At 64.0% G+C, this 57,494-nt stretch carries 49 protein-coding genes (1 of these 49 running past the window's edge); 32 read left to right on the forward strand and 17 right to left on the reverse strand.

All coding sequences use genetic code 11. From position 1 onward, the window contains the following. Positions 1-261: 261 nt before the first annotated feature. The 4 genes from AC0L3P_RS02510 to AC0L3P_RS02525 all read right to left on the reverse strand — a co-directional run bounded on the left by AC0L3P_RS02510 (position 262) and on the right by AC0L3P_RS02525 (position 4,379). Positions 262-1,290: an ABC transporter permease gene (locus AC0L3P_RS02510; protein WP_275171295.1), complete on the reverse strand. Its 1,029-nt coding sequence runs from the start codon at positions 1,288-1,290 to the stop codon at positions 262-264. A gap of 12 nt (positions 1,291-1,302) precedes the next feature. After that, on the reverse strand, positions 1,303-2,805 hold the full coding sequence (locus AC0L3P_RS02515) for a sugar ABC transporter ATP-binding protein (protein ID WP_275171294.1): 1,503 nt from the start codon (positions 2,803-2,805) through the stop codon (positions 1,303-1,305). A 6-nt stretch (positions 2,806-2,811) separates the two neighbouring features. Beyond that, positions 2,812-3,834, reverse strand: a complete 1,023-nt coding sequence (locus tag AC0L3P_RS02520) for a sugar ABC transporter substrate-binding protein (RefSeq protein WP_199198585.1) — start codon at positions 3,832-3,834, stop codon at positions 2,812-2,814. 140 nt (positions 3,835-3,974) lie between these two features. Beyond that, positions 3,975-4,379 carry a globin gene (locus AC0L3P_RS02525; RefSeq protein WP_275171293.1) on the reverse strand — a complete coding sequence of 135 codons (405 nt, stop codon included), beginning with the start codon at positions 4,377-4,379 and terminating at the stop codon, positions 3,975-3,977. Positions 4,380-4,856: 477 nt separating this feature from the next. Between AC0L3P_RS02525 and AC0L3P_RS02530 the strand changes: the two genes are divergently transcribed. The 8 genes from AC0L3P_RS02530 to AC0L3P_RS02565 all read left to right on the forward strand — a co-directional run bounded on the left by AC0L3P_RS02530 (position 4,857) and on the right by AC0L3P_RS02565 (position 13,840). Then, on the forward strand, positions 4,857-5,231 hold the full coding sequence (locus AC0L3P_RS02530; protein ID WP_275171292.1) for a DUF2946 family protein: 375 nt from the start codon (positions 4,857-4,859) through the stop codon (positions 5,229-5,231). A gap of 85 nt (positions 5,232-5,316) precedes the next feature. Then, positions 5,317-7,524: a TonB-dependent receptor family protein gene (locus AC0L3P_RS02535; protein ID WP_473300890.1), complete on the forward strand. Its 2,208-nt coding sequence runs from the start codon at positions 5,317-5,319 to the stop codon at positions 7,522-7,524. A 141-nt stretch (positions 7,525-7,665) separates the two neighbouring features. Beyond that, positions 7,666-8,184 (forward strand): copper chaperone PCu(A)C, encoded by a 519-nt coding sequence (locus tag AC0L3P_RS02540; RefSeq protein ID WP_275171290.1) that lies wholly within the window; start codon positions 7,666-7,668, stop codon positions 8,182-8,184. After that, the gene (locus AC0L3P_RS02545; RefSeq protein ID WP_473300891.1) at positions 8,184-8,726 is read left to right on the forward strand and encodes a YcnI family copper-binding membrane protein; all 543 of its coding nucleotides are present in this window, start codon (positions 8,184-8,186) and stop codon (positions 8,724-8,726) included. The genes AC0L3P_RS02540 and AC0L3P_RS02545 overlap by 1 nt, the downstream gene beginning before the upstream one ends. Then, the gene (locus tag AC0L3P_RS02550) at positions 8,726-10,288 is read left to right on the forward strand and encodes a copper resistance CopC/CopD family protein (protein WP_473300892.1); all 1,563 of its coding nucleotides are present in this window, start codon (positions 8,726-8,728) and stop codon (positions 10,286-10,288) included. Before AC0L3P_RS02545 ends, AC0L3P_RS02550 begins: the two co-directional genes overlap by 1 nt. Positions 10,289-10,440: 152 nt before the next feature. Then, positions 10,441-11,760, forward strand: coding sequence for a proline--tRNA ligase (proS, locus tag AC0L3P_RS02555; protein WP_275171288.1), 1,320 nt, complete (start codon positions 10,441-10,443; stop codon positions 11,758-11,760). A 90-nt stretch (positions 11,761-11,850) separates the two neighbouring features. Continuing rightward, positions 11,851-13,131, forward strand: coding sequence for a lipoprotein-releasing ABC transporter permease subunit (locus AC0L3P_RS02560; RefSeq protein WP_007603606.1), 1,281 nt, complete (start codon positions 11,851-11,853; stop codon positions 13,129-13,131). Positions 13,132-13,138: 7 nt separating this feature from the next. After that, a complete protein-coding gene (locus AC0L3P_RS02565) occupies positions 13,139-13,840 on the forward strand; it encodes an ABC transporter ATP-binding protein (RefSeq protein WP_275171287.1) in 702 nt (233 codons plus the stop codon). Between the two features lie 78 nt (positions 13,841-13,918). On the opposite strand, the gene AC0L3P_RS02570 is transcribed toward AC0L3P_RS02565, so the two are convergent. Beyond that, a complete protein-coding gene (locus tag AC0L3P_RS02570) occupies positions 13,919-14,998 on the reverse strand; it encodes an alcohol dehydrogenase catalytic domain-containing protein (RefSeq protein WP_473300893.1) in 1,080 nt (359 codons plus the stop codon). Between the two features lie 108 nt (positions 14,999-15,106). Between AC0L3P_RS02570 and AC0L3P_RS02575 the strand changes: the two genes are divergently transcribed. Further along, the gene (locus AC0L3P_RS02575; protein WP_275171285.1) at positions 15,107-15,880 is read left to right on the forward strand and encodes a helix-turn-helix transcriptional regulator; all 774 of its coding nucleotides are present in this window, start codon (positions 15,107-15,109) and stop codon (positions 15,878-15,880) included. Between the two features lie 27 nt (positions 15,881-15,907). On the opposite strand, the gene pdxR is transcribed toward AC0L3P_RS02575, so the two are convergent. Beyond that, positions 15,908-17,326 (reverse strand): MocR-like pyridoxine biosynthesis transcription factor PdxR, encoded by a 1,419-nt coding sequence (gene pdxR / locus AC0L3P_RS02580; protein ID WP_473300894.1) that lies wholly within the window; start codon positions 17,324-17,326, stop codon positions 15,908-15,910. 125 nt (positions 17,327-17,451) lie between these two features. Here pdxR and AC0L3P_RS02585 point away from each other — a divergent pair, with 125 nt between their 5' ends. The 4 genes from AC0L3P_RS02585 to map all read left to right on the forward strand — a co-directional run bounded on the left by AC0L3P_RS02585 (position 17,452) and on the right by map (position 23,101). Then, positions 17,452-17,916: a carboxymuconolactone decarboxylase family protein gene (locus AC0L3P_RS02585; protein ID WP_354059670.1), complete on the forward strand. Its 465-nt coding sequence runs from the start codon at positions 17,452-17,454 to the stop codon at positions 17,914-17,916. A gap of 89 nt (positions 17,917-18,005) precedes the next feature. Next, positions 18,006-18,644: an HD domain-containing protein gene (locus tag AC0L3P_RS02590; RefSeq protein ID WP_354059012.1), complete on the forward strand. Its 639-nt coding sequence runs from the start codon at positions 18,006-18,008 to the stop codon at positions 18,642-18,644. A gap of 482 nt (positions 18,645-19,126) precedes the next feature. After that, positions 19,127-22,276, forward strand: coding sequence for a GAF domain-containing protein (locus tag AC0L3P_RS02595; RefSeq protein WP_473300895.1), 3,150 nt, complete (start codon positions 19,127-19,129; stop codon positions 22,274-22,276). A gap of 78 nt (positions 22,277-22,354) precedes the next feature. Then, positions 22,355-23,101, forward strand: a complete 747-nt coding sequence (map, locus tag AC0L3P_RS02600) for a type I methionyl aminopeptidase (RefSeq protein ID WP_473300896.1) — start codon at positions 22,355-22,357, stop codon at positions 23,099-23,101. 50 nt (positions 23,102-23,151) lie between these two features. Here map and AC0L3P_RS02605 read toward each other — a convergent pair whose 3' ends face one another. Together AC0L3P_RS02605 and AC0L3P_RS02610 are read right to left on the reverse strand one after the other, a co-directional pair. Then, positions 23,152-24,444 (reverse strand): MFS transporter, encoded by a 1,293-nt coding sequence (locus AC0L3P_RS02605; RefSeq protein WP_473300897.1) that lies wholly within the window; start codon positions 24,442-24,444, stop codon positions 23,152-23,154. A 217-nt stretch (positions 24,445-24,661) separates the two neighbouring features. Continuing rightward, on the reverse strand, positions 24,662-24,982 hold the full coding sequence (locus tag AC0L3P_RS02610) for a DUF3551 domain-containing protein (protein ID WP_275171278.1): 321 nt from the start codon (positions 24,980-24,982) through the stop codon (positions 24,662-24,664). A gap of 252 nt (positions 24,983-25,234) precedes the next feature. Between AC0L3P_RS02610 and AC0L3P_RS02615 the strand changes: the two genes are divergently transcribed. The 15 genes from AC0L3P_RS02615 (at position 25,235) to fabZ (ending at position 45,624) form a co-directional block, all read left to right on the forward strand. Continuing rightward, positions 25,235-25,954: an outer membrane protein gene (locus tag AC0L3P_RS02615; protein ID WP_473300898.1), complete on the forward strand. Its 720-nt coding sequence runs from the start codon at positions 25,235-25,237 to the stop codon at positions 25,952-25,954. 454 nt (positions 25,955-26,408) lie between these two features. Continuing rightward, complete coding sequence (dnaE, locus tag AC0L3P_RS02620; RefSeq protein ID WP_473300899.1) at positions 26,409-29,912, forward strand: DNA polymerase III subunit alpha; 3,504 nt, start codon at positions 26,409-26,411, stop codon at positions 29,910-29,912. 116 nt (positions 29,913-30,028) lie between these two features. Then, positions 30,029-30,769, forward strand: coding sequence for a carbonic anhydrase (locus tag AC0L3P_RS02625; protein ID WP_354209852.1), 741 nt, complete (start codon positions 30,029-30,031; stop codon positions 30,767-30,769). A gap of 189 nt (positions 30,770-30,958) precedes the next feature. Next, entirely contained in the window at positions 30,959-33,463 is a 2,505-nt protein-coding gene (locus AC0L3P_RS02630; RefSeq protein ID WP_473300900.1) for a caspase family protein, read from the forward strand. Positions 33,464-33,685: 222 nt separating this feature from the next. Next, positions 33,686-34,678 carry a 30S ribosomal protein S2 gene (locus AC0L3P_RS02635; protein WP_007610895.1) on the forward strand — a complete coding sequence of 331 codons (993 nt, stop codon included), beginning with the start codon at positions 33,686-33,688 and terminating at the stop codon, positions 34,676-34,678. Positions 34,679-34,809: 131 nt separating this feature from the next. Continuing rightward, complete coding sequence (gene tsf / locus AC0L3P_RS02640) at positions 34,810-35,733, forward strand: translation elongation factor Ts (protein ID WP_275171273.1); 924 nt, start codon at positions 34,810-34,812, stop codon at positions 35,731-35,733. 60 nt (positions 35,734-35,793) lie between these two features. Continuing rightward, positions 35,794-36,510 (forward strand): UMP kinase, encoded by a 717-nt coding sequence (gene pyrH, locus AC0L3P_RS02645; RefSeq protein WP_018455040.1) that lies wholly within the window; start codon positions 35,794-35,796, stop codon positions 36,508-36,510. A 66-nt stretch (positions 36,511-36,576) separates the two neighbouring features. Next, positions 36,577-37,140, forward strand: a complete 564-nt coding sequence (gene frr, locus AC0L3P_RS02650; protein ID WP_473300901.1) for a ribosome recycling factor — start codon at positions 36,577-36,579, stop codon at positions 37,138-37,140. 93 nt (positions 37,141-37,233) lie between these two features. Beyond that, positions 37,234-37,992, forward strand: coding sequence for an isoprenyl transferase (locus AC0L3P_RS02655; RefSeq protein WP_275171272.1), 759 nt, complete (start codon positions 37,234-37,236; stop codon positions 37,990-37,992). Further along, positions 37,989-38,831, forward strand: coding sequence for a phosphatidate cytidylyltransferase (locus AC0L3P_RS02660; RefSeq protein WP_473300902.1), 843 nt, complete (start codon positions 37,989-37,991; stop codon positions 38,829-38,831). Before AC0L3P_RS02655 ends, AC0L3P_RS02660 begins: the two co-directional genes overlap by 4 nt. Before the next feature lie 4 nt (positions 38,832-38,835). Next, a complete protein-coding gene (gene dxr, locus AC0L3P_RS02665; protein ID WP_275171270.1) occupies positions 38,836-40,059 on the forward strand; it encodes a 1-deoxy-D-xylulose-5-phosphate reductoisomerase in 1,224 nt (407 codons plus the stop codon). Between the two features lie 44 nt (positions 40,060-40,103). Then, positions 40,104-41,255 (forward strand): RIP metalloprotease RseP, encoded by a 1,152-nt coding sequence (rseP, locus tag AC0L3P_RS02670; protein ID WP_473300903.1) that lies wholly within the window; start codon positions 40,104-40,106, stop codon positions 41,253-41,255. A gap of 186 nt (positions 41,256-41,441) precedes the next feature. Beyond that, complete coding sequence (bamA, locus tag AC0L3P_RS02675) at positions 41,442-43,973, forward strand: outer membrane protein assembly factor BamA (protein WP_473300904.1); 2,532 nt, start codon at positions 41,442-41,444, stop codon at positions 43,971-43,973. 125 nt (positions 43,974-44,098) lie between these two features. Continuing rightward, the gene (gene lpxD, locus AC0L3P_RS02680) at positions 44,099-45,166 is read left to right on the forward strand and encodes a UDP-3-O-(3-hydroxymyristoyl)glucosamine N-acyltransferase (RefSeq protein WP_473300905.1); all 1,068 of its coding nucleotides are present in this window, start codon (positions 44,099-44,101) and stop codon (positions 45,164-45,166) included. Positions 45,167-45,207: 41 nt separating this feature from the next. Next, a complete protein-coding gene (gene fabZ / locus AC0L3P_RS02685; protein ID WP_051058562.1) occupies positions 45,208-45,624 on the forward strand; it encodes a 3-hydroxyacyl-ACP dehydratase FabZ in 417 nt (138 codons plus the stop codon). Positions 45,625-45,630: 6 nt separating this feature from the next. On the opposite strand, the gene AC0L3P_RS02690 is transcribed toward fabZ, so the two are convergent. Beyond that, complete coding sequence (locus tag AC0L3P_RS02690) at positions 45,631-45,975, reverse strand: KTSC domain-containing protein (RefSeq protein WP_473300906.1); 345 nt, start codon at positions 45,973-45,975, stop codon at positions 45,631-45,633. Between the two features lie 175 nt (positions 45,976-46,150). Between AC0L3P_RS02690 and lpxA the strand changes: the two genes are divergently transcribed. The 4 genes from lpxA (at position 46,151) to AC0L3P_RS02710 (ending at position 49,509) form a co-directional block, all read left to right on the forward strand. Beyond that, positions 46,151-46,942, forward strand: a complete 792-nt coding sequence (gene lpxA, locus AC0L3P_RS02695) for an acyl-ACP--UDP-N-acetylglucosamine O-acyltransferase (protein ID WP_354059050.1) — start codon at positions 46,151-46,153, stop codon at positions 46,940-46,942. 19 nt (positions 46,943-46,961) lie between these two features. Then, on the forward strand, positions 46,962-47,822 hold the full coding sequence (locus tag AC0L3P_RS02700; protein WP_473300907.1) for an LpxI family protein: 861 nt from the start codon (positions 46,962-46,964) through the stop codon (positions 47,820-47,822). Continuing rightward, the gene (gene lpxB, locus AC0L3P_RS02705) at positions 47,819-49,003 is read left to right on the forward strand and encodes a lipid-A-disaccharide synthase (RefSeq protein ID WP_473300908.1); all 1,185 of its coding nucleotides are present in this window, start codon (positions 47,819-47,821) and stop codon (positions 49,001-49,003) included. Before AC0L3P_RS02700 ends, lpxB begins: the two co-directional genes overlap by 4 nt. Positions 49,004-49,119: 116 nt before the next feature. Next, entirely contained in the window at positions 49,120-49,509 is a 390-nt protein-coding gene (locus AC0L3P_RS02710; RefSeq protein WP_473300909.1) for a DUF7674 family protein, read from the forward strand. Between the two features lie 108 nt (positions 49,510-49,617). On the opposite strand, the gene AC0L3P_RS02715 is transcribed toward AC0L3P_RS02710, so the two are convergent. The 8 genes from AC0L3P_RS02715 to gltX form a co-directional block, all read right to left on the reverse strand. After that, complete coding sequence (locus tag AC0L3P_RS02715) at positions 49,618-50,385, reverse strand: SDR family NAD(P)-dependent oxidoreductase (protein ID WP_473300910.1); 768 nt, start codon at positions 50,383-50,385, stop codon at positions 49,618-49,620. Next, positions 50,382-51,491 (reverse strand): ABC transporter ATP-binding protein, encoded by a 1,110-nt coding sequence (locus tag AC0L3P_RS02720; protein ID WP_473300911.1) that lies wholly within the window; start codon positions 51,489-51,491, stop codon positions 50,382-50,384. Before AC0L3P_RS02720 ends, AC0L3P_RS02715 begins: the two co-directional genes overlap by 4 nt. A gap of 10 nt (positions 51,492-51,501) precedes the next feature. Beyond that, positions 51,502-52,359 (reverse strand): carbohydrate ABC transporter permease, encoded by an 858-nt coding sequence (locus tag AC0L3P_RS02725; protein WP_275171261.1) that lies wholly within the window; start codon positions 52,357-52,359, stop codon positions 51,502-51,504. Further along, positions 52,352-53,275 carry a carbohydrate ABC transporter permease gene (locus AC0L3P_RS02730; RefSeq protein WP_473300912.1) on the reverse strand — a complete coding sequence of 308 codons (924 nt, stop codon included), beginning with the start codon at positions 53,273-53,275 and terminating at the stop codon, positions 52,352-52,354. Before AC0L3P_RS02730 ends, AC0L3P_RS02725 begins: the two co-directional genes overlap by 8 nt. Beyond that, a complete protein-coding gene (locus AC0L3P_RS02735; protein ID WP_473300913.1) occupies positions 53,272-54,558 on the reverse strand; it encodes an ABC transporter substrate-binding protein in 1,287 nt (428 codons plus the stop codon). The genes AC0L3P_RS02730 and AC0L3P_RS02735 overlap by 4 nt, the downstream gene beginning before the upstream one ends. A gap of 57 nt (positions 54,559-54,615) precedes the next feature. Next, positions 54,616-55,794, reverse strand: a complete 1,179-nt coding sequence (locus AC0L3P_RS02740) for an ROK family transcriptional regulator (protein WP_473300914.1) — start codon at positions 55,792-55,794, stop codon at positions 54,616-54,618. Positions 55,795-55,971: 177 nt separating this feature from the next. Next, the gene (gene gltA, locus AC0L3P_RS02745) at positions 55,972-57,276 is read right to left on the reverse strand and encodes a citrate synthase (protein WP_018458093.1); all 1,305 of its coding nucleotides are present in this window, start codon (positions 57,274-57,276) and stop codon (positions 55,972-55,974) included. Between the two features lie 193 nt (positions 57,277-57,469). Further along, on the reverse strand, positions 57,470-57,494 hold the end of the coding sequence (gene gltX / locus AC0L3P_RS02750) for a glutamate--tRNA ligase (protein WP_473300915.1). The gene runs 1,403 nt beyond the window's last position; the window shows 25 of its 1,428 coding nt (coding positions 1,404-1,428); its start codon lies off the right edge, out of view — the gene reads right to left on this strand; the stop codon is at positions 57,470-57,472.

The following is a 57,494-nucleotide window of genomic DNA, read 5'->3' on the forward strand; positions in this document are numbered from 1 at the left end:
CCCCAAACAAAAAAAACAAAAGCCCGGCCGGGGCGGTGTTTTTTTTGGGGGGGGGGCCCCCCCAATTGACGGAGGTTGGGGCGCTGTCCGGAGCCGACCCGCGTAGACCGCCACGATGACATCCTGCGCCTGTTTTGCCCGACGATTCAAACGCCGCCACGGTGACGTCTACATGAGTTCGGGTTTTTGTAACTCGTTGAATTCCCTCACGCTATCTACTGTGCATGGGGTTGTTTTCGCGCTTTTTGTTTTGAGGGGCGGCTATTCCACCGCCTTTTCCCTCAGCCGCTGCGCATAGACATTGATCACCAGCGCCGCCAGCAGGATCAGGCCGCGGATCAGGATCTTCAGGAAGCTGTCGATGTTGACGTGGTCGAGGCCGTTATTGAGAACGCCGAGAACGAACAACCCGACGATGGTGTTGCCGATGCCGCCGCGGCCGCCGAACAGGCTGGTGCCGCCGACGACGACGGCGGCGATGGAGTCGAGCAAATAGGTATCGAACTCGTTCTGCTGCGCGCTGCCGAAATGGGCGACGCCGAGCATGCCGCCGATACCGGAGCAGACCGCCGAGATCACCATGACCGCGCCGAGGATGAGCTTGACGTTGAGGCCGGAATATTCGGCCGCCTCGCGGTTGCCGCCGACCATGTAGACGTAGCGGCCGAAGCGCGTGTAGGTCAGCACCAGATGTCCGCCGAGCAGCATGATCGCGGCGACGATGACGATCCATGGGATGCCGCCGAGCGAGCCCGAGCCGAGCGTGGTGATCACGCCGGGCACCTTGTAGGCGATCTGGCCGCGCACCAGCAGTGCCGAGATGCCGGCTGCGATCTGCATCATCGCCAGGGTCATGATGAAGGAGGGGATGCCGATCACGGTCAGGCCGAGCGCATTGACGAGGCCGAGAAACGCGCAGAGCAAAATGGCCAGCAGGATCGCGGCGGCGCCGGGCAGGGGAATGTTGGGAATGTTAACGTAGGATTCCTGGAGCGTGAAGTAGGCGACCGCGATGCCCGTAACGTTGGCGATGCTGGCGATCGAGAGGTCGATCTCCGCGCAGAGGATCACGAAGGTGAGGCCGACGGCGATGATCCCTGTGACTGACACCTGCGTCAGGATATTGCCGAGATTGTCCAGCGTCGCGAAGGAGGGGCTGGCCAGCGCAAAGAAGCCGGACAGGAAGATCAGCGTCAGAAACGGAGCGATGTTGCGCATCTGCGAGCGCAGGAACGGCGCAAGCCCTCGCGTCCGCTGCCCCGCCGCCAAAGCCGTGTCACTGCTCGCCATGATGCTTCTCCGTCACGCCGCTTCCAGCAGGCGGTCCTTGCTGACCGGCTCGTTCGTGAACTCCCGCACCAATGCGCCGCGCTTGAGCACGAGGATGCGGTCGGCCAGCGACAGCACCGTTTCCGGCTCGGTCGACAGCACGATGATCGCGAGCCCTTTGGCGCGGAGATCGCGGACGATGTTGATGACGTCGTTCTTGGCGCCGACATCCATGCCGCGGGTGGGCTCGCACAGCACCAGCAGTTTTGGCGGATAGGTCAGCCATTTCGCCAGCGCGACTTTCTGCTGATTGCCGCCGGAGAGCATGCCGAGATCAAGGCCGACGACCGGCGGCCTGATCTGGAGCTGCTCGACCTGGCGCTTCGCGATGTCGCGCTCCTGCGCCGGCTTGAGCAGCAGCGCCGAGATGCGATCGAGAATGCTGATCGAGATGTTCTTGTAGACCGGCTCCTGGTGAAACAGCATGTCGCGCCGGCTTTCCGGAACCAGCGCCACGCCGGCGCGCCGCGCCGCAGCCGTGCTGGCGAAGCTTTTGGGCTTGCCCTCGACCGCGAGCGTGCCGCCGTCCGGCTTCAGCTTGCCGAACAAGATGCGCGACAATTCCTGCTGGCCGCAGCCCATGAAGCCGTAGATGCCAAGCACTTCGCCGGCGCGCGCCTCGAAGGAGATGTCCTTCAGGCTGCGGGCTAGCGACAGCTGGTCGACCTTCAGGACCACCGAGCTGTCGCTTGGCCGCGGCAGCATCAGATCGTCGCTGTAGCTGTGCTCGAGCGCTTCGCCGCCGCGGCCGATCATGGCCTCGATCAGCGCGCCCTTGCTAGTCGCAGCACTTGCCGTCTCCGCGACCTTCCGCCCGTTGCGGAACACGGTCACCGTGTCGGACACGCGCAAGATGTCCTCGATGAAATGCGAGATGAAGACGATCGCCGTGCCTTCCTCGCGCAGCCGCCGCAGCGTCGCGAACAGCCGCTCGACTTCGGGCGGCGAGAGGGCGGACGTCGGCTCGTCCAGGATGACGATGCGCGCGCCGGAGAACAGCACGCGCGCGATCTCGATCAGCTGCTGAAGTCCGATCGGGAGGTCGCCGAGCCTCGACATCGGATCGACGTCGATACCGAAGCGGGCGAGCTGCTCGCCGGCCTCGCGCGCCATCCGCCGCCATTGTACGAGACCGAGCCGGTTAGTCGGCTGGTTGCCCAGGAACACGTTCTCCGCGACCGTGAGGTCCGGCGCGACGGAGAGCTCCTGGTGCACCATGGCGATGCCGGCGCTGTGCGCGTCGCGGGCCGAGCGGAAATGCGTCTCCTGTCCGTCGATCAGGAAGCGGCCGGAGAATTCGGTGTGCACGCCGGCGATGATCTTCATCAGCGTGCTTTTTCCCGCGCCGTTCTCGCCGACGAGACCATGGATCTCGCCGGGGAGAAGCGCAAAGTCGACACCACGAAGCGCCTCGACGCCGCCGAAGCTCTTCGTGATGCCCTGAAGTTCAAGGATGGGCGAACGTTCCTCTCGCATGGAGGCTCAGATCAGGAAGTGATCCTGCATCCATTGCATCCCGGCGGCGTTGGCCTTGGTCACGACCGGACCGTCGGTAACGACGTTCTTGGGAATGCCCTGTCCGCTCTTTTCGCCGCCGACCACGGCGGAGACGCCCGCGATGACGGCGCCGCCATGAATGCGGCAGGACGGATTGCGGACGGTTGCGAACATGCGGCCCTCGCTGACCGCCTGGATCGCCGGCGGCATCGCATCCACGCCGCCGATCAGGATGTTGGTGCGGCCCCGCGCCTTCATGATGTTGGCGGCCGCGAGCGCCATGTCGTCATTGTGGAAGAACGCCGCGTCGATCTGCGGATACTTCGTCAGGTAGGTTTCCCAGAGACGTGCGGTCTTCGACACGTCCCAGTCGGCCGGCTGGGTGTCGAGCACCTCGATCCCGGGGAATTGCTTCACGACATTGTTGAAGCCCTTGGCGCGGCCCTGCGCGCCGGTGTGGCCGAGGGCTCCTTGCGTCATGATGATCTTGCCCTTGCCGCCCATGGCGTTGCACAGCGCCTGCGTCACGGAGGCGCCCATGAACTCGTTATCAGGGGCGAGGAAGGAGTGGACGTTGATCTGGTCTAGCGGCGCAATCAGCGTGTCCATGTCGATCACGGGCGTGCCGGCATCGATCATCTTCTGCACTGGCTGGGTGAGGGTGCCGATGCCGAATGCCTGGATCGCGACGAAGTCCCATTTCTGCGAAGCCATGTTGTCGATAGCCGCGCGCTGCTTCACGGCATCGAGCTGGCCGTCGAACCAGGTGACCTCGACATTGAACAGCTTGCCCCAGAATTCCGCGGCCTGCTTGCCCTGCGCGCACCAGGTTGCCTGCAGGCCTGCGTTGGAGAACGCCGCCTTCAGCGGCTTCTCGCTTCGTCCGACTTCGGCTGCGAGGGCGGGGTTTATGCCCATGCTGCCGAGGATGGCAGTCGCGGCGCCGGCGGTTGCTGCCGCCTGAAGAAGATCGCGCCTCGTCGTCGAGAAATCTTTCGTCCCGGACATCGCTCGCTCCCATACAAATTTATCTTCGGCGCGTCATTGATTGCGCGACCGATGTCCGAAAGTGTCTCACAAGAGTTGGTGCCACTCAATCTGCAATCAACGCGAGATTGCCGCAAGCCGCGTTGGTGCAGCGCAAAGCGTCAGGCCGGGACGCCCGCGAACGCGTCGATCTCGATGAGCACTCGGTCCCAGGCCTGCGCAATGTCCGGCGACCATTCATCGCGGAGGAGATCGCGCAGCGTATCCCTGATCACGGAGAAGAAGGCGATGAACAGCTCGCGCGGTGTGCCGTAGCCGTCGTGCGAGGCGACCTCGCACGCGATCAGCCGAAATTGCCCACGGCGATCACCGGCGAAGTCGAGAATCGCCTCGATCGTGAGTGCCAGCATCGATCCCATCACGAGTTCGCTGCCTTGGGTGCGGAACATCGCCCGCGTTTCGGGGTGCTGTTCGAACAGCCGCTGATAGACGTGTGGCGTGAGATCCGTGCAGCGCGAGGCTGCAAGTTCAAAGCTCTGTTCGATAGGATTGGAAGAAGTATTCATCCGCGCTTCAGCCCCGCAGACAAAAAAAGAGCGGGGCCCTAGCCCCGCTCGAAAATTGTGTCGACCCTATTATCCCCGATTCTAAGATTTGATCTTGATTGGCGGGGCGACGCTGCATTTTGCGCGCCAGGGGCTCCTCCCGAGACTTGGACCACCAGACTTCGACCTCGCGGCCAGCCTGAGCAAGCGGATGCTAGATCAACTTTTCTCACTTGTCATCATTTTCGGCAACGAATGTTCAAAATTCGAGCAATTGACGAAATGATCGGGCTTCCGGCCTTGTAACCATATGACAAATATAAGAAATCTGTGGATGGAGCAGGGGGCGGAACTGCCTCAAATGCCGAAGGTCCCCTCCCGCGGGCGGCCGGACCACAGTTTCCAAGGAATTTGCGCTGGACCAAGAAGGCGGCGGAACCGGGCTCGACTCGGCCATAACGCGGTGTTTAGTTAGTAGACGAACGAATGGTTCGGCGGATGCGCGCACGGCTGCAAAAATTCCTACCCCTGGTCCTGCTCGCCTTGGTGATGCAGGTGCTGGCGCCGATTGCCGCCTGTCTTGCGGCCGGCCAGGTCGTGGCCGATCCGCTTTCCGCCGCCGTCATCTGCCACAGCGCGAGCGAGCAGGGCGGCCTGAACGATCCGGCGGGTACGCCGGTCGCACATTCCGGTGCATGCGCCCTCTGTTGCTTGGCCCAAGTGGGCGCGTCGCTCGATTCGCCGTCGCATGCCGCGCTTTCCGTTCCCTTCCGCCACGCCGAGCGCGTGGTGTGGCACGCGGCGGAGGCATTCGCCGGCGCGGCCCATAAGGGCTCGAGTGCTCAGGCACGCGCACCGCCTCAACCTTCCTGACGACTCTCGTGATCGCCGCGGCCCGCCGCAGGCGATTGATGCTGTCGAATGGCCGGAGAGAAAGCCCGGCGTCAGGAATGCTCCCATGTTACGTTGTCATGCCCGCCGCGGCGTGAGCATCGTTGCCGTTCAGGCCGCGCTGCTTGCGTCGTCGAGCGGAGCCTTTGCCCAAGGCAGCGGCGCAGTGCTGCCGCCAATCACGGTTGAGGCGCCTCAACAGAAGCGCGCGTCGGCGGTCCGAGCGCCAAGCAATTCTGCGCGATCGGCGCCCGTCACGCGAAGCCCGCGAACGACCCTATCGCCGCAGCAAACCGCGAGCGAACAGAGTGTAGGGGCTCCGGGCGCCCTGACGGTTCTGACTGCGCAACAAGCGCTGGCGGAGATTAACCAGACTCCGGGCGGCGTGGCGCTCGTATCGGCCGAGGCGTACAGGAACTCGACGCCATCCAACACGATAAAGGATGTTCTGGATTACGTGCCCGGCGTGTACGCCCAGCCCAAATGGGGCGACGACACTCGCCTTTCGATTCGCGGGTCTGGCCTGTCGCGCAATTTTCATCTGCGCGGCGTGCAGCTCTATATGGACGGCATTCCGATCAACACTGCGGATGGCTATGGCGATTTCCAGGAGATCGATCCGAGCGCCTACAAATATGTCGAAGTCTTCAAAGGCGGCAACGCGCTTCAGTTTGGCGCCAATTCGCTGGGAGGGGCGATCAACTTCGTGACTCCGACCGGCCGCGACTCGTTTCCGAATGGTGTGTCCTTCGACGTCGGAGGATTCGGCTACAAACGACTTCAGGCGAACGCAGGAGGCGTCAACGGGCCATGGGACGGTTTCGTTACCGCTTCCACGCAGGCCGCAGACGGATTTCGCGATCACAGCTTCGGCTCGAGCAACCGTTTGAGCGGCAATGTCGGGTATCAGTTCTCACCGGATGTCGAGACGCGGTTCTACCTCAATGCCAACGAAGTGCGGCAGCGAATCCCGGGTACCGTGACCAAGACATCCGCTTTGACCGATCCTGAAGCTGCTGCACCCGCGAATGTTGCGATGGATCAGCAGCGCAATGTCGATACTGTCAGGCTCGCCAACAAAACCACCATTCGTTTCGATGACACCAAAGTCGAATTCGGGGCATTTGGCGTCGATCGCCATTTGATGCATCCGATCTTTCAATGGCTGGACTACCGTTACAAGGACTATGGAGGATTCGCGAAGATCACGGATGACCGCACCATTGGCGGCTTCCGCAACAGGCTGGTCGCAGGCGTCAATGTGCTGAACGGCAGCATCGACAACCAGCAGTTCGCCAACTTTGGGGGGCAGAAGGGCGCGCTGCTTTCTTCCTCGATCGATCGGTCGGAGAATACCTCCGCCTATGTCGAAGACAGCTTCTACGTCCTTCCAAATCTTGCAGTGATCGGCGGCACGCAATTCTTGTACGCGACCCGCAATCGGCAGGATCGTTTCCTCAGCGACGGGAATCAATCGGGGGCAACGCGCTTTAATATCTGGTCGCCGAAAGGCGGTCTGTTGTGGCAAATCGATCCGAGCTGGCAGGCCTTCGCCAATGTCTCGCGGAGCGCCGAGGTGCCGAGCTTTGGCGAAAGCGCGATTGGTCTCGGCATTCCGACGATCCCGTTCACCAGCATCCGCCCGCAGATTGCGACCACGTACGAAATCGGGACTCGCATGAAGCGATCTGATTACGTCTGGGAACTGACGGCCTACCGGGCCAACATTCGCGACGAATTGCAATGCCTCTATAGTGCTTTCGGCAATTGCAATGTGACCAACGCCGACCGCACCATCCATCAAGGCATCGAGGCCGGCGCGGGCGCAGCAATCTTTCGTGAGGTCTTCGTCAATGGTCCGGCGCCGGACAAGATCTGGCTAAATGTCGCTTATTCCTTCAACGACTTCCGCTTCGACAAAGATCCAACCTTCGGAAACAATCGACTGCCGGGAGCTCCAAGCCACTACCTGCGCGCGGAGCTTCTCTACAAACACCCTACCGGTTTCTATGTTGGACCCAACGTCGAATGGGTGCCACAGGCCTACTTCGTCGACAGCATGAATACACTGACGACAGAGCCTTACGCCCTGTTGGGATTGAAAGCCGGATTCGACAATGGCGGCCCGATGTCTGCCTACATCGAGGGGCGCAATCTCACCAGCAAGACCTACATAGCCAGCGCGAGTATCATCGATCGAGCGACGGCGACATCAGCATTGTTTGAGCCGGGCACGGGAAGAGCAGTGTACGCTGGAATGAGGTATCGATGGTGACGTGCAAATGGGCACTCGGGTCTATGTTCGGCTCCGCTGCAGGCCGGCGTTCCGAATGCCGCTGCTGACGGTGGCGGAAGGTCGTCGTGGAAGAATGCAGGGCCATTCTCGGCTCGATCAATCGTGAAAGAGGCAATCAATATGAAAAATATCGGACGAACTCTCCTTACAATTTCACTGTTGCTGACCGGCTGTGCCGTCGCACAGGCCGACGACGTCAAGGCGGGCGATCTCGTCATTTCGCAGGCGTGGAGCCGGGCGACGCCGGGCGGCGCCAAGGTCGCCGGCGGCTATCTCACCATCGAGAACAAGGGCACAGTGGCCGACAAGCTGGTCGGCGTTTACGCCGATATCGCGGGGAAGGCTGAGGTCCACGAGATGGCGACGGACAACGGCGTGATGAAGATGCGCCTGCTCGACAAGGGACTCGTGATCGATCCCGGCAAGACGGTGAAGTTCGCCCCCGGCGGCTATCACCTGATGCTCCAGGAGTTGAAGGGCCCCTTCAAGCAGGGGGACAAGGTGCCGGTGACGCTTCAATTCGAGAAGGCCGGCAAGGTCGCCGTCTCCCTCGACGTCCAAGGCGTCGGCGCCCAGGCGCCCGGCGATAGCGGACACATGATGAAGAAAATGCCTGATCATTCGGGAATGAAGATGTGATGAAACAGATCAAGCCTTCCATGACCATGCATCGAATCCTTGCGAGTCTGATCGTCGCGCTCGCAGCGTCCCCTGCGGCGGCGCATATCACGCTAGAGACCAAACAGGCGGCGGTCGGCTCCTACTACAAGGCCGTCTTCGCTGTGCCGCACGGCTGCAAGGGCTCGCCCACGGTGAAGATCCGGGTGCAGATTCCGGAAGGCGTGATCGCTGTGAAGCCGATGCCGAAGGCGGGCTGGACCGTCGATATCGTCGAGGGCAAATACGCAAATGAGTACGACTACCACGGCAACAAGCTTTCCACCGGCGTCAAGGAGGTGGCCTGGTCCGGCGGCAAGCTGCCAGACCACAATTACGATGAGTTCGTCATCAGCAGCTTCCTCACCACGAGCCTGAAGCCGAACACGACGCTGTATTTTCCCGTCGTCCAGGAATGCGAGACCGGCGTCAGCCGCTGGATCGAGATCCCCGCGGAGGGAGCGAAGCATTCGCACGAAGGCAGTTCTCCGGCGCCTGGCCTGAAACTCCTGCCAAAACCCTGATGCGCCTGCTCGCCGCGCTCGCGACGCTACTCCTCGTTGTCGGCTTCTCGACCGGCGCCTCGGCGCACGCGGCGCTCGTCGCGGTCGAGCCGGCGAGCGGCAGCATGCTCGCGAGCGCGCCGAAGGCGGTGGAGTTGCGCTTCAACGAGACAGTGACGCCGGGCGCCATCCAATTGATCGACGGCGCGGGCAGGGCGCGGGATGATTTGCGCGTCGACGCATCGGGCGAGACCATCTCGGTTGCGATGCCGGCGGACATGCCGCAGGGCACGGCGGTCGTCAGCTATCGCGTGATCTCGCAGGATGGCCATCCCGTTGCGGGATCGGTGATCTTCTCGATCGGCATGCCGACGGGGACGCAACCTCCCGCAAATGCCGATGGCGGATTGAACGTGCTGATCTGGCTGGCGCGGGTCGCTCTCTATCTTGGCCTGTTCGTCGGCGTCGGCGGCGTGTTCTTTGCGCGCTGGGTTGCGTGGTCGATGACCGGCATAACCGTTCCGTGCGTGGCGCTCGCCATCGGCGTCCCGAGCACGGTGGTCTCCCTTGGTGTGTTGGGGCTGGATCTCCTCGGGCTACCGCTATCGGCTCTCGCGACGATGGCTCCCTGGAAAGTCGCATCCGGGACCAGCGCGGGCCCAGCCTTGCTTGTAGCCGGCGCTGCAATGCTGCTCGCGCTGCTGGCGCTAGGCAACGCGTGGTGCGCGCGCGCTCTGGCGATCATTGCCTTCGTCGGCGTCGGCTTGTCGCTGGCCATGACCGGGCACGCCGCTACGGCACCGCCTGAACTGTTGACCCGGCCGGCAATCTTTCTCCATGGCCTCGGTGTCGCCTTTTGGATTGGGGCTCTCGCGCCGCTGGTCGCCCTGTTGTCGAGGCGGCCCGCCGCGGCATTGCCTGTCGTGAACCGCTTTGCTCGCCTCTCCGCGCCGGTCGTTGGCGTTCTCGCATTGACCGGCCTCGCGCTCGCCATCGTCCAGCTTGAAAAGCCGTCTGCATTGGTGGAGACCCGGTACGGACTGATCCTCTCGATCAAGCTTGCGCTGGTCCTCGTGTTGCTGGCGCTTGCCACGCTCAACCGCTTTCGCCTGACCCCGGCGCTGGCGGGGGATCACAAGGCCGCGCAGACCCTGAAGCGCTCGATCGTGCTCGAATGCGCCATCGCGCTCGGCATCTTCGCCGTCGTGGCCGGCTGGCGCTTCACGCCGCCGCCGCGAACGATCGTTCCGGAGACGCCGCTGGCGATCCACATCCATACCGACAGGGCGATGTTCCAGGTCCTGGTCTCGCCGGGTAAGGCGGGTATCGACGATTTCGTGCTGCAGCTCATGACCGGCGAGGGGGCGGTGCTCGAGGCCAAGGAGGTGACGCTGACGCTGAGCCTGCCCGAACGCGGCATTGAGCCGATGGAGCGGAACGCCTCGCGCGGGCCGGACCGCTATTGGCACGTGCGCAAGGTCGAGCTGCCCTTTGCGGGCCGCTGGCATGTGCGGATCGACGCTCTGGTGAGCGATTTCGAGAAGATCACGCTGGAGGACGAACTCGAGGTGGCAGCGCCCTGAATCGCGCTCTTCGGCACATCATGTCGAATCTGAAGTCGACGGAAAATGACAGGAATTCCGCTGTGTTAGCGGGTTTTCCTCATTCCCGGTCTTGTGTTTTGGCTCCCAATCCGGTTTCACTGCAAGCCGTCACTGATTCCTCGAGTATTGCCATGCGGTTGTCGCGGTTCTTTCTGCCCATTCTGAAGGAAAATCCGAAAGAGGCGGAGATCGTCTCGCATCGGCTGATGCTGCGTGCCGGCATGATCCGGCAGGAGGCCGCCGGCATCTATGCCTGGTTGCCACTCGGCTTCCGCGTCTTGAAGAAGATCGAGCAGATCGTGCGCGAGGAGCAGGACCGCGCCGGCGCGCTTGAACTGTTGATGCCGACGCTCCAGCTTGCCGATCTCTGGCGCGAGAGCGGCCGCTACGATGCCTATGGCCCCGAGATGCTGCGCATCGCCGACCGGCACAAGCGTGAGCTGTTGTACGGACCGACCAATGAGGAAATGATCACCGAGATCTTCCGCGCCTATGTGAAGTCCTACAAGAGCCTGCCGCTGAATCTCTATCATATTCAATGGAAATTCCGCGACGAGCAGCGTCCGCGCTTCGGCGTGATGCGCGGCCGCGAGTTCTTGATGAAGGACGCCTATTCGTTCGACCTCAACGAGGCCGCGGCGCGCGTCGCCTACAACAAGATGTTCGTGGCGTATTTGCGCACCTTCGCGCGGATGGGGCTGAAGGCGATCCCGATGCGCGCCGAGACCGGGCCGATCGGCGGTGATCTCAGCCACGAGTTCATCGTGCTCGCCGAGACCGGCGAATCCGGCGTTTTCATCAATCGCGACGTGCTGGACCTGCCGGTGCCGGGCGAGGACGTCGACTATGAGAGTGATTTGACGCCGATCATCAAGCAATGGACCTCGGTCTATGCGGCGACGGAAGATGTTCACGACGCCGCGCGCTTCGAGCAGGAAGTGCCCGCGGACAAGCGGGTGAATACCCGCGGTATCGAGGTCGGGCAGATCTTCTACTTCGGCACGAAGTATTCCGACGCGATGAAGGCGCTGGTGGCGGGCCCCGACGGTGTCGACGTGCCGATCCATGGCGGCTCCTACGGCGTCGGCGTCTCGCGCCTGCTCGGGGCCATCATCGAGGCCTGTCATGACGATGCCGGCATCAAATGGCCGGAGGCCGTTGCCCCGTTCCGCGTGTCGATTCTCAACCTCAAGCAGGGCGATGCCGCGGTCGATGCGGCCTGCGAGAAGCTCTATGCGGAGCTGTCCGCCAAGAGCGTCGACGTGCTCTACGACGACACCGACCAGCGGGCCGGAGCCAAATTCGCCGCCGCCGACCTGATCGGCATCCCATGGCAGATCATGATCGGGCCGAAAGGGCTTGCCGACGGCAAGATCGAGCTCAAGCGGCGAAGTGACGGCGCCCGCGAGACCATGTCGCCTGCGGACGCGGTCGCAAGACTTGTGGGCTGATAAGGCTGGTCGGCTGAATATTGTTCATCGCCCGAGATCGCGGCCGCCAATCCGGCCACATTTGACCCCGAATCATGGGACTATCGAGCGATGGATGAGACCATGACCGAAACCGTTCAAACCGCGCCTTTTGCGCCATTCGAGTGGATGCTGTCGGCGCGCTACTTACGGGCGCGCCGCAAGGAGGGATTCATCTCGGTCATCGCCGGGTTCTCCTTCCTCGGTATCATGCTGGGCGTGGCGACGCTGATTATCGTCATGGCCGTCATGAACGGCTTCCGCAAGGAGCTGCTCGACAAGATCCTCGGGCTCAACGGCCACATCCTGGTCCAGCCGCTGGAATCGCCGCTGACCGACTGGAAGGACGTCGCCGACCGCCTCAGCCAGGTCCAGGGTATCCGGCTCGCAGCGCCCGTGGTGGACGGCCAGGCGCTGGCGTCATCGCCGTGGAACGCCTCCGGCGTCCTGGTGCGCGGCATCCGCTCCGACGATCTCAACAATCTCACCTCGATCGCCAAGAACATCAAGCAGGGTTCGCTCGAGGGTTTTGACGACGGGCAGGGGGTCGCGATCGGCCGGCGCCTTGCCGACCAGTTGTCGCTGCACGCCGGCGACAGCATCACGCTGGTGGCGCCGAAGGGCGCGGTCACCCCGATGGGCACGACGCCGCGCATCAAACCGTACAAGATCGCCGCGGTGTTCGAGATCGGCATGTCGGAGTATGATCTCGGCTTCGTCTTCATGCCGCTGGCGGAGGCGCAGGCCTATTTCAACCGCAGCAACGACGTCACCTCGATCGAGGTCTTCACCACCAATCCGGATCAGATCGTCGCGTTTCGTCAGGCCGTGACGGAGGCGGCGGGCCGGCCGGTGTTCCTGGTAGACTGGCGCCAGCGCAACTCGACCTTTTTCAACGCGCTCCAGGTCGAGCGCAACGTGATGTTCCTGATCCTCACCATGATCGTGCTGGTCGCGGCGCTCAACATCGTCTCCGGCCTGATCATGCTGGTGAAGGACAAGGGCAGCGACATCGCGATCCTGCGCACGATGGGGGCCTCGCAAGGCTCGATCATGCGCATCTTCCTGATCACGGGCGCTTCGATCGGCGTGGTCGGTACGATGGTCGGATTCATCGTCGGGCTGGTGATCTGCCTCAACATCGAGTCGATCCGGCAATTCCTGTCCTGGCTGACCAGCACCGAGCTGTTTTCGCCAGAGCTGTATTTCCTGTCGAAGCTGCCCGCCGAGATCGACATCGGCGAGACCTCGGCCGTCGTGATCATGGCGCTGACGCTGTCGTTCCTGGCGACGCTGTATCCGTCCTGGCGCGCCGCGCGCCTCGATCCCGTCGAAGCGCTGCGGTACGAGTGAGGGGCTGATGGAGCAGCAGGGGGCGGAAGATGTACCGGTCATTTATCTCCACGAGATAAAGCGCCAGTACTTGCAGGGCGAGGTGCCGCTGACGATCCTCGACGGCGCCAAGCTCGCGCTGTGGGCGGGCCAGTCCGTCGCGCTGGTGGCGCCGTCAGGTTCGGGCAAGTCGACGCTGCTGCACATTGCTGGTCTGTTGGAAGCGCCCGATTCCGGCGAGGTCTACGTCAACGGCGCGCCGACCTCGCAGCTGCCCGACATCGAGCGCACCCAGCTTCGCCGCACCGACATCGGCTTCGTCTACCAGTCGCACCGGCTGCTGCCGGAGTTCTCGGCGCTGGAGAACGTCATGATGCCGCAGATGATCCGCGGCCTCAAAAAGTCCGAGAGCGTCAAGCGCGCCAAGGAGATCCTCGGCTATCTCGGCCTCGGCGAGCGTATCACGCACCGCCCGTCCGAGCTGTCCGGCGGCGAGCAGCAGCGCGTTGCGATCGCGCGCGCTGTGGCCAATGCTCCGCGGGTGCTGTTTGCGGACGAGCCGACCGGCAATCTCGATCCGCACACCGCGGACCACGTTTTCCAGGCCCTGATGCAACTCGTCAAGGCGACCAAGGTCTCCATGTTGATCGCGACCCACAACATGGAACTCGCCGGCCGCATGGACCGCCGCGTGTCGCTGTCGAACGGCCAGGTGGTCGAGCTCGAATAAAAAACGCGAAAACAACCCCATGCACAGTAGCCAAGTGCTTGGCCGGACTGACGAAAAAAATGGCGTTCCTCGGGGTGCTCAAGGCCGGATCACCGTCAATTTGAACGGTCCGCCATTGGCGGCGGCATGGTCCACCGCCTCGTTGGCGTGGTCGAGATCGAAGGCGGTGGCCTCGTACTCCTCCAACCTGAGCAGTCCCGCGCGCACCAGCGCGATCAGGCGGCTTGCCGCATCCGGCGGATACAACCAGACGCCGTGGATGCTGATGCAGTTGCGCATGATCCAGGGGTAGGGCAGCTCGAGGCCCGCGCCGCCCGCCATGCCGACACCACCCATCAGCACGACGCGGCCGTATGCGCGCACCGTCATGATCGCCGCGCGCACTACATTCGTGCTCACCGAGGGCGGCATGATGTCGAGCACGCAGTCGATCGGCACGGGCGCCGCGCGCTTCATGCTCTCGCGGTCGTCGTCCTCATTGCCGGAGAGCCTGACTGGCTTCACGCGATCGCCGAAGCGGCGGACGAGGTCGGCCAAGATCTTGTCGTTGCGGCCGGGCGCGACCACGCAGGCCGCGCCCATCGCGAGCGCGACCGAGACGGCCGCACTGCCGAAATTGCCGGTGGCGCCGCTCACTAGCACGGTCTCGCCGGGCTGAAGGTTGGCGGCAAGGAAGCCGCCATAGGGCACCAGCAGCGTCCCCAGCGCACACCATCGCGTGGCGTCCTCCGGCGTGATCGTGCCGAGCCGTTTGACATTCTCCGTCGGCACCCTCATCTGCTCGGCAAACGAGCCGTGGCGAAAATGCTGTTGCAGGCGCATGGCGCCGGCACCGGGGGCAGTGAGTCCTTGCAGGGCAATGTCGGGCGCTGCGGCGTCGTCGCGCGAGCGCACCGTCGGGTCGCAGAACACCCAGTCGCCAACGCTGAGCTTCGTCGCGTCCGGGCCGATGGCGCGGACCCGGCCGATGCCGCCAGGCCCCGGGATAATCGGCAGGTCGAGCGCATAGTTGCGCGCCCCGCTGAAAACCTCGTTCATGTAGGACAGCACGCGCGTGGCGACGACGTCCACGATGACCTCGCCGGTCCCGAGCACCGGTTCGGGTGCATTCTCGATGACGAGCGGAGATCCCAGGGATTTGAGTACGGCGGCTTTCATGGTGGTCACCTCATGTTCGGGTGACACCCATATGCGCCGCCTTTCCAGGGCCAGAAAGGCCTGGTATTATCCTAGTATTCCACGGGCCCTCCATCGAGGCATGTCAATATGGCCGACCCACGCCGCGTCGAATTCGGCGACTTCCTCCGCTCCCGCCGCGAAAAGCTGTCGCCGAAGACGGTCGGGCTTCCCGCCGGCCGGCGGCGCCGCACGGCGGGCCTGCGCCGCGAGGAGGTCGCGCAGCTCGCCGGCATCGGCGTCGACTGGTACATCCGGCTCGAACAGGGCCGCACCGTCAGCCCTTCGGTCACGACTGTCGATGCGCTGGCGCGCGCGTTGCGCCTTAGCAAGACCGAGCATGCGCACCTTAAGGCGCTGGCACGCGACGGCGTGAGGGGCGCGTTTGCGCGCGAGGTGGTGCCGCCGCCCATACGGCGCCTGATCGAGAGCCTGCCGCATCCGGCCTACATCACCGGGCGGCGCTGGGACGTGCTGGCCTGGAACGCCGCCGCCGAGGAGGTCTTCGCATTTGGCCGGTTGCCCGAGGAGGATCGCAACACGCTGCTCTTGATGATGACCAACAAGCGCACGCGAAAATTCTACGGCGCGGGCTGGGCCGATGTGGCCAAGCGTATGGTCGCGATGTTTCGCACCACTCACGACGTCTGGGCCGGCGATCCCGCCTTTACGGAATTGCTGACGCGGCTGCGCCAGGGCAGTCCGGAATTCGTCAAATGGTGGGAAGCACACGAGATCCGCAGCACTGCCGCAGGCCTCAAGACCATGAACCATCCGACCAAGGGCGTGCTCCGGTTCGAGCACACGAGCTTTCAGGCCAATGACGATCCGGCGCTGAAGCTGGTGATCTATACGCCCGTGTAGATTGCGGAAGCATAGGGCCCGAGCTCGTCATGTATGACGGTCGATGATCTGAAGCAGCCGATCGCAGGAGGCCTCGATCCTCTTATGGGGCGATGTGGCGATGCCCAGCAACAGGCCGGATCGCGCCGAGGCCGCAGACGCATGCCATAGCGACAGGGGCGTGGGCGCCAATCCAAACGATGCCGCTTCCCTCGCGATCGCGACGTCGGAGGTTCCGTCCGGCAGTCTCAAGACCGCGGCCAATCCGGCGATCGCAACGTCCTTCGCGACGTCCTTGGCGCGTGCCTTCAAATATTTCAGCAGCGCATCGCCTTGCGCGGCATAGGCCCGCTTCGTGCGTCGAAGATGCCGTAGATAGTGGCCGTCGCGGATGAATTCGGCGGTTGCGATCTGTACGGAGGGCCCGGGGGCCGGAGCGAGGCATGCCGCAACCTCGGCAAAACGGGATGCCAGAGAGGCGGGTGCAACGACGAAGCCCAACCGCAACGCAGGAGTCAGGGTCTTGCTGAAAGACCCGATGTGAATGACGCGGCCGAAACGATCGAGAGAGGCGAGCGCAGGTGTGGCCCGGCCCTTCAGCTGAAGCTCGCTCAGATAGTCGTCCTCGATCACCCAGACCCGTTCCTGGGCTGCCCAGTCGAGCAGACGTGAACGTCTTGCCAGCGACAATGTGGAGCCAAGCGGTGCCTGCTGTCCGGGGGTCACGACGACCAATGCTGCATCGGGAGCGTGTTTCAGGCCGTAACCGACGTCGATGCCGTCCGCGTCGACCGGGATCGGCGTGATCAACAACCTTGCAAGCTCAAGGCCGTGCCTTGTGAAGGGGAAGCCCGGGTCCTCCATCCAGACCTTTTTCTGCTCGAGACAGAGAACCCGGAGTGCCAGTCCGAGCCCGCTGCTGAAGCCGGCCGTGATGATGATCTGCGACGGTGCACATTCGATACCCCTCGCCAGCGCGAGATACGCAGCGATGTCGCGCCTCAATTCCAGCTCGCCGCGGGGATCCCTGTAGATGGCCGGCGCGCTCGTCTCCGCGCGCACCGCCCGCGTGCGCATCCTCGAGAACAGCTTGGCAGGAAAGGTCTCGTGAGCGGGCACACCCATCTGGAAAATGGCCGGTCCCGCAGTGAGCTCCTGGTACATTTCCATGAACGAACCGGGGTGGGGAGCTGCTTCCTGCCGAGGAGTAAAGGCGGGTCGATCCGCAACATGCGTTCCGGTCGCGCGCGACGCGACGATCAGTTGCGCGGATGAGAGCTTTTCGTAAGCCGAACGCACGGTGCCGCGCGCGACACCCAGCTGAGCCGCCAAATCCTGCCAGGACGGCAGACGAGCTCCCGGCGCGAGCACGCCGCTCTCGATGGCAGCTCCGATACCTCTGCGGATTTGTTCCGCCAATGGCGTCTTCGCAGATCGATCGAGCTCCAGCCGCAGCGGTTTGACCATGCCTCCGTAGTACACGATGTTTGTCCATTCCTGGTGCTATTTTGTAGACCAGCGCGGGGACATTTATCGGACAAGGAAAGTACGCGGCGACAGCCGCCGAACAGAACCGATCATGGAGTATGAAAATGGCTAAGCGTCTCGATTACGACCGCATCGCACCCGCAGGGATGAAAGCGCTCGGCGGCGTCTACGGCTATGTCATGCAGAGCAATCTTCCTGCAACGCTTGTCACTCTGGTCTATCTGCGCATTTCGCAGATCAACAATTGCGCCTACTGCCTCGACATGCACACGCGCGATCTGCTGAAGAGCGGACAGAAGATCGAAAAGATCGCGCTGGTGCAGGCCTGGGCGGAAGGCGGTCATCTCTTCGACGAGCGGGAGCGTGCCGCCCTCGCATGGGCTGAAACGGTGACCCGTGTGGCTGAAACCGGCATCCCGGATCAAGCTTACGAGGCTGCCCGCGCCGTCTTCGAGGAGCGCGAGCTCGTCGATCTCACCATCGCGATCGGCCTGATGAACGCGTACAATCGCATGGCAATCAGCTTCCGAAATACGCCACAGGCCGCGAAGGAGGAGATGGCAGCCTGACCGCGGTGCCAGACGGCAAGAGGGTAAACACATGCCTTCGACTGCGAAGGATGTCCTGAGATCTCAGAGATGCAAGGCAGGAGCTTGAAATGACCTTTGCAATTTCCGGCGTGAAGATTCCCGACAGCAAGATCGCACGAGAGGCCGCCGAGCTGGTGCGCCAGTACGAAAACGACATGTTGTTCAATCACTCGGTCCGCGTCTTTGTGTTCGGCGCGATCAAGGGACATCGGCAAAATCTAAAATTCGATCCCGAGCTGCTCTACATCGCGGCGCTGTTCCACGATCTCGGGCTCGTCGACCATTACCACACGCAGACCAAGCGATTTGAAGTTGATGGCGCCGATGCCGCCCGCGCATTTCTGAGGGGGCACGGCATTGACGAGCCAAAAGCCGATCTGGTTTGGGAGGCGATCGCGTTACATACGACGCCTGGAATTCCACAATACATGCGGCCGGAAATCGCTCTCACGAATGCGGGCGTTTTGGTCGACGTCGTGGGGATTGGCTATGATGAGTACACGCCAGAGCAGCGCAACCAGGTGACCACCGCATTTCCGCGCGGTGATTTCAAGAATGACTTCCTTCAGATACAAACCTGCTCAGCCTTGAAGAAGCCGCAGACCACGTTTGGCACGGTCAATTTCGATTACATCGAAGATCACGATCCCACATTTCGCAAGCCGAACGCGTGCACTCGCATCCGCAACACGCCCTGGCAGAGCTGAGCCCTTCGGCGCGGTGTTCGGGCTTTGCCACGTTGGTTTATGGCGCCGGTGCGGCCGGAGGCGTTGCGCTGGCGTTCGGCCGCTGAATGGCCGGCCAGGGTTATTCGGAGTCGGCGTCACCGACGCGCATGACGCCGGGCGAGCATGAAACGACGGGGACCACGCGGGGTGAAAAGCAGACATTGATGCTACACGACGATCCGCGCTGCCACAACTTGCGGTCGCGCGTCCGCACGGGTCTGTCCGCGACGTCTGGATTGGCAATCAGGGGGCCCGATGGAGCTGGCCAGAACGGCAGTCTCCCAAGGGACGGTACCGACGGGAACCTAAATGCGATCATGCGGTTATCGCGCAGATAATTTGCGCGACCCGTCTGCATCACTTCGAAGTTCAGGCGGGCTACCTGGGGTCGAAGCGAACAGTAGCGGGACGATCAAACAGCTAGCTCATCGTGGAGTTAGGGAAGTGGCAGGGGAAGACCAATGACGACAGCGACCGGGGTCCGCTCGGCCGATCGCAATTCCGTCTTAGCCACGCTCGGCGACTACATCCGAGAGATCAACAATCCCGACGATCTCGCCTATGCTGCGGCGGAGCTGCTTGGCCGCAGCCTAAACGTCAGCAGGGCAGGCTACGGCACGGTCGATACCTCAGCCGAGACCATCACCATTGTCCGCGACTGGAACGCACCGGGCATCCTGAGCCTCGCAGGCGTGCTGCGCTTCCGCGACTATGGCAGCTACATCGAAGACCTCAAGCGCGGCGAGACCGTCATCTGTGCCGATGCGGAAAAAGACCCTCGCGTCGGCGATCGTGCCGAGGCCCTCGAGGCGATCTCTGCGCGCGCGCTCGTCAACATGCCGATCTCGGAGCCCGACGGGGTCGTGGCGCTGCTGTATCTGAACGATGCCAGGCCGCGCGAATGGAGCTCCGAAGAGCTGGAGCTTATTCGCGATGTTGCCGAGCGGACGCGCACGGCCGTCGAGCGCCGCCGCGCGGAGACGGCTGTTCGGGAGAACGAAGCCCGGCTTCTTTTCCTGGACGCGCTCAACAAGGAGACGGCCAGGACTCGCGATGCCGACGGCGTGATGGCGGTCACGACCAAAATGGTCGGCCAGCATCTCGGCGTCTCGAACTGCGCCTATGCCGACATGGATGCGGACCAGGACGGCTTCACCATACGCGGAGATTGGGCGGCGCCGGGCGCAATGCATATCATCGGTCACTACAGTCTGGCTGACTTCGGCAAGAAGGCGGTGCGAGAGCTCGGCGCCGGCAGGCCCCTGATCATCAATGACAATTTGAAGGAGCTTGCGCCTGAGGAGGCCGCCACTTTCCAGAACATCGGGATCGGTTCGACGATCTGCATGCCCCTGGTGAAAGAAGGACGACTTACCGCCTTGATGGCCATTCATCATCGGGGCCCGCACCAGTGGACGCCGCGCGAACTCGCCTTGCTCACCGAGGTGACCGAGCGATCGTGGGCCCACATTGAGCGCGTCCGATCGGAACAGGCAGCGCGGGAAGCCGCCGAACGACTGACGCTTGCGAACAACGCGGCTGGTATCGGCACCTGGGACTACGACCCGGTCAACAACGTCCTTCGATGGGACAGCCGCTGCAAGGAGGTATTCGGTTTACCGCCGGACGCCGAAGCCAGCTATGAAGGGACGTTCCTGAAGGGCCTTCATCCCGAGGACAGGCAGCGCGCCCACGAGGCGGTGTCCGCAGCGCTGACGCCGCACGCGCCGGCACACTACAATATGGAATACCGAACCATTGGCATCGAGGATGGGGTCGAACGCTGGATAGCCGCGACCGGTCAAGCCATCTTCGCCAACGGTCAGGCTGTTCGGTTCATCGGAACGGTACTTGATATCACCGCGCAAAAGAAAACCGAGCGTCATCTCAGAATACTGAACGATACCGGGACTTCGGTCTCTCGCGAACGCGACCTCGACAAGATCGTCCAGATTGTGACGGATGCCGGCGTCGGACTCACAGGTGCTCAATTCGGCGCCTTTTTCTACAACGTTCTGGCGCCGGATGGCGGCAGCTACATGCTGTATTCGCTGTCGGGTGCGCCGCGATCCGCGTTTGAAAACTTTCCGATGCCCCGCAACACCGCCGTCTTTGGCCCGACCTTCGAGGGCTCTGGCGTGGTGAGGTCCGACGACATCCTGCAGGACCCCCGCTATGGCAAGAACGCGCCGCGGAAAGGCATGCCCGAGGGCCATCTTCCGGTCCGATCCTACCTGGCGGTCCCTGTGATCTCGCGAACCGGCGAAGTCCTCGGCGGACTTTTCTTCGGTCACGCCGAGACGGGTAAATTTCAGGCAGAGCACGAGGCCGCCTTGCTTGGTATTGCCGGCCATGCCGCCACCGCTATCGACAATGCCCAGCTCTTGACCCGGCTCGAGGCGCTCAATGCCGGATTGGAGCAACGTGTTGCCGACGAAATCGCCGAACGCATGAAAGCCGAAGAGCAATTGCGGCAATCCCAGAAGATGGAAGCCGTCGGACAATTGACCGGAGGTATAGCCCACGACTTCAACAATATGCTGGCCGTGATTCTCGGCAGCCTGAATCTTGCCAAGCGGCGGCTCGGCAGGGGAGAGGTCAGCGTAGACCGCTTCATCGAGGGCGCCATCGACGGTGCAAATCGCGCCGCCACGTTGACGCAAAGGCTGCTCGCTTTCTCGCGCCAGCAGCCTCTCGCGCCTGAGGTCGTGGACATCAACAAGATGGTCGGCGGGATGAGCGAGCTGCTCGAGCGATCGCTTGGCGAGCTTATCCGCCTCGAGACGGTGCTGGCGGCTGGCCTCTGGCGAGTCAAGGCAGACCCGGCCCAGCTCGAGAGCGCGATGATCAATCTCGCGGTCAATGCGCGCGATGCCATGCAAAAGGGCGGCAGGCTGACGATAGAAACCAGCAACGCCTCGATCGATCGAATGTATGCTCGCGAGTACGCACTCGCACCCGGGCAGTACGTTCTCGTGGCCGTGACGGACAACGGCACGGGAATTCCGGCCGATGTGCTCGGCAAGGTGTTCGATCCGTTTTTTACGACCAAGGTCGTGGGCAAGGGCACCGGCCTCGGCCTCAGTCAGGTCTATGGTTTCGTGCGGCAGTCGGGCGGCCATGTCAAAATTGACTCGGAAGTCGATGTTGGCACGACCGTGAAGATCTACCTGCCACGCTTCGCCGGCGAGGAGGCGGGCTCAGATCCGTCGCAGGAAGAGATACCTGCCGGTGCAAGCCATCAGAACGAAACCATTCTCGTCGTGGAAGACGACGAGCGCGTCCGCAGCATGTCTTCCGAGAGCCTGCGCGAACTTGGCTACACCGTCATCGAGGCAGCCAGCGCCAAGGAGGCGATCAGGACGATCGAAAATGGCTTCGTCCCAGATCTGCTGTTCACGGATGTCGTCATGCCCGACATGACGGGCGCCGAGCTTGCGGCCGAGCTGTCGAAACGATACCCGGAGCTGAAGGTGCTGTTCACCACCGGCTACACGCGCAATGCAATCGTTCACAATGGCGTGCTCGATGCCGGCAAGCATCTGCTTCCCAAGCCCTTCGCCATCGACGACCTGGCTGCCAAAGTCCGCAGCTTGCTCGACGATATCTGAACGCGTTTTGGAAACGATCTCTTCCGTTTGCAAGCCGCCTTCACAAGGGCTATGTCCCGGCTTTCGGAAGAGCATGACATGACAATCTCGGATGACAACGACCTCGCGCGCCTGAAAGAGATCGGGCGCATCGTCGCCATCCTGGAGGCAATGGGGAAGGCGCTCGAGCCGGGCATGACCACCTCCGAGCTCGACCAGATCGGGCGAACATTGCTGGAGGCTGCCGGCGCACGTTCGGCTCCGGAGCTGGCCTACGACTTTCCCGGGGCGACCTGCATCAGCGTGAACGAGGAGATCGCTCATGGCATTCCCGGCGATCGGCGGATCGCGCGCGGGGATCTCGTGAACATCGACGTATCAGCCGAGAAGCACGGCTTCTTTGCGGATACGGGAGCGTCGTTCGCCGTTCCACCCGCAACCCGCGCGGTTGAACGTCTTTGCAGGGATGGCCGGCGCGCGATGTGGACGGGCCTGCAGCAGGTTGGAGCCGGCAAGCCGATCGCCGGAATCGGTCAGGCCATCGGGACCTTTGCGCGGAAGAACGGTTACAGCCTGGTCAGGAACCTTGCCAGTCACGGCGTCGGCCTGTCGCTCCACGAGGAGCCGACGGAGATCGCAACATGGCCCGACCGCTCCGAACGCCGCGTCATGAGCGAAGGCCTGGTGTTCACCGTGGAGCCGTTCCTGTCCCTGGGCGCCGAATGGGCACAGGATGGCGATGATCCATGGACGCTCTACAGCAGCCCCGAGGCGCCGACCGTTCAATACGAGCACACCGTGATCGCCACGCGAAGCGGACCGTTGATCGTGACGATGGCTGGTTAAGAAGGCGTCCTCAAGCCACCGGATCTCGGGCAGCATCCGAACGGCTTCGATCATCCGGCGCCAGTGGCGGTGCACGTCTCGCCGGAGGATTCTTCGGTGGGGCTGCGTTGCTTCCTGCTGATATCGACCGGGGCAGATTTGGAGTCACGATAGGCGACAATCCAGATCAGGAAACCCAGAACCGCCAGCGCGGCGCCGACGGGACCGGTGGAGGTCCAGCCCAGCCCCTCGCGAATGGCGAGGCCGCCGAGAAACGGACCGAGCGCATTGGCGGTATTGAACGCCGAATGGTTGAGTGCGGCGGCGAGCGCCTGCGCATCTCCCGCGACGTCCATCAGCCGCGTCTGGAGGATGGCTCCGAGCGAGACGCCGGCGCCGATGGCGAAGACGTCTGCCGCCAGCGCCCAGGGATTGCCGGCGGCGAGCGGAAACACCAGCAGCGCGACCGCTGAGAACAGCAGGATGGCTCCCGCCGTCGGCATCAGCGCGCGGTCGGCAAAGCGCGGCACAAACAGATTGCCGAGCGTCGCGCCGATGCCGAACACGGCCAGAAAAAGCGGTATGAGCGTGGGGCTGACCTTGGTCACCTCGATCAGCGTCGTCGCGAGATAAGTGTAGACGGCGAACATGCCGCCGAAGCCGATGGCGCCGATCGCCAGCGTGATCCAGACGCGGCCGCTTCGCAGCGCGCCGAGCTCTCGCAGCGGATCGGACCGGCCAGCCTTGTCGCGCGGCGCGAACAAGGCGCACAGCAGCACCGTGAGCAACGCCAGCACCGACACGAGGCCGAAGCTCGCGCGCCAGCCGATCGCCTGCCCAATCAGATTCGCCAGGGGCACACCGACGATGGTGGCGCCGGTCAGGCCCAGCATCACCTGGCCGATCGCCTGCGAGCGACGATGTTGAGGGACCAGCGACGCTGCGACCAGCGCGGCGATGCCGAAATAGGCGCCATGCGGCAATCCCGAGAGAAAACGCGCCGCGATCATCGAGCCAAAGCCAGGCGCCAGCGCGGTGAGGGCATTGCCGACCGCGAACACGGCCATCAAGATCAATAGCTGCGCGCGCCGCGCCAACCGTGCGCCGAGCACGGCGATCAGCGGCGCGCCCAGCACGACGCCGAGCGCGTAGGCGCTGATCGCGTGTCCCGCGGTCGGCTCGTCGACCCCGAGGTCGGCGGCGAAAAACGGCAACAGGCTCATCGATGCGAATTCGGTGGTTCCGATCGCAAAGCCGCCCATCGCGAGCGAGAACAGGACGATGGCGAGATGAGGGGGCGTGGATGCCGCGGTCGCGCGGGGCGAGGTCGCTTGCTGCGATGTCGCTTGCTTCGATGTCGTCATTTGTCCTGCAATGGTGGCGTTAACGGGAACCAGCCCAGCGAACGTCGCCACCCCTGCAAGATTTGTCTGTCGTAGTTAAACCCGGATCGGTCGGCGTCAACGCTGCAATCTCAACGCAGGGCAGGCCGCATATCAGCGTCCCGAATTTGTGAGCCACGACGCGAACACCGTGCTTCTTGATTGCTCGTCCGCTGCAATCGGGCGAGCGCGGCGCATCTCAGCGCGGCACGTAGTAACCGGGTGAATAACCCGGCACCTGCGCGCGGGGCCTGTTCTGGTACGCATAGGGATCGTCGCTCTGGCCTGCGAAATACGGGTTCGCAATACAGGTGAGGGCGCGGCCCGACGAACTCGCCTGGCACTGCGCGTAAGTGTCGAACGTGCAATTGCTGAGCCCCGGCCATTCATCGCCGGTGAGGCAGAAGGCATGGTGGGTCCCGAACGCGCGCGCGGGCACGCTTGCGCCGAGCGTGATCCCAAATGTGGCGAGGGCGAGCGAAAATATGGCGACAATGGGGAGAGCAATTCGTCTGCGCATTCGATTCTCCAATCACGCGAACGTGCGCGCGACGTTGTCACGCGCGCGTGCCGCAGATGTCGTGTAGTCCACAATGGAACTCATGAAAACACTTGCTTCAAAGGGTTTCCGGCGCGCGTTGGTAAATCTTCATTAATGAAGCGCGATCCTTTGGCGCGAACTGTGGCGTCGAGGTTACAGCAATTCCGTCGAGCGCTGGTATGACGACGCCACGGCCCGGGGGCCTAACGACGAAACTGGAACGGGAATCAAATGAACAAGAATCTGTTGCTTGCTGCTGTGAGCCTTGTCGCGCTCGGCGCGGCTGCACCGGCGGTGGCTGCTGACCTCGCTGCGCGGCCTTACACCAAGGCGCCGGCGATGGTTGCCGCGATCTACGACTGGAGCGGCTTCTACATCGGTATCAACGGCGGCGGCGGTTCCGCCCATTCGACCTGGGATCTCGTCGGCGGTGGCCGCGAGGGTTCGCACGATGCGACGGGCGGCACGGTCGGTGGCCAGATCGGCTATCGCATGCAGTCGGGCCAGTGGGTGTTCGGCATCGAAGGTCAGGGCAACTGGGCCGACTTCTCGGGCGACAACGTCAGCGCGCTGTTCGCGACCCGCAACCGCTCCAAGATCGACTCGTTCGGTCTGATCACCGGTCAGATCGGCTACGCTTGGAATAACGTCCTCGTTTACGCCAAGGGCGGTGCGGCTGTCGCCGGCACCAAGTATGAAGTCTCGACCTTGGGCGGCGCCCTGCTGTCCTCGAACGATCAGACCCGTTGGGGTGGCACGGTCGGTGCCGGCCTCGAGTACGGTTTCGCGCCGAACTGGTCGGTTGGCGTCGAGTACAACCACATCTTCCTGCAGGACAAGGACGTCACCTTCGCGCTGGTGCCCTCGACCGATCGTATCCGTCAGGACGTCGACATGGGCCTCGTCCGCCTGAACTACAAGTTCGGTGGCCCGAGCCTCGGCCGCTACTGAGTAGAAGCCTGATATCGATCGCTCGACTTCGAGCGGTCGGCGAAAGCCCCGGCCATCGGCCGGGGCTTTTTTGTTGTTCAAATTCAGCGGGTTAACCATTCTATTCGGAGATGGTCGAGATAGCTTGACTCCTGAGAACGAAATGAGAACAATGTTCTTCATACGTTCTCACCATGGAGCAAGCCATGTTCAGGATTTTCGTCGAAGAAGCCGCCGCGTTGGCGTCGATTGCGCTGTTTGTCGGAATGATCGCGATCTGGGCCCAGGTACTCCCGCAGCTCTAGGCGCGGGCCAGGTTGGGGAAAAGCAGGACGACGCGGCCGATCGGCCGCTCCGGCGTGGACTCTGGCAGCGTGACGCCCCACCATTGTGAGGCGAGTCGGCCGGGCGAGTGCAGGATGCCTCCGGTGCCGGCGACCGCTCCATCCCATCTGCAAGAGGCCGTCACGCGACCATGCCGAGCGCCGGATTTGTCCACCTTCACGTTCACTCGGCCTATTCGCTGCTCAAGGGCTCGATCAAGATCGCCAAGCTCGCCGAGCTAGCGAAGAAAGATCATCAGCCGGCGCTGGCGCTGACCGACACCGACAACATGTTCGGTGCGCTGGAGTTCTCCGACAAGATGGCGGGCTCCGGTATCCAGCCGATCGTCGGCTGCGAGATCGCGATCGAGTTCGGCGACCAGGATCCCAATGCGCGCAACGTGCTTTTGCCCTCGCGCGTGGTGCTGCTGGCCGCGCAGGAGCGCGGCTACCGCAGCCTGATGCGACTGAACTCGCGTGCGTTCCTGGAGACGCCCGACACTCATGCTCCCCACATCAAGTTCGACTGGCTCGAAGGCGAGACCGAAGGCCTGATCGCGCTGACGGGCGGTCCGGACGGGCCGATCTCGCTGGCGCTTGCCGGCGGCTATACCGAGCTCGCGGCGGCGCGCTGCGAGCGTCTGGCCAGCCTGTTCGGGGACCGCCTCTACATCGAATTGCAGCGCCACAACACCGAGAAAGAGCGGCGGGTCGAAAGCCACCTGATCGACATCGCCTACACCAAGGGCCTGCCGCTGGTTGCGACCAACGAGCCGTATTTCGCGGCGACCGACGATTACGAAGCTCATGACGCGCTGCTCTGCATCGCCGGCGGGCGGCTGATCGCGGAGACCGAGCGCGAGCAGCTCACGCCCGATCACCGCTTCAAGACCCGCGCCGAGATGGCGGTGCTGTTCGCCGACATTCCGGAGGCGCTGGCCTCGACGGTCGAGATCGCCGAGCGCTGCTCGTTCCGGCCGATGACGCGCAAGCCGATCCTGCCGTTCTTCACGGTCGGCGCTGCCGCAAGCTCCGATGCCGCCTCGGTCGAGGCGGCCGAATTGAAGCGGCAGGCGGAGGAGGGGCTCGCCAACCGCCTGCGCGTGCACGGCCTGTCGCAAGGCACGACGGAAGAAGATTACAGCGCGCGCCTTGCGTTCGAGCTCGACGTCATCATGCGCATGAAGTACGCGGGCTACTTCCTGATCGTCTCCGACTTCATCAAATGGGCCAAGGGAGAGGGCATCCCGGTCGGGCCGGGCCGCGGCTCCGGCGCAGGCTCGCTGGTTGCGTGGGCGCTCACCATCACCGACCTCGACCCAATCAAGTTCGGCCTGCTGTTCGAGCGCTTCCTCAATCCGGAACGCGTCTCGATGCCGGACTTCGACATCGACTTCTGCCAGGATCGCCGCGGCGAGGTGATCAAGTACGTCCAGGAGCGCTACGGTCGCGACCAGGTGGCGCAGATCATCACCTTCGGTACGCTGCAGGCGCGCGGCGTGCTCCGCGACGTCGGCCGCGTGCTGCAAATGCCCTATGGCCAGGTCGACAAGCTGACCAAGCTCGTGCCGCAGAATCCGGCCGCGCCGGTGACGCTGGCCGCCGCGATCGAGAGCGAGCCGAAGCTCCAGGCGTTCCGCGACGAGGACCCGGTGGTGGCGCGCGCCTTCGACATCGCCCAGCGCCTCGAAGGCCTGACCCGTCACGCCTCGACGCACGCGGCGGGCATCGTGATCGGCGATCGCCCACTGAGCGAACTCGTGCCGATGTATCGCGATCCCAAATCCGACATGCCGGTGACCCAGTTCAACATGAAATGGGTCGAGCCGGCGGGCCTAGTGAAGTTCGACTTCCTCGGCCTGAAGACGCTGACCGTGCTCGACGTCGCGTGCAAACTGCTCAAGCCGCGCGACATCCATGTCGATCTCGCCACGCTGCCGATCGACGATGCCGAAAGCTACCAGATGCTGGCGCGCGGCGAGGTGGTCGGCGTGTTCCAGGTTGAAAGCCAGGGCATGCGGCGCGCGCTGGTCGACATGCGCCCCGACCGTTTCGAGGACATCATCGCGCTGGTCGCGCTCTATCGACCGGGCCCGATGGCGAACATCCCGACCTATTGCGCGCGCAAGCACGGCGACGAGGAGCCGGAATATCTCCACCCCGTGCTGGAGCCGATTCTCAAGGAGACCTTCGGCGTCATCATCTACCAGGAACAGGTGATGCAGATCGCGCAGGTGATGTCGGGCTATTCGCTCGGCGACGCCGACCTGCTGCGCCGCGCCATGGGCAAGAAGATCCGCGCCGAGATGGAGAAGCAGCGCGAGATCTTCGTCGCAGGCGCAGTGAAAAACGGCGTGCCGAAGGGGCAGGCCGACACCATCTTCGAGCTGCTGGCAAAATTCGCCGACTACGGCTTCAACAAGAGCCACGCGGCGGCCTATGCGCTGGTGTCCTACCACACCGCCTACATGAAGGCGCATTACCCGGTGGAGTTCATCGCGGCGTCGATGACGCTCGATCTCAACAATACCGACAAGCTGTCCGAATTCCGCGCCGAGGCGCAGCGCCTCGGCATCAAGGTCGAGCCGCCCAACGTCAACCGTTCCGGCGCGACTTTCGAGGTCGGCGACAAGACCATCTACTACGCGCTCGCGGCGCTGAAGGGCGTCGGCATCGCGGCCGTCGAGCAGATCATCGCGGAGCGGACCAAAAACGGCTTGTTCACCTCGCTCGCCGACTTCGCCGCGCGGGTGTCGCCGCGCGCGATCAACAAGCGCATCATCGAAAGCCTGGCCGCCGCGGGCGCCTTCGACACCCTGGAGCCGAACAGGGCGCGGGTCTTCGCCGGCGCAGATTCGATTCTCGCGGCATGCCAGCGGGCGAACGAAGCTGCGACCATCGGCCAGAACGACATGTTCGGCAGCTCGGCCGACGCGCCGACCATCATGCTGCCGCAGATCGAGCCCTGGTTGCCGGCCGAGCGGCTGCGCCGCGAATATGACGCGATCGGCTTCTTCCTGTCGGGACATCCGCTCGACGATTACGCCACCGTGCTGAAGCGGCTGCGCGTGCAGTCCTGGGCCGAGTTCTCGCGCGCGGTGAAGACCGGCGCCACCGCCGGCAAGGTCGCTGCCACCGTGGTGTCGCGGATGGAGCGGCGCACCAAGACCGGCAACAAGATGGGCATCATGGGGCTCTCTGATCCCACGGGTCACTTCGAGGCGGTGCTGTTCTCCGAAGGCCTCGCACAATATCGCGACGTGCTGGAGCCGGGCGCCGCGGTGCTGCTCCAGCTCGGCGCCGAGCTCCAGGGCGAGGATGTCCGCGCGCGCGTGCTGCACGCCGAGCCGCTGGACGAGGCCGCGGCCAAGACGCAGAAGGGCCTGCGCATCTTCGTGCGCGATACCAAGCCCCTGGACTCGATCGCCAAGCGTCTCGCCGGCCCCGACATGGCCGCTTCGAACGGCGCCGCGCCGAAGGTCGGCAGTCCGGGCACCGCGCCGCGCTCCAACGGCGACGGCGAGGTCTCGCTGGTCATGATGCTCGACCTCGAGACCGAGGTCGAGATGAAGCTGCCCGGCCGCTTCAAGGTCTCGCCGCAGATCGCCGGCGCCATCAAGGCAGTCGCTGGCGTCGTGGACGTGCAGCAGCTCTGATCGAGGGGGCGGCGCTGAAGTCGTGCGTGCTCCCTGCGGATGTTGTGGTTTCGTCACGTCATTGCGGCTATGATCGCGGCGATGCCATCGTCCACCTCGCCGGGAGGAAACGCGACATGTGCGACAAATGCTCTGAAGCTCTGCAGGGAAACACGGGGCCGTCGCGACGATCCGCGATGTTGTTTGGTGCCTCGGCGCTCGGCCTCGCGCTGACCGGCAGAGCCTTTGCCAAGGAGACCAAGGCGCCGCCCAAGCCGCAGAACGTGCTGTCGCCCGACGCATCATTGAAGCGCCTGACGGAAGGCAATGCGCGCTATGTCGACGGCGTGTCGCGGCGGCACGATTTCAAGCACGAGCGCGAGGCGTTGGCCGGCGGACAGAATCCGTTCGCGGCCGTGCTGAGCTGTGCCGATTCGCGCATCGCGCCGGAATATGCCTTCGACACCGGCCGCGGCGATCTGTTCGTTTGCCGCGTCGCAGGAAATTTTGCCGGCACCGAAACCATCGCCAGCATGGAATACGCGGTGGCCGTGCTAAACGCACCGCTGATTCTGGTGCTGGGCCATGACAGTTGCGGCGCGGTGGATGCGACGCTGAAGGCGATCAAGGACAACAAGCCGCCGCCGGGCCATATTCCCTCGCTGGTCGATGCGATCGCGCCCGCAGCGAAGGCTGCGATGCAGCAGGGTGGGGACGTCCTCGACAAGGCGATCCGGCAGAACGTCATCGACAATGTCGCGAAGCTCAAGTCGGCAGCGCCGATCCTCAATGCGGCCGTGGAGCAGGGTAAGCTGAAGGTCGTCGGCGGCATCTATCGGCTCACGACGGGAACGGTGGACCTGATCGCGCAGATCTGACGAGACGGACCGTCTCGCCCGGTTCGTTGTCGCGAGGCTGACGCAGGCGCCTGGCCTTGATGCCGGGTGCCATGCCACCGCCTCAATCCAAGCCTTCGTTATTTGGAAGCCTTTCGTTCAAGTGCCATTCAGCTGGCCGCGCGTCTGATGCGTGGCGGCACCTCAACAACAAAAACGGGCAAGCAAGCCATGCGTGGGACGCTCAGAGCCTTCATTTGCCTTCTCCTGCCGATCGCGGTCCTGGCCGCCGGCGTGCCGGATCCGGCGCGTGCGCAGCAGCAGGAAAAGCGTATCGCACTCGTGGTCGGCAACGGCGCCTATGCCAAGTCGCCGCTGGCGACGACGGCAAACGATGCCGGCCTGATCGCGCAGACGCTGCAGGCGGCGGGCTTCGACGTCGTCGGCGCCCGCGATCTCGACGGCGACACGCTGCGCAAGAGCTTTCGCGATTTCATCCAGAAGGCGCAGGCCTCCGGACCGGGCACCGTCGCGATGGTCTATCTCGCCGGCTATGGCGTGCAACTCGCCGGTGAGAACTACTTCATCCCGGTCGATTCCAACATCACCCGCGACACCGACATTCCGACGGAAGGCCTGCGCATCGGCGACTATCTCCGCCAGCTCGCTTCCGTTCCGCTCAAGGCCAACATCATCGTGCTCGACGCAGCGCGGGCGCAGCCCTTCGTGGAGGGCGGCCAGCAGATCGCGGGCGGACTTGCGCTGGTCGAGCCCGACGCCAACATGCTGATCGCGTTCAACGCCGCGCCCGGCACGGTGGCGCCCGAGGAGCCCGGACCTTACGGCATCTATGCGCAATCGCTGGCGGAGATGATCCGCACCGGCGGACTGCCGCTGCCTGAGGTGTTCGACCGCGTTCGCCTGCGCGTCAACGAGGCCAGCAAGGGCGCGCAGGTGCCCTGGAACGAGCAGAAGATGTCGGCGCCATTCTCTTTCTTCGAGCGCGGACCTGACGCGCCGCCGCCGGAGGCCGCGCCCGACCAGGTCGCCGCGATCCGCAACAAGCCGATCCGCGATCTCGGCGTGCAGGATGCCTATGCAGCCGCGCTCACGCGCGACACACTACCTGCGTACGAAGAGTTTCTCACCGCCTATCCCGGCGACCCGCTGTCGAAGCGCGTGATGGTGATCGTCGCGGCGCGCCGCGAGGCCATCACATGGCGGCGGACCTATCGCACCGACACGCCGGAAGCCTATTGGTCGTATCTGCGTCGCTATCCGCGTGGTCCGCATGCGGCGGATGCGCGCCGGCGCCTGGCGATCCTCACCGCGCCGCCCGAGCCGCCGCCGAGCTTTGCGATGATCGACTACGACGTGCCGCCACCGCCGCCGGAGGAGGTGGTCTATGTCGACCGTCCCGTGCTGTATTTCAGCGATCCGGATTTTGGTTTCGCGCCGCCTCCGCCGCCACCGGTCTACTATCTGCCGCCGCCGCCGCCGGATTTCGTCGTGCTGTCGCCGCCGATGCCGGTGATCGGCCTCTTCGTGCTGCCGCAGCCGATGTTCGTGCCGATTCCTGTATTTGTCAGGCCGCCGGTCTATGTCGCACCGCCGCCGAACAATATCATCTATCAGAACATCCATAACAGGACGGTCATCAACACGGTGATCAACCAGCCGCCGGCACCGCCGGTGGGGGCGGGTGCCGGACCGGGCAATCTCACGCCGGCCATTGCCGGGCGCACCAATCCGGCTGGTCCAGCCATGCCGCAGGCGGCCGTGCAGCGCGCCACCCTGATCCAGCAGGGCAAGGCGCCGATGCCCCCGAGCGCGACGATGCAGCCGACGGCGAGGCCAGGAACGCCTCCGGCGCGGCCGGCCAATGTCGCGCCGACCGGTACGCCGCCTACCACTCCGCCTGCCAGTCCATCTGCCACTCCGCCGGCCAAGCTGCCCCAAGCCAACACGCTGCCGGTTCCCGGCACCCATGGCGGCCCACCTGCACCGCCAGCGGGAGCCGGGCCATTGCCGGGCGGCAGACCCGGGCAGCCGACGGCCACCGCACCCGGTGCACCGCCGCCGACCCGTCCGGGAGCGCCTGCGGGGGCGCCGACGACTGCTACTCCCGGCGCTCCGCCGGCTCATCCCGGTGCGCCGACCGCCGCCGCGCCGGCGACTGCGGCCACGCCGACAAACTCAGCCGCTGTGCCCGGCCAACTGCCGAAGCCGCCGGTGGCACAGGCCCCGCCCGGGACCGGACCTGGGGACCATGGCAAGTCCGCGACCCGCGAGCCCGCTGGTTCGCCGGCGGCTGCCCGCACGCCTCCTGGCGCAATTGGACGACCGGTCACGCCGCCGCCCTCGGCGGCGCGGGAGCCGATCAGGCCGCAGCATCAGCCGAGCGCTGCTCCCGCCCAGGCTGCCCGGCCGTCGGCACCACCACCGCGGCCTCAGGCCGTGGCGCGGCCGACGCCTCCGCCTCCGCCGCGTATTGCGCCGCCGCCACCGGCGCGGGTGGCTCCGCCCGTAGCGGTCGCTCGGCCGGCGCCGCCGCCAATGGCGCGACCCGCGCCGCCGCCGCCGGTCGCCCGGCCGGCGCCACCTCCGCCGTCCCGGATGGCCGTCGCGCCACCGCCGCCGCCGCGGCCGGCAGCACCGCCGCCAGCACCTCCGCCGCGTCCCGCGGCTCCGCCGCCGGCGGCAAAGAAGTGCCCGCCGAACCAGCCCAGATGCTAGGCAGGGGCTAGGCCGCCGCGCGGTCTTTAGGGAAGGGGGGCCTCTCGCGGGCGAAAGCCGCCCCGAAAGGCCCTTATTTCCTTGCTTCTGGCCGAAATCGCGCTATACACCGCGCCATCTCACACGGAAGCATGGCTCACAAGGCCGTCCGGTGGCAGCCGGGGCGACAACGCTCTGTTCTGCTCACACGCTTCCGGAGGAACCAACCGGAGAATTAGAACGATGGCACTACCCGATTTCACTATGCGTCAGCTCCTCGAAGCCGGCGTGCACTTTGGTCACCAGTCTCACCGCTGGAATCCGAAAATGGCGCCGTTCATTTTCGGCGCTCGCAACAACATCCACATCGTCGACCTCGCGCAGACCGTGCCGTTGCTGCACAACGCCTTGCAGGCGGTCAGCGACACCGTCGCCAAGGGCGGCCGCATCCTGTTCGTCGGCACCAAGCGCCAGGCGCAGGACGGCGTTGCCGACGCGGCCAAGCGCTGCGCTCAGTACTTCGTCAATTCGCGCTGGCTCGGCGGCACGCTGACCAACTGGAAGACGATCTCGGGCTCGATCAAGCGCCTGCGCCATCTCGACGACGTGCTCGCCGGCGGCGATGCCTCCTCCTACACCAAGAAGGAGCGCCTGACGCTTCAGCGCGAGCGCGACAAGCTCGACCGCTCGCTCGGCGGCATCAAGGACATGGGCGGTCTGCCCGACCTGATCTTCGTGATCGACACCAACAAGGAAGACATCGCGATCCAGGAAGCCCAGCGGCTCAACATCCCGGTCGCCGCGATCGTCGACACCAATTCGGATCCGAAGGGCATCACCTATGTGGTGCCGGGCAATGACGACGCCGGCCGCGCGATCGCGCTCTATTGCGATCTGATCGCGCGCGCTGCGATCGACGGCATTTCGCGCGCCCAGGGCGATTCCGGCATCGACGTCGGCGCTTCGGTTCGGCCGGTCGCAGAAGAGCTGCCCGCTGCCACGAGCGGCTTCCAGGGCCTCGCCGGTCCGCGCGGCACCTCCGACGACCTCAAGAAGCTCCCGGGCGTATCGGGCGCGATCGAGAAGAAGTTCAACGACCTCGGCATCTTCCACTTCTGGCAGCTGGCCGAGCTCGATCACGACACCGCGCACAAGATCGGCGAAGAAGTCGGCTTGCCGAGCCGCGCGGACGCCTGGGTGGCCAAGGCCAAGGCGCTGACCGCGGAAGCGGAATAGTCAAAAAGAGCGATGGGTTGGCCGGACAAGCTCCGGCCACCATTTCAGTTGACGCGAATTCCTGAGATGGACCGCGGCGAGGCGATCTGGCCGCGCCGCGGTAAACCGGCAGGCAAAAAGGATTTTGAACGATGGCAACGATCACAGCTGCGATGGTCAAGGACCTGCGCGAGTCGACCGGCGCAGGCATGATGGACTGCAAGGCCGCGCTGACCGAAAATGACGGCAACCTGGAAGCGGCGCAGGATTGGCTGCGCAAGAAGGGCCTGTCGAAGGCTGCCAAAAAGTCGGGCCGCGTCGCCGCCGAGGGTCTGATCGGCGCGCTCACCAAGGGCAACAAGGGCGTCGTGGTCGAGGTCAATTCCGAGACCGACTTCGTCGCGCGCAACGGCCAGTTTCAGGGCCTCGTCAAGATGATCGCCCAGGTCGCATTCAACGTCGGCGCCGATGTCGAGAAGATCAAGGCCGCCAAGGTCGGCGACGTCACGATCGAAACCGCGATCAATGACGCGATCGCCACCATCGGCGAGAACATGACGCTGCGCCGCGCAGCTTCGCTCGAAGTCAGCCAGGGCGTGGTGTCGAGCTACGTCCACGGCGCGGTCGTCGAGGGCGCCGGCAAAATGGGCGTGATCGTGGCGCTGGAATCGCCGGGCAAGGCCGACGAGCTCGCAACGCTTGGCCGCCAGATTGCGATGCATGTCGCGGCCGCCAACCCGCTGGCGCTCGATCCGTCCGGTCTCGATCCGGCGGTCGTCAAGCGCGAGAAGGACGTGCTCGCCGACAAATATCGCCAGCAGGGCAAGCCCGAGAACGTGATCGAGAAGATCGTCGAGTCCGGCCTGAAGACCTATTACAAGGAAGTCTGCCTGCTCGAGCAGGCCTTCATCCACGACACCGGCAAGTCGGTGGCGCAGGCGGTGAAGGAAGCCGAAGGCAAGGTCGGCGGCGCGGTGAAGATCGCGGGCTTTGTGCGCTATGCTCTCGGTGAGGGAATCGAGAAGCAGGAAAGCGACTTCGCGGCCGAGGTCGCGGCGGCCAGCGGCAAGAAGTAAGCGCCGGAACGTTCCTTCCGGCGTGCCGCCGGAAGCGGCGCCCGGACAAGGAAAGTGCTCATGACTGATCCGGTCTATCGTCGCGTCGTGATCAAGCTGTCCGGCGAATATCTCGCGGGACCGCAGGGTTTTGGCATCGATCAACCGACCATCGACCGGGTCGCCGACGATCTGATCGCAGCCCGCCATCTCGGCACCGAAGTCGCCGTCGTGATCGGCGGCGGCAATCTCTTTCGCGGTGTCGAGGTCTCCTCGCGCGGCGTGTCGCGCCCGACCGGCGACACCATGGGCATGCTCGCTACGATGATGAACTGCCTCGCGCTCGAAGCCACGATCGAGCGCAAGGGCACGCCTGCGCGCACACTGTCGGCCTTCGTCATGCCCGAGATTTCCGAGCTGTTCACCCGCACCGCGGCGCACAAATACCTCGCCGAGGGTCGGATCGTGCTGCTGGGCGGCGGAACCGGTAATCCGTTCTTCACCACCGACACGACTGCGGTGCTGCGTGCCGCCGAGATCGGCGCCCAGGCGGTGCTGAAGGCGACCAATGTCGACGGCGTTTACTCGGCCGACCCGAAGAAGGACCCGACGGCGACGCGATTCGACCGTCTGACGCATTCGCAGGCGATCGAGGGCGGCTACAAGGTGATGGATGCGACCGCCTTCGCGCTTGCCCGCGAGACGTCGCTGCCTATCATCGTGTTCTCGATTGCGGAGCCGGGTTCGATCGGCGCTGTACTGCGTGGCGGCGGCCACGGAACCATTGTCGCCGGCTGACGGCTTGTCGTTGCGCCCTTTAGGAAGGGTGCGGAGAGGTCGCCGGGATTTTGAAGGAGAAACGTGATGGCCACGGACAATTTCGATCTCAACGAAGTCAAGCGCCGCATGCAGGGTGCGATCCAGTCGCTCAAGCACGAGCTTGGCGGCCTGCGCACCGGTCGCGCCTCTGCCTCGATGCTCGATCCGGTGCAGGTCGACGCGTATGGCAGCCACATGCCGCTGAACCAGCTCGCCACCGTCAGCGTGCCGGAGCCGCGCCTGATTTCGGTGCAGGTCTGGGACAAGTCGATGGTCAAGGCAGTGGAGAAGGCGATCGTCGATTCCAATCTCGGCCTGTCGCCGACGACTGAAGGCCAGGTGCTGCGCCTGCGCATCCCCGAGCTCAACGAGGAGCGTCGCAAGGAGCTCGTCAAGGTCGCGCACAAATACGCGGAAGCCGCCAAGGTCGCCGCGCGCCATGTTCGCCGCGACGGTCTCGACGTTCTCAAGAAGCTCGAGAAGAATCACGAGATGTCCGAGGACGATCAGAAGCGCCATGCCGACGAGGTGCAGAAGGCGACCGACGGCACGATCTCCGAGATCGACCAGTTGCTGGCCGCCAAGGAAAAAGAAATCCTCACCGTCTAAAGCGCGATGGATCGCGCTTTAGGTTATTGTTCGCGCATGATCTTTTCGGAAAACCGCTTCGCATTCTTCCGGATCATGCTTTAAGGCAGCCTCATGTCCAACGCCGCCGCGCCCGCAACGGAAGGACCCGATCGGTCCGATGCGCCTGCGCATGTCGCCATCATCATGGATGGCAACGGGCGTTGGGCGGCCGCGCGCGGCTTGCCACGGGCGGAAGGCCATCGCCGCGGCGTGGAGGCCCTGCGCCGCGTGGTTCGCGCGTCGCATGAGCTTGGCATCCGCTATCTCACCATCTTCTCCTTCAGTTCGGAAAACTGGTCACGCCCGGCGAGCGAGATCGGCGATCTCTTTGGCCTGTTGCGCCGCTTCATCCGCAATGATCTGGCGAGCCTGCATCGCGACGGCGTCAGGGTGCGCATCATCGGCGAGCGGGACGGACTTGAGGGCGACATCTGCGCACTTCTCAACGAGGCGGAGGAACTGACGCGCGATAACACGCGGCTCACGCTCGTCGTCGCCTTCAATTACGGCTCGCGGCAGGAGATCGCGAAGGCGGCGCAGAAGCTCGCGCGCGAAGTCGCCGAGGGCCGGCGCAATCCTGATACGATCGACGCCGAGACACTGGGCGCTCATCTCGACGCGCCCGACATTCCCGATCCCGATCTCATCATCCGCACCAGTGGCGAGCAGCGTCTGTCCAACTTCCTGATGTGGCAGGCCGCCTATAGCGAGCTTGTCTTCGTGCCGATTCACTGGCCCGATTTCGACAAGGCGGCGCTGGAAGGCGCAATCGCCGAATTCGCCAGGCGCGAGCGCCGTTTCGGCGGCCTGGTCGCGAAAACCGCCTCGTGAGCGAACCCGACTCCGCACCGGCCGGCTCTCAGCCTGCCCCGAGCAATCTCGTGATGCGAATTCTCGCAGCGTTGGTGCTGGCGCCGCTCGCCATTGCGCTCGCTTATGCCGGCGGCTGGCTCTGGGCGCTGCTCGTCACCCTGGTGTCGATCGGACTGTTCGCGGAATGGCTGATGGTGGTGGGCGCAGGCTCGACCGCGCTGACCGGGGCGGGGACTATCGTCATCGCCACGATGGGCTTATCCGTCGCCTTTGGCGCGCTGAAGACCGCAATCATCACCGGCCTGATGGGCGGTGCGATCGTGACGGTGATCGCGCGAGGCAAGTTCGTCTGGGCGGCTTCCGGATTCGCCTATGCATCGGCAGCGCTGCTCGCCTCGATCCTGCTGCGGAAGGATCTCGTGAACGGCTTCACCGCGCTGATGTTCGTGCTGCTCGTGGTGTGGGCAACCGATATCGGCGGCTATTTCGCTGGCCGCGGCATCGGCGGACCGAAGCTGTGGCCGCGCGTCAGCCCCAAGAAGACCTGGGCAGGAGCGCTCGGCGGCTTTGCCGCGAGCCTTTTGGTCGCGGCCGGCTTTGCCGCTTGCGGGATCGGAAAGTTGGCTCCATTGCTGCTCGTGGCCGCGGTCCTCTCGGTCGTGTCGGCCTGCGGCGATCTGTTCGAATCCGCGGTCAAGCGGCGCTTCGATGTCAAGGATTCCAGTCACTTAATTCCCGGCCACGGCGGGCTATTGGACCGTCTGGACGGTTTTGTCGCTGCCATCCTGGTGGCATGGATTATCGGCTTCCTCCGCCATGGTGTGCATAGCGCCGGAAGCGGTCTTATGGTTTGGTGAACATATGAGCGCGGTTCCATTGCGTAACAACAAGGCTGCGGCGTCGACCGTCCGCAGCGTCACGGTTCTCGGCGCCACCGGCTCGATCGGCGACAGCACGATGGATCTGCTGCGCGCCACTCCGGAGCGCTACCGTGTCGAGGCATTGACGGCGAACAGCAATGTCGAGGCGCTGGCAAAGCTCGCGAAAGAGTTTTCCGCGCGCTACGTCGCGATCGCCGACACCTCCAAGTTTGCCGAGCTCAAGGCTGCGCTCGCGGGCACCGCCACTGAATGCGGCGCCGGCGAAAGCGCGGTGATCGAGGCTGGCGCGCGTCCGGCCGAGTGGGTGATGGCCGCCGTGAGTGGCGCGGCCGGGCTGAAGCCGGCACTGGCGGCGGTCGATCGCGGCGCGCATGTCGCGCTCGCCAACAAGGAATGTCTCGTCTGCGCCGGCGATTTCTTCATGCAGCGCGCGGCGAAAGCGGGCGCCTGCATCCTGCCTGCGGATTCCGAGCACAACGCGCTGTTTCAGGCGCTTGGCTCTGGCAATCGCGACGAGCTCGTCCGTGTCATCATCACGGCCTCCGGCGGCCCGTTCCGGACCTGGAAGCCTGCCGACATCGAGCAGGCGACACTCGCGCAAGCCTTGAAGCATCCGAACTGGAGCATGGGCCAGAAGATCACGATCGATTCCGCCTCGATGATGAACAAGGGGCTTGAGGTGATCGAGGCTTCCTATCTGTTCGCTCTGAGTCCGGACGAGATCGACGTCCTCGTACATCCGCAGTCGATCATCCACGGCATGGTCGAGTTCTCCGATCGCTCGGTCGTGGCCCAGCTCGGCTCACCCGACATGCGCACGCCGATCGCGCATTGCCTCGGCTGGCCCGACCGCATCAAGGGGCCGGCCGCCAAGCTGGATCTGGCCAAGATTGGCCAGTTGACCTTCGAGGCGCCGGATTTCGAGCGCTTCCCCGGGCTGCGCCTCGCCTTCGATTCGCTCCGGACCGGGAAGGGGGCGACCACGGTCTACAACGCCGCCAACGAGGTCGCGGTCGCCGCCTTCATCGCCGGCAAGATCCGGTTCGGGGCGATTGCCCGGCTGGTGGAGGCGACGCTGGACGACTGGATCCGCAGCGGGAACCAAGCCCCGCTGACGTCAGCGGACGATGCAATCGCCGTTGACCATGTTGCGCGAAATAGGGCTGCCGCCCTATTGCCTCAAATTGCCTTAAAGGCATCCTAGATGGTTCGGGGCCAGGGCCTTGCGGCGCTGGATGAGGGAATTCGATGATCGACTTTTTCGTCCATAGTTTCAATACGTTGAGCCATGGGCTCCTCGGCTACGCGGTTCCCTTCCTGTTCGTCCTGACCATCGTCGTGTTCTTCCATGAGCTCGGCCATTTTCTGGTCGCGCGCTGGGCGGGCGTTCGCGTGTTAACTTTTTCGCTCGGTTTCGGACCTGAGCTGGTCGGCTTCAACGACCGCCATGGCACCCGCTGGAAGATCTCGGCGATCCCGCTCGGCGGCTACGTCAAGTTCTTCGGCGATGAGAGCGAGGCTTCGACGCCATCGTCCGAGAAGCTTGCAGCCATGACGGCCGAGGAGCGCGCCGGCAGCTTCCATCACAAGAAGGTCGGCCCGCGCGCCGCCATCGTTGCCGCCGGACCGATCGCCAATTTCATCCTGGGCGCGCTGATCTTCGCCGGCATGGCGCTGTATTACGGCAAGCCAAGCACGATCGCACGCGTCGACGGTGTGGTCGCCGACGGCGCTGCGGCGGCAGCCGGCTTCAAGATTGGCGACGTCGTCGTCCAGATCGACGGCAAGCCGATCGAAAGCTTTGCCGATATGCAACGCATGGTTGCGATGAATGCCGGTTCGCCGCTTGCCTTCCAGGTCAAGAGGGACGACACCATCGTGTCGCTGACCGCGACGCCGGCGCTGCTCGAGCGCAAGGATCCCTTCGGCAACAGCCACCGTCTCGGCGTGCTCGGCATCGAGCACAAGTCTCAGGCCGGCGAGGCCTCGACGTCGCCGGTCGGCGTCGGCGAAGCACTCAAGATCGGGGTTGAACAGGTCTGGTTCATCATCACCAGTACCTTCAAGTTCCTGGGCTCGTTGTTCGTCGGGAACGGCAATCCGAACGAGGTCAGCGGCGTGCTTGGCATTGCCAAGATGTCGGGGCAGGCCGCCAGCGCCGGGTTCCAGTTCGTGATCAACCTCTGCGCGGTGCTGTCGGTGTCGATCGGCCTGTTGAATCTGTTTCCGATCCCGCTGCTCGATGGCGGTCACCTTATGTTCTACGCGGCGGAAGTGGCGCGGGGTCGACCCCTGTCCGAGCGGACTCAGGAGATGGGGTTCCGAATCGGACTCGGCTTGGTGCTGATGTTGATGGTGTTTGCCACCTATAACGACATCCTCCGGATGGCCTCATCCTGATAGGGGCTTTTTTGTGGCGTTGCCGGGCGTTGCTCTTGGGCAACGTCTTGGAATGAAAATGAAATTACGGCGCGCTCGGCCGTTTGCGGCGTCGGTGAAATTGTCTACAAGCGGCTTGAACTTGGGGAATCTCCAGACCGGCTTTGGGGTTGGGTCTGGTACGGAATGATAAGGGCGCGTTGCGCAATGAAGTTTGGACTGCGACTCCGGGGGGGCTTGCTCGCAACCCTGATCATGTTCGGCGCGCCGGTGCTTGCCCCGGTTGGGGCTGCCTTTGTGTCTTCGTCTGCGCTTGCTCAGACCGTGCAGTCGATTTCCGTCGAGGGAAATCGCCGCGTCGAGGTGGAGACGATCCGCTCTTACTTCAAGCCGGGTCCCGGCGGTCGCTTGGATCAAGGCGCCATCGACGACGGCCTCAAGGCGTTGATCGAGACCGGCCTGTTCCAGGACGTCAGGATCAACCGCGGTGCCGGTGGCCAGATCGTCGTCTCCGTGGTGGAAAACCCGGTGATCGGCCGCATTGCGTTCGAGGGCAACAAGAAGATCAAGGACGAGCAGCTCACTGGTGAAGTCCAGTCCAAGGCGCGCGGCACCTTCTCGCGCGCCATGGTGCAGTCCGACACGCTGCGAATCGCCGAAATCTATCGCCGTTCCGGTCGCTACGACGTCCGCGTCACGCCTGAAATCATCGAGCAGCCGAACAACCGCGTCGATCTCGTCTTCACGGTCGAGGAGGGCGCCAAGACCGGCGTCAAGTCGATCGAGTTCGTCGGCAACAACGCGTTCTCGTCCTACCGCCTGCGCGACATCATCAAGACCCACGAGTCGAACTTGCTGAGCTTCCTCGCCAGCAGCGACATCTACGATCCCGATCGGGTCGAGGCCGACCGCGACCTGATCCGCCGCTTCTATCTCAAGAACGGTTTCGCCGACGTCCAGGTCGTGGCCGCGCTCACCGAATACGATCCGGAGAAGAAGGGCTTCAACGTTACCTTCAAGATCGAGGAAGGCTCGCAATACCGGGTCGGCTCGATCGACTTCCGCTCCAGCATTCCGAACTTCGATCCCACCTCGATGCGGAACTATTCGCGCGTCAATGTCGGCTCGCTCTACAACGTCGAATCGGTCGAGAAGTCGGTCGAGGAGATGCAGATCGAAGCTTCGCGGCGCGGTTATGCCTTCGCCGTGGTCCGTCCCGGCGGCGACCGCAATTTCGAGGCGCACACCGTGTCGGTCGTGTTCAACATCGACGAGGGTCCGCGCACCTATATCGAACGCATCAACCTTCGCGGCAACACCCGCACGCGCGACTACGTGATTCGTCGCGAGTTCGACGTCTCCGAGGGCGATGCCTACAACCGCGCGCTGGTCGACCGTGCCGAGCGTCGCTTGAAGAACCTCGACTATTTCAAGACCGTGAAGATCACCACGGAGCCCGGCTCGTCGAGCGACCGCGTGATCCTGCTCGTGGACATGGAAGAAAAATCGACCGGCGACTTCTCGGTCTCGGGTGGTTACTCCACCACGGACGGCGCGCTGGCCGAAGTCTCGGTCTCCGAGCGCAATTTGCTCGGCCGCGGCCTGTTCGCCAAGGCGGCGGTGACCTACGGTCAGTACGCCCGCGGCTATTCGCTGTCGTTCGTCGAACCCTATCTGCTCGACTACCGGGTTGCGCTGGGTCTCGACCTTTATCAGCGTGAGCAGAGGTCCAACAGCTACATCTCCTACGGCACCAAGACGCTCGGCTTCTCGCCGCGCCTCGGTTTCTCCCTGCGTGAAGATCTGTCGCTGCAGGTCCGCTACTCAATCTATCGGCAGGAAATCACGCTGCCGTCCACCTTGGCGAACTGTAATAACAATATGGGCTCGGCGGCTTTTAACCCCAGCCCGGCCTTTGCCAACCTCAACGGCCTCGACCTGAGCTCGACCAACGGCCTGGGCTGCTACAGCGACGGTGAAGCCTCGCTGCCGGTGCGCAAGGAGCTTGCCAACGGCAAGACCCTGACCTCGGCGCTCGGTTACACGCTGACCTACAACACGCTCGACAACAACAAGAACCCCACCGACGGTCTGCTGGTTGATTTCCGGCAGGACTTTGCCGGCGTCGGCGGTGACGTCTCCTATCTGAAGACTGTGGTTGACGCGAAGTATTACACTCCGCTGGTGTCCGATATCGTCGGCCTCGCTCGCATCCAGGGCGGCATGCTGAACAAGATGGGCAGCGATCTGCGCATGCTCGATCACTTCCAGATGGGCCCGAACCTCGTCCGTGGCTTTGCCCCTAACGGCATCGGACCGCGCGATTTGAACCCCTTCGGTACGCAGGACGCGCTTGGCGGCACCAAATATTGGGGTGCTTCGCTCGAACTGCAGATGCCATTCTGGTTCCTGCCGAAGGAAGTGGGTCTGAAGGGCGCCGTCTACGCCGACGCCGGCGGGCTGTTCGACTATCAGGGCCCGACGACGTGGTCGGTGACCAACGAAGTGACCACGACCAAGAATTCGAGCTGCACGCCGTCGACCGTCAATCCAGCTTCGGCTGGAACCTGCACCGGGCTGGTGTATGACAACGGCAATGCCGTCCGGTCGTCGGTCGGCGTCGGCCTGATCTGGGCCTCGCCGTTCGGTCCGCTGCGCTTCGACTACGCCGTGCCGCTGACCAAGGGCAAGAACGACCGTACGCAGGAGTTCCGGTTCGGCGGCGGCACCTCGTTCTAATTCGAACAGCACGGCACGATCCGGACCACAGGAATCGGTTTCCAAAAGGGATCGTGCCAATCCAGGAGATGAGGCATGATGCGGCTTGGCCGCTTCATGCCGAAGCCGGACCGCGACGGGGTGGAATGGCGCAGCCGACCTTCTTCACACAGCCGCCGGCCTCAGCGCTGGCTGACATAGCCACGCTGACCAAGGCGGAGCTGGTCGATCCCGCCAGGGGCGGCCAAATCATCAGGGGTCTTGCTTCGCTCGACGAAGCCGGCCCGATGCACCTGACGTTCTTCGACAATCTCAAATATGCCGATGAGCTCAAGACGACCAAGGCCGGTGCTTGCCTGGTGAGCCCACGCTTCGAGGCCCGGGTGCCCGCGCATGTGGCCGTGCTGCGGGCGCCACAGCCGTTCCGCGCCTTCGTCAGGATCGCGCGGGAGTGGCACGGCGACGCGCTCCGTCCGCAATCCTGGACCGGCAACGAGGGCATCGCGCCGTCGGCCATTATCGATCCCACGGCCAGGCTCGAGGACGGCGTGATCGTCGATCCCCTGGCCGTGATCGGCCCTGACGTGGAGATCGGCAGCGGCACGGTGATCGGTGTGGGGGCCGTGATCGGCCCCGGCGTCAAGATCGGCCGGGACTGCAATGTCGGCGCACGCACCGCCATCCAGTGCGCGCTGATCGGCAACGACGTGCTGATCCACCCCGGCTGCTCGATCGGCCAGGACGGCTACGGCTTCATCTTCTTCGGCCCCGAGGGCCATCTAAAAGTGCCCCAGACCGGCCGCGTGCTGATTCAGAACAATGTGGAGGTCGGCGCCGGCACCACCATTGATCGAGGGTCCTTGCGCGACACCGTGATCGGGGAAGGCACCAAAATCGACAATCAGGTCCAGATCGGCCACAATGTCACCATTGGCCGGCACTGCCTGCTGGCAGCCCAGATCGGCCTTGCCGGCAGCCTGACCCTCGGCGACAACGTGGCGCTGGGAGCGAAGGTAGGCATCAACAATCACGTCAAGATCGGGGATGGAGCTCAGGTGACTGCCATGAGTGGCGTCAAGGACGACGTTCCTCCCAACGGACGCTGGGGTGGTTTTTTTGCCAAGCCGACCCGGCAGTGGTTCAAGGAAATTTTGGCGGTCGAGCGCTTGGCGCGCGACAGCAAGGCCGAGCCGAAGCAGGAGGAACGGGAGTGACGGACGAAGCACCGGTCAGGTTCGAGCTTGTGGACATCAACATGATCCTGCAAACGCTCCCGCACCGTTTTCCGATGCTGCTGATCGATCGCGTGATCAACATCCGCACCGATTACAGCGGCATCGGCATCAAGAACGTCACCTTCAACGAACCGCCGTTCCAGGGCCATTTTCCCGATCGCCCGGTCTATCCCGGCGTCATGATGATCGAAGCGATGGCGCAGACTGCGGGTGTGATCGGCATCAAGTCGGTCGAGGGCACCGACAAGCCGCGCGCGGTCTACTTCCTGACCATCGACAAGTGCAAGTTCCGCAAGCCGGTGCTGCCCGGCGATACCATCGAATATCACATGCGCTCGATCGGCCGCCGCAAGGCCATGTGGTGGTTTCACGGCGACGCCAAGGTCAACGGCCAGGTGGTTGCGGAGGCCGACGTCGGCGCCATGCTGACCGACTGAGCGGGATCAACTTCTCTGGATATGCTCGCGTGCGGGACACGCGTAGCGTCCGCCGCTGACCTCGCGCTTGATGTTCTGGTCGAAGAAGTGTCCCATGGACGGTGCGCCCAGCAGGCGCTCGACCGTGTCGACCGGCACGCCGCAATAACGGTCATAAGCGCCACCCACAGCCACGATGAGGGCCTGCTGCGCACGGTCGTAACAGACCCGCTGGAGTACCGTGCTGCGGCTGATGTCGCGGCATTCGAATGTCTTGAGATCGACGAGGCGGTGTTCGGCGGTCTCGATCGTCTCGGACACGATCGGCGCGGCGGCGAGTTGTGCGAGGAGAAGTGCCAGGGCCCTGACCACGATACCTGAAGCTCCGCATGAACTTGTTGATGAGCCGGGAAGGCTGCCTCATCCGGCACTTGAAACACGGCGAGATCATACGTCACTGGACAGATCGGGCATAGTCGCGCTAACCAGCGGAAAACCGAGCGACTTCAACACCTAATCAGACCTTCTTGATGAGTCAGATTGCTTGATGAGTAAGATTGATCCCACCGCACGGATCGCGGACGGCGCCGTGATCGGCGAGGGCACCGAGATCGGCCCCTTCTGCATCATCGGTGCGCATGTCGTGATCGGCAGTAACTGCAAGCTGATCGGACATGTGCATATCACCGCGCAGACCACGATCGGTGACGATTGCACCATCTATCCATTCGCCTCGCTCGGCACGCCGCCGCAATCGCTCAGCTATCGTGGCGAATTGACGAAGCTCAAGATCGGTTCGGGCTGCACCATCCGCGAATCCGTGACCATGAACGCCGGCACGGTCGCAGGCGGCGGTATCACAGAGGTCGGCGACCGCAACTATTTCATGAATTGCAGCCATGTCGGCCATGACTGCCATGTCGGCAACGACGTGATCTTCGCGACCTCGGCCACGCTCGGCGGTCACTGCGAGATCGGTGATTTCGTCTTTATCGGCGGCCTGTCCGCGGTGCACCAGTTCACCCGCATCGGCCCGCAAGTTATGGTCGGCGGCGTATGCGGCGTGCGCGACGACGTCATTCCGTTCGGCCTCGTCAACGGCCAGTACGCCGTGCTCGAAGGCCTCAACCTGATCGGCATGAAGCGGCGCAAGTTCACCAAGCAGCGGCTTGCGACGGTGCGCGCGTTCTATCAGAAACTCTTTCATGGCCCCGCTACCTTTGCCGAACGCCTGGAGGCGGCGCGGCCGCTCGCCGGTGACGATCCGGCGATCGGCGAAATCCTCGACTTCATCGGCAAGGGCAAGCGCCCGCTCTGTCTTCCCGCCATCGCGAAGTGATGATGGGATGGCCGCGGGCATGACATCGGCGGCGGCTTCGGAGATTTCATCGCCGGTTGGCGTGGTCGCCGGCGGCGGCGCGATGCCGTTCGCGGTTGCCGAATCGCTCGCCGCCCGCGGCATCACGCCGGTGTTGTTTCCCCTTCGGGGGGCCTGCGATCCGGCGCGGGTGGACAAATTCCGCCATCGCTGGATCTCGGTCGGCCAGCTCGGCCGTGCCATGCGGCTGTTTCGCGAGGAGGGTTGCCGCGACCTGATCTTCATCGGCACGCTGGTACGGCCTTCGCTCTCGGAGGTTCGGGTCGACTTCACGACGCTCCGGCTGCTCGGCAATGTCATTCGCGCCTTCCGCGGCGGCGACGATCATTTGTTGTCCGGCGTCGGGCGCATTCTCGAGCAGGGCGGGTTTCGCATGGTCGGCATTAAGGACGTCGCGCCCGACCTCTTGATGCCTGAGGGCTGCATCAGCCGCGCCTGGCCGAGCGACACCGGCAAGACCGACATCGAGCGTGGACGCGCGGTGCTGACGGCGCTCGGTCCATTCGACATCGGCCAGGCTGCGGTCGTGATCGACGGCCATGTGGTGGCGGTCGAGGATATCGAGGGCACCGATGCGCTGCTCGCGCGCGTGGCGCGGCTGCGCGAAGAGGGTCGCATCCGCGCCGCCACCGGGCGGGGCGTGCTGGTGAAGGTCCCGAAGAGCGGGCAGGATCTGCGCTTCGACCTGCCGACGATCGGCCCGCGCACCCTCGAGGGCGTCGCCGCCGCGGGGCTGGCCGGGATCGCCGTCGTCGCCGGCAACACCATCGCCGCCGAGCCGCAGGCGATGATCGCGCTCGCCGACGCCAAATATCTCTTCGTCATCGGCCTGCCGGCGTGATGCAAGGCCGCGATCCCAAGCGCAAGATATTCCTGATCGCCACGGAGGAATCCGGCGACCGGCTCGGCAGCGCCTTGATGAAGGTGCTGCGCCAGCGCCTCGGCGACGGCGTGCAGTTCGTGGGCGTCGGCGGCCACACCATGGCGCGCCAGGGGCTCGAGACGCTGTTTCCGATCGAGGAGCTCTCGATCGTGGGCTTCGCCGCGGTCGTGCAGCAATTACCGAAGATCCTGCGGCTGATCCGCGAGACCGCGGAGGCCGTAACCGAGGCCGCGCCGGACGCGCTCGTCGTCATCGACAGTCCCGACTTCACCCACCGTGTCGCCCGCCGCGTGCGGGCGCGCAATCCGGCGATCCCGATCGTCGACTACGTCTCGCCGCAGCTCTGGGCCTGGCGGCCGGGACGGGCGCGGACCATGCTCGGCTATGTCGACCATGTGCTCGGCCTGTTGCCGTTCGAGCCGGAGGAATATCGCAAGCTCGGCGGGCCGCCATGCAGCTATGTCGGCCATCCCCTGATCGAGCAATTGTCCTCGCTGCGGCCGAACGCGGAGGAGCAGAAGCGCCGCGACAGCGGGCCGCCGGTTTTGCTGGTGCTGCCCGGCAGCCGCCGCAGCGAGATCAGGCACCATCTCGAGGTGTTCGGCGCGACGCTCGGCCGATTGCGGACGGACGGCCGCGCGTTCGAACTGATGCTGCCAACCATGCCGCATCTCGAAGCCACCATTCGTGAAGGCATCGCGAACTGGCCGGTCCAGCCTCAAATTGTGGTCGGCGAGAATGAGAAGCGCGCCGCCTTCCGCATCGCGCGCGCGGCATTGGCAAAATCCGGCACGGTGACGCTGGAGCTCGCGCTATCGGGCATTCCGATGGTGACGGCCTATCGCGTCGGCGCGATCGAAGCCTTCATCCTGCGCCGCGCGATCCGCGTCTCCTCGGTGATCCTCGCCAATCTCGTGATCGGCAAGGATGTCATCCCTGAGTTCCTGCAGGAAGACTGCACGCCGGAGAACCTGGCGCCCGCGCTCTCGCAGCTTCTGACCGATTCACCGCTGCGCCGACAGCAGGTGGAAGCGTTCGCCCAGCTCGATACGATCATGTCGACCGGCAACAAGTCGCCGAGCGTGCTCGCAGCCGACATCGTGCTGGCGACCATGCGCAAGGGCAGGCGGGCTAGCTAGGACGTGTACTCACAAGCGTCGGCTTGCCAGCGCAAAGCGGAAGCCTCCTAACTTTGGGCGTGATCGGCGGTTTGTGACCCATTGCCGACGTGATCCGCGTCCGACATATTGATCGCATGCCTAGGAATGAGAGCTATCCTGAAAGAATCGCTGATCTTGCACCTCAATTGAGAGAGGCGCTCGCTAAGCTAAATGCCGAATGGTCGCCGGAAGTTGTGCCCATAACCCTCGCGGGTACCGGATTGGCAGAGGCTCTTGTTGAGCATTTCAATCGACTGCCAAAAAGCACAATACAATCCGTTTTTGAACTCTGCGAAAAAGCGCTCGAAGACGGCTCTGCTCAAGAACGTGCCGCTTTGGCAACCGGCTTTCTTGAATCACTACAGCACGCAGATGGCACGAAAGCATTCGATTTTAGGTCGGTAGCAAACTTGCTGGGGCCGAAGTCCAGAGAGCATTGCTCAGCCATGGATAGGTTTTGGAAAGTCACGTCGCGCGGATTGTAGAGGACCGCTTCTGGCCCAACTCGGACCAAGGGTGAGGTACGCCAACGCGACTGCTATCGGATGCGGAGCGGACCTCTACGAAGCAGCTCGGGTTTGTGAGTACACGCTCTAGCCGACACCAGCGTCGACCTGAAAACACTGCCGCGTGATGCGCTGGCTCTCATCGGAAGCGAGGAATAGCGCCATGTTGGCGATGTCGTCGGGCGTCACCGCGTCGGGAATGGCCTGACGCGTGCGCAGCTCGGCAATCGCATGGTCGTCCGGATACCACAGCCGGCGCTGACGCTCCGTGATCACCATCCCCGGCGCGATCGCGTTGACGCGGATGCGGTCGGGACCGAGCGACCGGGCCAGGGAGTTGGTGAAGCCGACGATCGCGGCCTTTGCCGCGGCGTAGACCGGCAGCCCCGGCGCGCCGCGCATCCAGGCAATCGAAGACATGTTGATGATCGAGCCGCCGCCGCGCGCCCGCATCTGCGGCACCACCGCTTGCGCGGCAAAGAAGACGTGCTTGAGGTTGACACCGATCATCCAGTCGAACTCGGCCGGAGTCACCTCGGCCAGTACCTGGCGTTGATCGTTGGCGGCGTTGTTGACCAGGACCGCGGCATCGCCAAGCGATCCGTGCACCTGCGCCATGGCGTCGCGCAAGGCGTCGATGTCGAGGAGATCGCACGGCACGAACAATGGTACAGTTCCAGCCGCGGCCTTCACCTCCGCGACCAGCGCCCGGCCGGCTGCTTCATCGAGATCCAGGAACGCGACGCGAGCCCCCTGGGCTGCGAACGCCCGCACGAAGGCGGCACCGATGCCGCTGGCGCCACCGGTGATCAACACCACGCGGTCGTTGAGACCGGCATAGCTCGTTCTTGTCATGCGATCAGTCGCTCCGTCTCGGGGTCGAACAGGCAGATGCGGCGCGTGTCGAGCGCGAACGGGGCGACGGCGCCCGGTGTGGGGCGGATGTCCGGCGTGATGCGCGCCAGCGCGGGCTCGCCGCCAAGCCGCAGCAGCACGATCGTTTCGGCCCCCGTCGGCTCGACCATCTCCACCGGCGCGTTGACGACGACGGGCGGATCGGCGGAAAATACGCGGCTGCCCTCGGCGATGCATTCCGGCCTGATCCCGACCACCACGTCGCGGCCGACGAAGGGGGCCGCCGCGTCATATTGGCCAAGGCGGAGGCGGACCTCGTCCGGCCGCCCCGCGCCGATCACGACCACCGGCCCGCCGGCGTCGGCCTCGAGCCGCGCCGGCATCGTGTTCATCGGCGGCGAGCCCATGAAACGGGCCACGAACAGATTGGCCGGATAGCGATACACGGTGTCAGGGTCGGCAAACTGCTGCACCACGCCCCGATGCATCACGGCGATGCGCGTCGCCATCGTCATCGCCTCGATCTGATCGTGAGTGACATAGACGATGGTGGCGCCGATGCGCTGGTGCAGCCGCTTGATTTCCATCCGCATCTCGACGCGCAGCTTGGCATCGAGATTGGAAAGCGGCTCGTCGAACAGGAAGAGCAGGGGATCGCGCACCAGCGCCCGGCCCATCGCCACACGCTGGCGCTGGCCGCCGGAGAGCTGCGAGGGCTTGCGACCGAGCAGCGGCTCGATCTGGAGCAGCCTGGCCACATTCGCCAGCGCCGTCTCCTGCTCCGTCTTGGCTACGCGTCGGCATTCCATGCCGAAGGTGATGTTCTGGCGCACCGTCATCGACGGATAGAGCGCGTAGGACTGGAACACCATGGCGATGTCGCGGTCCTTCGGCGGAATGTCGTTGACGATACGTCCGCCGATTTCCACGGTGCCTGCGCTCGGGAGGTCGAGCCCGGCAATGATGTTGAGCAGCGTGGACTTGCCGCAGCCGGATGGGCCGACGAGCACGGTGAATTCACCGCTCTCGATGTCGAGATCGATACCCTTCAGCACCTCCAGATTGGCGTAGCGCTTGGACAGGGAGCGAATGCTTAGGGCTGCCATGACAATCCGATCATTTCACGGCTCCGGCGGTGAGGCCGCGTACGAAATACTTGCCGCCGATCAGATAGATCAGCAGGGTCGGCAGGGCGGCGATCATCACCGCCGCGCTTTGCACGCCATGCTGCGGGATGTCGGCGACCGCGGCGGATAGCGCGATCAGCGCGGCGGTGACCGGCTGCTGCTGACCGGTCGTGAATGTCACGCCGTAGAGAAACTCGTTCCAGATATGCGTGAACTGCCAGATCACGGTGACGACCAGAATAGGCGGCGAGAGCGGCAGGATGATGCGCCAGAAAATACGAAAGAAGCCTGCGCCATCGATGCGCGCAGCTCTTATCAAATCCTGCGGGATGGCAGTGTAGTAGTTTCGGCAGAACAAGGTGGTAAAGGAGAGCCCCTGGATCGTGTGGATCACGACCAGGCCAGTCAGCGTGTTCATCAGGCCCGTATCGCGCAACACGATGGTCCAGGGCAGCAAGCGCATCTGCTGGGGAAGGAAGAGCCCAAGGGTCACGATGCCGTAGATCCAGCTATCGCCGCGAAAACGCCAGAGCGACACGGCGTAACCGGCGACAGCACCCAGCAGGGTCGAAAAAATCGTCGCGGGAATCGTGACGAGCGCGGAGTTCAGCATGTACGGCCGGATGCCGGCACAGGTCTCGGCAACGCAGAAGCCGCTCCAGGCCGCGGCGTAGTTGCTCCATGCCCATTGCTTCGGCCAGCCGATCATCGAGGCCTGCGCGATCTCCTCGTTGGTGCGCAGCGAGTTCAGCACGACAACAGCCAATGGCGCGAGCCATGCTGCAGCGATCAGCGAGACGACGAGATAGATCAGAATCCGGCTTGGCGCGATGGTTCGCTCACGCATGGATCGCCCGCCGCCGCTGGACGTAACGCCACGCTGCATAGGGCAGTAAAACCGCGAGAAGAATGAGCAACATGAGCACTGCCGCCGCCGCTCCCCGTCCGAGCAGGCTGCGCTGGAACATCAGGTCGTAGACGACGAGAGCCGGCAGCTGGGTGGCGATTCCGGGGCCGCCGTTGGTGAGCGCGCGGACGAGGTCGAAGGTCGAAATCGCGAACTGCAGCTGGATGACGATCACGGTGATGGTGATCGGCCAAAGGGTCGGCAGGATGACGCGCCGGTACATTCGGATCGGTCCGGCGCCGTCGATCTGCGCGGCCTTGATCAGGTCGGCGTCGACGGAGCGGAGGCCGGCGAGGAACAGCGCCATGGCGAAACCGGAGGACTGCCAGATCGCGGCGATGACGATGGTCCAAATGGCCATGTCGCGGTCGATCAGCCAGTCGAACCGGAAGGAGGTCCAGCCGAGGTCGCGGACCAGCTTCTGGATCCCGAGGCCGGGATTGAGCAGCCAACTCCAGACCGTGCCGGTGACCACGAATGACACCGCCAGAGGATAGAGGAAGATGGACCGCAGCAGGTTCTCGCCGCGAATACGCTGATCGAGCAGGATCGCAAGGATGAGGCCGGTCGCCAGACTCAGCAACACGAATGCGCTGCCAAACAGCAGCAGATTGTCCAAGGCAATCTGCCAGTTCCGTGATGCTGCAACCGCAGAATAGTTGCGCAAACCGACCCAGCCCGAGACCGGGACCAGAGTGGAGGGCGTGAACGATATCCAGATCGTCCACAGCGTAAACGCAATGAGATGCGCGGCAGACAACAGCAGCGGCACCCAGATCGTCAAATATTCGGGCAGCCGGCGTACCCAGTCAGAGGCAGCCGGCCGGCCCGGTGTTTTCGAGACGGCGATCGTCAACGTGAGCTCTCGACGGCCTCGGCGAGGCGTACGGCCGCTTGCTCCGGCTTGATCGTCTTGTTCTTCACGTACTCCGTGATCACATCGATCATCGCTGCAGTCATGCCGTTTTCCTGCGCCATGTTGTGCGCGAGACTGAGGACGGCCTGATTGCTGGCGATCGCGTCTTTGAGGGCTGCTGCGGTCCGCCGTTGACCGTCCGACCAGGCTTCGCCCGACAGATCGACATCGGTGCGCACGGGGATCGATCCCGTGATCTGCGAATACATGGTCTGGATCGCTGGATCCATGACGAGCTGGGCCATCAGCGTCTGGCCGGCTTGCAGGTCGGGCTCCTTGCGCTGCCAGAATATGAAGGCATCGGCATTCAACAGGAAGACCGGCTTGCCATTGTCGCTCGGGCCCGGGGCGATGATGAAGTCCTCGAACTTGAAACCGGCGTTGCGCAATACGCCCTGCGCCCACCCGCCCATGATCATCATGCCCATGTCGCCGTCGACGAAGCGCTTCAGGTTGGTCGAAAAGTGCTGGGCGCCGACGTTGGGGTCCATCCAGTCGGCAATCTTGCGCACCTGTACGAAGGCCGCCTTTATCTCGGGGCCCTCCAGGGCCTTCTTGTCGAGATTCATGAGGGCTGCGCGGTATGCAGTGGGACTGATGCCTGCCAAAGCGGCCTCGAATTTCTGGCCGTCGTCCGGGCGGGTGCCACCGTTGGCGATGGGATAGGGAACTCCGCCTGCTTTCATCTTCTCGGCAAGGTCGTTGAACTCAGCCCATGTGACGGGGATCTTGTCGGCCTTGGCCTTGTCCATCGCGCGTTTGGAGAGAAACAGCATGTTGGTGCTGTAGATCTGCAACGGCAGCGCAATCCACTTGCCCCCCGGCTTGTGCAATTTTGCAAGGTCCGGAGCGATAACCTTTTCGTAGCCGGCGGCAGCGACGACGGCATCGAGATCGACGGTTGGGGCAATCTTCGACCAGGCCGCGATCTCGGGGCCTTTGAGCTGCGAGCAGGCCGGTGGATCGCCGGCCATGATCTGGGCACGCAGCTTGTTCATCATCTCGGTGGTGAAGCCGGGGACGGGCGAGTGCTGCCAAACCCCGCCTTTCTCCTCGAATTTCTTGCCGAGCGCCGTGATGGCGGCCCCATCGCTGCCTGCGGACCATTGCGAGATCGCAGTCAGACGCGGCTTGATCGCGCCTTGCGCGCGGGCAAATGCCGGCAGCGCGAGCGCGGCGGCAGATCCGGCGAGCAGTTGGCGCCTTGTTGTCGTGATCGGCATGGCAAGTTCCTCCCGGTGTGAACTCTTTCGCGCGAGTGCCGCGCGGCATCAGGTATCTCAGGCGGCCTCGATCGATGCGGCCGGCATGCCGCCGCGGCAAGCGAGGCAGAAAGCCGCGAATGCCAGCGCCGCCCGCGGATCGTTGTCATTCGACGGCGGCACGAAAGCGAGCGACACTTGTGCGTGCTTGCGGCCGCCCAACAGGCTGGCGTCGATCCCCGCGACGAGCGCGTTGCGATCGTCCTCGGCAAGAAGCGACGGCCAGCCGCTGATCGCGACGCCCTTGCATGGCTTCACGTTCAGCGTGTTGCCGATCGCAAGGCCAAGCCGGAACAGCCGCCAGCGCAATTCCTGCCGCACCTGCGACGAGAGCGGCATCGCGGTCACCCATTCGCTGCCGGGTTGAAGCAACTCCGCTTCCGCGACGCCCAGAAGCTCGGTCAAGGCCGGAAGCGACGTATAGGCTTCGACGCAGCCATGATGGCCACAGCGGCAAATTGGTCCGTCGGCTTCGAACACCATGTGGCCGAGCTCGACCGGCTGGAGGGCATCGTCCTCGATCGGATCATCCATCCAGGTGCCTGCGACGCCCTGACCGACGAAGACGAAGAGATGCGCGCCGCTGAATGGATAATTCTCCGTGCGGCAACGGTGAAAAATGGCGTGCGCGACGACCGAATTGGTGAACTCGACCGGCACGCCGGCAAAGTTCTCGTCGAACATCTCGCTGATCCGCCCGACGTCGCAGGGAATGATCGGATTGCTTGATGCGCCCAGCCGGCCAAGACCCGGAATGGAGACGCCGATCTGCGCGAGGGGGATGCGTCGGCGCTGCGTCCAGTCGCGCAGCAATGCCATCGCCTCGCGAAACGCCCGGCCGACGGTCGCGACGGTCGGCGTCTTCGGCAGCGGCACATGCCCAGTGTAGTGCAACTCACCCGACAGGCCCCCGACGCCGACGCTGAGCCGCTGGGTGTTGAGTTCGAAAGCCGCGAGCGCCACCGCCCCATCGAGCGACACGAGGCCCGTCGGGCCGCCGACGTAAGGGGCAGGGCGCCGCACTTCCTCGATCAGGCCTTCGGCCTTCAGGTCGAACAGGATGCGCGACAGGCTCGCTTCCGACAGGCGCACGGCCTTGGCCAGCGGCGGGCGAAAGGACCCGCCTGACTGAAGCAGATGAGTCAAAATGGCAGCACGCGTCTGCCGCCGACTTCTCGGCTGCTCCGGCATTTCCATCCCTGTCGTCATTCTTACTTAGAGTAAGAATTTGCGCGCGAAGCGTTTCGGCGTCAAGCGCCGGCCGAGCCATTGCGCCGACTTGTTGTTGTGCGCGGCAGCACGATTGTGCCGACGCAAAACAAAAACGGCGCCATCCGGAGATGGCGCCGCCTCGAAAGCCGTGATGGCTCGACCTTACTTCCGGTTGTTGATCGCGACGTAATCGCGGCGGGTGACGCCGGTGTAGAGCTGGCGCGGACGGCCGATTTTCTGCTGCGGATCCTCGATCATCTCGCTCCACTGGCTGATCCAGCCGACGGTGCGGGCGACCGCGAACAGCACGGTGAACATCGAGACCGGGAAGCCCATCGCCTTCAGCGTGATGCCCGAATAGAAGTCGACGTTCGGATAGAGCTTGCGGTCAATGAAGTACTGGTCGCTGAGCGCGATCTTCTCGAGCTCGAGCGCCACCTTCAGCATCGGATCGTCGCCATGGCCGGTCTCCTTGAGCACGGCGTGACACATCTTCTGCATGATCTTGGCGCGCGGATCATAGTTCTTGTAGACGCGATGACCGAAGCCCATCAGGCGGACTTCAGAGTTCTTGTCCTTCACTTTGGCGATGAACTCGGGGATCTTGTCGACCGAGCCGATCTCGGCGAGCATCGCGAGCGCTGCTTCGTTGGCGCCGCCATGCGCCGGGCCCCACAGGCAGGCGATGCCGGCGGCGATACAGGCGAACGGGTTGGCGCCGGAGGAGCCGGCGATACGCACCGTCGAGGTCGAGGCGTTCTGCTCGTGGTCGGCGTGCAGGATGAAGATCTTGTCCAGCGCGTCAGCCAGCACCGGGTTGATCTTGTAGTCCTCGCACGGCACGGCAAAGCACATGTGCAGGAAGTTCTCGGCGAACTTCAGCGAGTTCTTCGGATACACGAAGGGCTGGCCGACCGTGTACTTGTAGGCCATCGCAGCCAAGGTCGGGATCTTGGCGATCATGCGCATGGAGGCGATCATGCGCTGCTTCGGATCGTTGATGTCGGTGCTGTCGTGATAGAACGCGGCGAGCGCGCCGACAGCCGCCACCATGATCGCCATCGGATGGGCGTCGCGGCGGAAGCCCTGGAAGAAACGGGCCATCTGCTCGTGCACCATCGTGTGATGGATCACGCGGTCGTCGAAATCCTTCTTCTGCGCGGCGGTCGGAAGCTCCCCGAACAGCAGCAGATAGCAGGTCTCCAGGAAGTCGCCGTTCTCGGCGAGCTGCTCGATCGGATAGCCGCGGTATTCCAGCACGCCCGCGTCACCGTCGATATAGGTGATCTTGGACTGGCAGCTCGCGGTCGAGGTGAAGCCCGGGTCGTAGGTGAACAGGCCGGACTGGCCGTAGAGCTTGCCGATATCGATGACGTCGGGCCCGACGCTGCCGCTGTGGATCGGAAGATCGAAATTCTTGTTTCCGACCGTCAGTGTGGCGGTCTTATTGCTTGGTTTTGCGTCCATCAGAGGTCCCCGATGTATGGTGAAACGGGCCGGACCCGGAGGCCCCGATGAGATATCGCAGGGCAGGCCGGATGTTCCAGAAGGTACGGCTGAGATGGGTATATTATTGCTGTGTGCGCTGCAAGATGGCGCCACGCATGGTCGACTTACGTCGTAGCCAGGTCCTTGGGCCCGTCCTTGACCGGTCCTCGGCCTAGTCCCCGGCCTGATCTTTAAGC

The sequence above is a fragment of the Bradyrhizobium sp. WSM4874 genome (assembly GCF_055811835.1).

Excerpts from the sequence above, each read along its gene's own strand:
- AC0L3P_RS02610 (WP_275171278.1), bottom strand. The coding sequence starts at position 24,982 with ATGCGCAGACGAATTGCTCTCCCCATTGTCGCCATATTTTCGCTCGCC.
- AC0L3P_RS02570 (WP_473300893.1), bottom strand. The coding sequence starts at position 14,998 with ATGAAAGCCGCCGTACTCAAATCCCTGGGATCTCCGCTCGTCATCGAG.
- pyrH (WP_018455040.1), top strand. The coding sequence starts at position 35,794 with ATGACTGATCCGGTCTATCGTCGCGTCGTGATCAAGCTGTCCGGCGAA.
- AC0L3P_RS02575 (WP_275171285.1), top strand. The coding sequence starts at position 15,107 with ATGGCCGACCCACGCCGCGTCGAATTCGGCGACTTCCTCCGCTCCCGC.
- AC0L3P_RS02710 (WP_473300909.1), top strand. The coding sequence starts at position 49,120 with ATGCCTAGGAATGAGAGCTATCCTGAAAGAATCGCTGATCTTGCACCT.
- AC0L3P_RS02550 (WP_473300892.1), top strand. The coding sequence starts at position 8,726 with ATGCGCCTGCTCGCCGCGCTCGCGACGCTACTCCTCGTTGTCGGCTTC.
- AC0L3P_RS02720 (WP_473300911.1), bottom strand. The coding sequence starts at position 51,491 with ATGGCAGCCCTAAGCATTCGCTCCCTGTCCAAGCGCTACGCCAATCTG.
- lpxD (WP_473300905.1), top strand. The coding sequence starts at position 44,099 with ATGGCGCAGCCGACCTTCTTCACACAGCCGCCGGCCTCAGCGCTGGCT.
- AC0L3P_RS02615 (WP_473300898.1), top strand. The coding sequence starts at position 25,235 with ATGAACAAGAATCTGTTGCTTGCTGCTGTGAGCCTTGTCGCGCTCGGC.
- AC0L3P_RS02735 (WP_473300913.1), bottom strand. The coding sequence starts at position 54,558 with ATGCCGATCACGACAACAAGGCGCCAACTGCTCGCCGGATCTGCCGCC.
- AC0L3P_RS02560 (WP_007603606.1), top strand. The coding sequence starts at position 11,851 with ATGGATGAGACCATGACCGAAACCGTTCAAACCGCGCCTTTTGCGCCA.
- frr (WP_473300901.1), top strand. The coding sequence starts at position 36,577 with ATGGCCACGGACAATTTCGATCTCAACGAAGTCAAGCGCCGCATGCAG.
- AC0L3P_RS02510 (WP_275171295.1), bottom strand. The coding sequence starts at position 1,290 with ATGGCGAGCAGTGACACGGCTTTGGCGGCGGGGCAGCGGACGCGAGGG.
- AC0L3P_RS02655 (WP_275171272.1), top strand. The coding sequence starts at position 37,234 with ATGTCCAACGCCGCCGCGCCCGCAACGGAAGGACCCGATCGGTCCGAT.
- map (WP_473300896.1), top strand. The coding sequence starts at position 22,355 with ATGACAATCTCGGATGACAACGACCTCGCGCGCCTGAAAGAGATCGGG.
- rseP (WP_473300903.1), top strand. The coding sequence starts at position 40,104 with ATGATCGACTTTTTCGTCCATAGTTTCAATACGTTGAGCCATGGGCTC.
- AC0L3P_RS02515 (WP_275171294.1), bottom strand. The coding sequence starts at position 2,805 with ATGCGAGAGGAACGTTCGCCCATCCTTGAACTTCAGGGCATCACGAAG.
- AC0L3P_RS02725 (WP_275171261.1), bottom strand. The coding sequence starts at position 52,359 with ATGCGTGAGCGAACCATCGCGCCAAGCCGGATTCTGATCTATCTCGTC.
- dnaE (WP_473300899.1), top strand. The coding sequence starts at position 26,409 with ATGCCGAGCGCCGGATTTGTCCACCTTCACGTTCACTCGGCCTATTCG.
- AC0L3P_RS02530 (WP_275171292.1), top strand. The coding sequence starts at position 4,857 with ATGCGCGCACGGCTGCAAAAATTCCTACCCCTGGTCCTGCTCGCCTTG.
- AC0L3P_RS02525 (WP_275171293.1), bottom strand. The coding sequence starts at position 4,379 with ATGAATACTTCTTCCAATCCTATCGAACAGAGCTTTGAACTTGCAGCC.
- AC0L3P_RS02590 (WP_354059012.1), top strand. The coding sequence starts at position 18,006 with ATGACCTTTGCAATTTCCGGCGTGAAGATTCCCGACAGCAAGATCGCA.
- AC0L3P_RS02740 (WP_473300914.1), bottom strand. The coding sequence starts at position 55,794 with ATGGAAATGCCGGAGCAGCCGAGAAGTCGGCGGCAGACGCGTGCTGCC.
- AC0L3P_RS02565 (WP_275171287.1), top strand. The coding sequence starts at position 13,139 with ATGGAGCAGCAGGGGGCGGAAGATGTACCGGTCATTTATCTCCACGAG.
- AC0L3P_RS02630 (WP_473300900.1), top strand. The coding sequence starts at position 30,959 with ATGCGTGGGACGCTCAGAGCCTTCATTTGCCTTCTCCTGCCGATCGCG.
- AC0L3P_RS02715 (WP_473300910.1), bottom strand. The coding sequence starts at position 50,385 with ATGACAAGAACGAGCTATGCCGGTCTCAACGACCGCGTGGTGTTGATC.
- dxr (WP_275171270.1), top strand. The coding sequence starts at position 38,836 with ATGAGCGCGGTTCCATTGCGTAACAACAAGGCTGCGGCGTCGACCGTC.
- AC0L3P_RS02625 (WP_354209852.1), top strand. The coding sequence starts at position 30,029 with ATGTGCGACAAATGCTCTGAAGCTCTGCAGGGAAACACGGGGCCGTCG.
- gltA (WP_018458093.1), bottom strand. The coding sequence starts at position 57,276 with ATGGACGCAAAACCAAGCAATAAGACCGCCACACTGACGGTCGGAAAC.
- proS (WP_275171288.1), top strand. The coding sequence starts at position 10,441 with ATGCGGTTGTCGCGGTTCTTTCTGCCCATTCTGAAGGAAAATCCGAAA.
- AC0L3P_RS02535 (WP_473300890.1), top strand. The coding sequence starts at position 5,317 with ATGTTACGTTGTCATGCCCGCCGCGGCGTGAGCATCGTTGCCGTTCAG.
- AC0L3P_RS02540 (WP_275171290.1), top strand. The coding sequence starts at position 7,666 with ATGAAAAATATCGGACGAACTCTCCTTACAATTTCACTGTTGCTGACC.
- AC0L3P_RS02520 (WP_199198585.1), bottom strand. The coding sequence starts at position 3,834 with ATGTCCGGGACGAAAGATTTCTCGACGACGAGGCGCGATCTTCTTCAG.
- pdxR (WP_473300894.1), bottom strand. The coding sequence starts at position 17,326 with ATGGTCAAACCGCTGCGGCTGGAGCTCGATCGATCTGCGAAGACGCCA.
- lpxA (WP_354059050.1), top strand. The coding sequence starts at position 46,151 with ATGAGTAAGATTGATCCCACCGCACGGATCGCGGACGGCGCCGTGATC.
- fabZ (WP_051058562.1), top strand. The coding sequence starts at position 45,208 with ATGATCCTGCAAACGCTCCCGCACCGTTTTCCGATGCTGCTGATCGAT.
- AC0L3P_RS02595 (WP_473300895.1), top strand. The coding sequence starts at position 19,127 with ATGACGACAGCGACCGGGGTCCGCTCGGCCGATCGCAATTCCGTCTTA.
- bamA (WP_473300904.1), top strand. The coding sequence starts at position 41,442 with ATGAAGTTTGGACTGCGACTCCGGGGGGGCTTGCTCGCAACCCTGATC.
- AC0L3P_RS02545 (WP_473300891.1), top strand. The coding sequence starts at position 8,184 with ATGAAACAGATCAAGCCTTCCATGACCATGCATCGAATCCTTGCGAGT.
- AC0L3P_RS02635 (WP_007610895.1), top strand. The coding sequence starts at position 33,686 with ATGGCACTACCCGATTTCACTATGCGTCAGCTCCTCGAAGCCGGCGTG.
- AC0L3P_RS02700 (WP_473300907.1), top strand. The coding sequence starts at position 46,962 with ATGACATCGGCGGCGGCTTCGGAGATTTCATCGCCGGTTGGCGTGGTC.
- tsf (WP_275171273.1), top strand. The coding sequence starts at position 34,810 with ATGGCAACGATCACAGCTGCGATGGTCAAGGACCTGCGCGAGTCGACC.
- AC0L3P_RS02585 (WP_354059670.1), top strand. The coding sequence starts at position 17,452 with ATGGCTAAGCGTCTCGATTACGACCGCATCGCACCCGCAGGGATGAAA.
- AC0L3P_RS02605 (WP_473300897.1), bottom strand. The coding sequence starts at position 24,444 with ATGACGACATCGAAGCAAGCGACATCGCAGCAAGCGACCTCGCCCCGC.